55 protein-coding genes, 1 tRNA gene and 2 pseudogenes are annotated in these 57,300 nt (G+C 45.9%); 30 read left to right on the top strand and 28 right to left on the bottom strand.

Annotated features, from left to right (window positions below):
* The first annotated feature begins 498 nt into the window (after window positions 1-498).
* A complete protein-coding gene (locus QUB10_RS19855) occupies window positions 499-1,104 on the top strand; it encodes a transposase (protein WP_333204834.1) in 606 nt (201 codons plus the stop codon).
* 82 nt (window positions 1,105-1,186) lie between these two features.
* On the opposite strand, the pseudogene QUB10_RS19850 reads toward QUB10_RS19855, so the two are convergent.
* Both QUB10_RS19850 and QUB10_RS19845 read right to left on the bottom strand, forming a co-directional pair.
* Window positions 1,187-1,321: pseudogene (locus tag QUB10_RS19850) on the bottom strand (nucleotidyltransferase domain-containing protein); the annotation flags it as partial.
* A 54-nt stretch (window positions 1,322-1,375) separates the two neighbouring features.
* Entirely contained in the window at window positions 1,376-2,737 is a 1,362-nt protein-coding gene (locus QUB10_RS19845) for an aminotransferase class V-fold PLP-dependent enzyme (RefSeq protein ID WP_333204830.1), read from the bottom strand.
* 160 nt (window positions 2,738-2,897) lie between these two features.
* Here QUB10_RS19845 and QUB10_RS19840 point away from each other — a divergent pair, with 160 nt between their 5' ends.
* From QUB10_RS19840 to QUB10_RS19825, 4 genes are all read left to right on the top strand, one after another.
* Window positions 2,898-4,715 (top strand): TM0106 family RecB-like putative nuclease, encoded by a 1,818-nt coding sequence (locus QUB10_RS19840; protein ID WP_333204828.1) that lies wholly within the window; start codon window positions 2,898-2,900, stop codon window positions 4,713-4,715.
* A 133-nt stretch (window positions 4,716-4,848) separates the two neighbouring features.
* Complete coding sequence (locus QUB10_RS19835) at window positions 4,849-5,931, top strand: esterase-like activity of phytase family protein (protein WP_333204827.1); 1,083 nt, start codon at window positions 4,849-4,851, stop codon at window positions 5,929-5,931.
* A 56-nt stretch (window positions 5,932-5,987) separates the two neighbouring features.
* A tRNA-Asp gene (locus QUB10_RS19830) sits at window positions 5,988-6,061 on the top strand.
* A 78-nt stretch (window positions 6,062-6,139) separates the two neighbouring features.
* Window positions 6,140-6,802 carry a Uma2 family endonuclease gene (locus QUB10_RS19825; protein WP_333204825.1) on the top strand — a complete coding sequence of 221 codons (663 nt, stop codon included), beginning with the start codon at window positions 6,140-6,142 and terminating at the stop codon, window positions 6,800-6,802.
* A gap of 58 nt (window positions 6,803-6,860) precedes the next feature.
* Here QUB10_RS19825 and QUB10_RS19820 read toward each other — a convergent pair whose 3' ends face one another.
* The 3 genes from QUB10_RS19820 to QUB10_RS19810 form a co-directional block, all read right to left on the bottom strand.
* Complete coding sequence (locus tag QUB10_RS19820) at window positions 6,861-7,070, bottom strand: hypothetical protein (RefSeq protein WP_006632034.1); 210 nt, start codon at window positions 7,068-7,070, stop codon at window positions 6,861-6,863.
* A 99-nt stretch (window positions 7,071-7,169) separates the two neighbouring features.
* Window positions 7,170-7,667, bottom strand: a complete 498-nt coding sequence (locus QUB10_RS19815; RefSeq protein WP_333204823.1) for a DUF393 domain-containing protein — start codon at window positions 7,665-7,667, stop codon at window positions 7,170-7,172.
* A 13-nt stretch (window positions 7,668-7,680) separates the two neighbouring features.
* Window positions 7,681-7,923, bottom strand: coding sequence for a hypothetical protein (locus QUB10_RS19810; RefSeq protein ID WP_333204821.1), 243 nt, complete (start codon window positions 7,921-7,923; stop codon window positions 7,681-7,683).
* A gap of 611 nt (window positions 7,924-8,534) precedes the next feature.
* On the opposite strand from QUB10_RS19810, the pseudogene gltX reads away from it, so the two are divergent.
* Together gltX and QUB10_RS19800 are read left to right on the top strand one after the other, a co-directional pair.
* Window positions 8,535-9,977 (top strand): annotated as a pseudogene (gene gltX / locus QUB10_RS19805) (glutamate--tRNA ligase); the annotation flags it as partial.
* Window positions 9,978-10,364: 387 nt separating this feature from the next.
* On the top strand, window positions 10,365-10,799 hold the full coding sequence (locus QUB10_RS19800; protein ID WP_333204838.1) for a CAAD domain-containing protein: 435 nt from the start codon (window positions 10,365-10,367) through the stop codon (window positions 10,797-10,799).
* 230 nt (window positions 10,800-11,029) lie between these two features.
* On the opposite strand, the gene QUB10_RS19795 is transcribed toward QUB10_RS19800, so the two are convergent.
* The 3 genes from QUB10_RS19795 to QUB10_RS19785 form a co-directional block, all read right to left on the bottom strand.
* Window positions 11,030-14,710 (bottom strand): CHAT domain-containing tetratricopeptide repeat protein, encoded by a 3,681-nt coding sequence (locus tag QUB10_RS19795; protein ID WP_333204819.1) that lies wholly within the window; start codon window positions 14,708-14,710, stop codon window positions 11,030-11,032.
* A gap of 40 nt (window positions 14,711-14,750) precedes the next feature.
* A complete protein-coding gene (locus tag QUB10_RS19790) occupies window positions 14,751-15,959 on the bottom strand; it encodes an RNA-guided endonuclease TnpB family protein (RefSeq protein WP_333204817.1) in 1,209 nt (402 codons plus the stop codon).
* Window positions 15,960-16,660: 701 nt separating this feature from the next.
* A complete protein-coding gene (locus QUB10_RS19785) occupies window positions 16,661-17,932 on the bottom strand; it encodes an aspartate aminotransferase family protein (protein WP_333204815.1) in 1,272 nt (423 codons plus the stop codon).
* 128 nt (window positions 17,933-18,060) lie between these two features.
* Between QUB10_RS19785 and QUB10_RS19780 the strand changes: the two genes are divergently transcribed.
* Entirely contained in the window at window positions 18,061-19,335 is a 1,275-nt protein-coding gene (locus tag QUB10_RS19780) for a ribulose bisphosphate carboxylase small subunit (protein ID WP_333204813.1), read from the top strand.
* A gap of 198 nt (window positions 19,336-19,533) precedes the next feature.
* Here the strand turns inward: QUB10_RS19780 and rbsK are convergent, their stop codons facing one another.
* Window positions 19,534-20,448, bottom strand: a complete 915-nt coding sequence (rbsK, locus tag QUB10_RS19775; RefSeq protein WP_333204811.1) for a ribokinase — start codon at window positions 20,446-20,448, stop codon at window positions 19,534-19,536.
* A 258-nt stretch (window positions 20,449-20,706) separates the two neighbouring features.
* On the opposite strand from rbsK, the gene nblR reads away from it, so the two are divergent.
* From nblR to QUB10_RS19755, 4 genes are all read left to right on the top strand, one after another.
* Window positions 20,707-21,402 (top strand): response regulator transcription factor NblR, encoded by a 696-nt coding sequence (gene nblR, locus QUB10_RS19770; protein WP_333141600.1) that lies wholly within the window; start codon window positions 20,707-20,709, stop codon window positions 21,400-21,402.
* 131 nt (window positions 21,403-21,533) lie between these two features.
* Window positions 21,534-22,049 carry a DUF192 domain-containing protein gene (locus QUB10_RS19765; protein WP_333204809.1) on the top strand — a complete coding sequence of 172 codons (516 nt, stop codon included), beginning with the start codon at window positions 21,534-21,536 and terminating at the stop codon, window positions 22,047-22,049.
* Window positions 22,050-22,546: 497 nt separating this feature from the next.
* Window positions 22,547-22,762, top strand: a complete 216-nt coding sequence (locus QUB10_RS19760; protein WP_333204807.1) for a hypothetical protein — start codon at window positions 22,547-22,549, stop codon at window positions 22,760-22,762.
* A 112-nt stretch (window positions 22,763-22,874) separates the two neighbouring features.
* Window positions 22,875-23,090: a DUF2949 domain-containing protein gene (locus QUB10_RS19755; protein WP_333204805.1), complete on the top strand. Its 216-nt coding sequence runs from the start codon at window positions 22,875-22,877 to the stop codon at window positions 23,088-23,090.
* Window positions 23,091-23,149: 59 nt separating this feature from the next.
* On the opposite strand, the gene QUB10_RS19750 is transcribed toward QUB10_RS19755, so the two are convergent.
* The 3 genes from QUB10_RS19750 to trpC all read right to left on the bottom strand — a co-directional run bounded on the left by QUB10_RS19750 (window position 23,150) and on the right by trpC (window position 25,885).
* Window positions 23,150-24,307, bottom strand: a complete 1,158-nt coding sequence (locus tag QUB10_RS19750; RefSeq protein WP_333204803.1) for an alanine--glyoxylate aminotransferase family protein — start codon at window positions 24,305-24,307, stop codon at window positions 23,150-23,152.
* 83 nt (window positions 24,308-24,390) lie between these two features.
* The gene (locus tag QUB10_RS19745; protein WP_333055069.1) at window positions 24,391-24,636 is read right to left on the bottom strand and encodes a DUF5340 domain-containing protein; all 246 of its coding nucleotides are present in this window, start codon (window positions 24,634-24,636) and stop codon (window positions 24,391-24,393) included.
* A 349-nt stretch (window positions 24,637-24,985) separates the two neighbouring features.
* Window positions 24,986-25,885 (bottom strand): indole-3-glycerol phosphate synthase TrpC, encoded by a 900-nt coding sequence (gene trpC, locus QUB10_RS19740; RefSeq protein WP_333204801.1) that lies wholly within the window; start codon window positions 25,883-25,885, stop codon window positions 24,986-24,988.
* A gap of 106 nt (window positions 25,886-25,991) precedes the next feature.
* On the opposite strand from trpC, the gene QUB10_RS19735 reads away from it, so the two are divergent.
* Together QUB10_RS19735 and QUB10_RS19730 are read left to right on the top strand one after the other, a co-directional pair.
* Window positions 25,992-26,327, top strand: a complete 336-nt coding sequence (locus tag QUB10_RS19735) for a DUF433 domain-containing protein (RefSeq protein ID WP_333090952.1) — start codon at window positions 25,992-25,994, stop codon at window positions 26,325-26,327.
* Window positions 26,324-26,683 (top strand): DUF5615 family PIN-like protein, encoded by a 360-nt coding sequence (locus QUB10_RS19730; protein ID WP_333204798.1) that lies wholly within the window; start codon window positions 26,324-26,326, stop codon window positions 26,681-26,683. The genes QUB10_RS19735 and QUB10_RS19730 overlap by 4 nt, the downstream gene beginning before the upstream one ends.
* A 218-nt stretch (window positions 26,684-26,901) precedes the next feature.
* Here QUB10_RS19730 and QUB10_RS19725 read toward each other — a convergent pair whose 3' ends face one another.
* Both QUB10_RS19725 and QUB10_RS19720 read right to left on the bottom strand, forming a co-directional pair.
* The gene (locus tag QUB10_RS19725; protein ID WP_333204796.1) at window positions 26,902-27,171 is read right to left on the bottom strand and encodes a type II toxin-antitoxin system prevent-host-death family antitoxin; all 270 of its coding nucleotides are present in this window, start codon (window positions 27,169-27,171) and stop codon (window positions 26,902-26,904) included.
* 28 nt (window positions 27,172-27,199) lie between these two features.
* A complete protein-coding gene (locus QUB10_RS19720) occupies window positions 27,200-28,663 on the bottom strand; it encodes an NB-ARC domain-containing protein (protein ID WP_333204795.1) in 1,464 nt (487 codons plus the stop codon).
* Window positions 28,664-28,878: 215 nt separating this feature from the next.
* Between QUB10_RS19720 and QUB10_RS19715 the strand changes: the two genes are divergently transcribed.
* The 4 genes from QUB10_RS19715 (at window position 28,879) to QUB10_RS19700 (ending at window position 31,438) form a co-directional block, all read left to right on the top strand.
* On the top strand, window positions 28,879-29,106 hold the full coding sequence (locus QUB10_RS19715) for a hypothetical protein (protein WP_333204793.1): 228 nt from the start codon (window positions 28,879-28,881) through the stop codon (window positions 29,104-29,106).
* Between the two features lie 148 nt (window positions 29,107-29,254).
* Entirely contained in the window at window positions 29,255-29,653 is a 399-nt protein-coding gene (locus QUB10_RS19710) for a hypothetical protein (RefSeq protein WP_333204791.1), read from the top strand.
* A gap of 162 nt (window positions 29,654-29,815) precedes the next feature.
* Entirely contained in the window at window positions 29,816-30,913 is a 1,098-nt protein-coding gene (locus tag QUB10_RS19705; RefSeq protein ID WP_333204789.1) for a hypothetical protein, read from the top strand.
* A 123-nt stretch (window positions 30,914-31,036) separates the two neighbouring features.
* The gene (locus tag QUB10_RS19700) at window positions 31,037-31,438 is read left to right on the top strand and encodes a hypothetical protein (protein WP_333204787.1); all 402 of its coding nucleotides are present in this window, start codon (window positions 31,037-31,039) and stop codon (window positions 31,436-31,438) included.
* Between the two features lie 42 nt (window positions 31,439-31,480).
* On the opposite strand, the gene QUB10_RS19695 is transcribed toward QUB10_RS19700, so the two are convergent.
* Both QUB10_RS19695 and lpdA read right to left on the bottom strand, forming a co-directional pair.
* Entirely contained in the window at window positions 31,481-31,669 is a 189-nt protein-coding gene (locus QUB10_RS19695; protein WP_333204785.1) for a hypothetical protein, read from the bottom strand.
* Between the two features lie 149 nt (window positions 31,670-31,818).
* A complete protein-coding gene (gene lpdA, locus QUB10_RS19690) occupies window positions 31,819-33,255 on the bottom strand; it encodes a dihydrolipoyl dehydrogenase (protein WP_333204783.1) in 1,437 nt (478 codons plus the stop codon).
* A 445-nt stretch (window positions 33,256-33,700) separates the two neighbouring features.
* Here lpdA and QUB10_RS19685 point away from each other — a divergent pair, with 445 nt between their 5' ends.
* A complete protein-coding gene (locus tag QUB10_RS19685) occupies window positions 33,701-33,979 on the top strand; it encodes a hypothetical protein (RefSeq protein ID WP_333204781.1) in 279 nt (92 codons plus the stop codon).
* Between the two features lie 257 nt (window positions 33,980-34,236).
* On the opposite strand, the gene QUB10_RS19680 is transcribed toward QUB10_RS19685, so the two are convergent.
* The 5 genes from QUB10_RS19680 to QUB10_RS19660 all read right to left on the bottom strand — a co-directional run bounded on the left by QUB10_RS19680 (window position 34,237) and on the right by QUB10_RS19660 (window position 41,293).
* Window positions 34,237-36,522, bottom strand: coding sequence for a lipopolysaccharide biosynthesis (locus QUB10_RS19680; protein WP_333204779.1), 2,286 nt, complete (start codon window positions 36,520-36,522; stop codon window positions 34,237-34,239).
* Window positions 36,523-36,702: 180 nt separating this feature from the next.
* Window positions 36,703-38,280, bottom strand: coding sequence for a polysaccharide biosynthesis/export family protein (locus tag QUB10_RS19675; RefSeq protein ID WP_333204777.1), 1,578 nt, complete (start codon window positions 38,278-38,280; stop codon window positions 36,703-36,705).
* A 129-nt stretch (window positions 38,281-38,409) separates the two neighbouring features.
* A complete protein-coding gene (locus QUB10_RS19670; protein ID WP_333204775.1) occupies window positions 38,410-39,129 on the bottom strand; it encodes a cyanoexosortase B system-associated protein in 720 nt (239 codons plus the stop codon).
* The gene (crtB, locus tag QUB10_RS19665) at window positions 39,129-40,004 is read right to left on the bottom strand and encodes a cyanoexosortase B (RefSeq protein ID WP_333204773.1); all 876 of its coding nucleotides are present in this window, start codon (window positions 40,002-40,004) and stop codon (window positions 39,129-39,131) included. Before crtB ends, QUB10_RS19670 begins: the two co-directional genes overlap by 1 nt.
* Window positions 40,005-40,153: 149 nt before the next feature.
* The gene (locus tag QUB10_RS19660) at window positions 40,154-41,293 is read right to left on the bottom strand and encodes a DegT/DnrJ/EryC1/StrS family aminotransferase (RefSeq protein ID WP_333204771.1); all 1,140 of its coding nucleotides are present in this window, start codon (window positions 41,291-41,293) and stop codon (window positions 40,154-40,156) included.
* Between the two features lie 187 nt (window positions 41,294-41,480).
* Between QUB10_RS19660 and QUB10_RS19655 the strand changes: the two genes are divergently transcribed.
* Both QUB10_RS19655 and QUB10_RS19650 read left to right on the top strand, forming a co-directional pair.
* Window positions 41,481-42,518: an NADP(H)-dependent aldo-keto reductase gene (locus QUB10_RS19655; RefSeq protein WP_333204769.1), complete on the top strand. Its 1,038-nt coding sequence runs from the start codon at window positions 41,481-41,483 to the stop codon at window positions 42,516-42,518.
* A gap of 181 nt (window positions 42,519-42,699) precedes the next feature.
* Window positions 42,700-42,912 carry a hypothetical protein gene (locus QUB10_RS19650; RefSeq protein ID WP_333204767.1) on the top strand — a complete coding sequence of 71 codons (213 nt, stop codon included), beginning with the start codon at window positions 42,700-42,702 and terminating at the stop codon, window positions 42,910-42,912.
* Window positions 42,913-42,981: 69 nt separating this feature from the next.
* Here the strand turns inward: QUB10_RS19650 and QUB10_RS19645 are convergent, their stop codons facing one another.
* On the bottom strand, window positions 42,982-43,179 hold the full coding sequence (locus QUB10_RS19645; protein ID WP_333204765.1) for a hypothetical protein: 198 nt from the start codon (window positions 43,177-43,179) through the stop codon (window positions 42,982-42,984).
* Between the two features lie 709 nt (window positions 43,180-43,888).
* On the opposite strand from QUB10_RS19645, the gene QUB10_RS19640 reads away from it, so the two are divergent.
* The 3 genes from QUB10_RS19640 to QUB10_RS19630 all read left to right on the top strand — a co-directional run bounded on the left by QUB10_RS19640 (window position 43,889) and on the right by QUB10_RS19630 (window position 45,085).
* Window positions 43,889-44,203, top strand: coding sequence for a hypothetical protein (locus QUB10_RS19640; protein WP_333204763.1), 315 nt, complete (start codon window positions 43,889-43,891; stop codon window positions 44,201-44,203).
* Window positions 44,204-44,306: 103 nt separating this feature from the next.
* Entirely contained in the window at window positions 44,307-44,708 is a 402-nt protein-coding gene (locus tag QUB10_RS19635) for a hypothetical protein (RefSeq protein WP_333056515.1), read from the top strand.
* Window positions 44,709-44,716: 8 nt separating this feature from the next.
* On the top strand, window positions 44,717-45,085 hold the full coding sequence (locus QUB10_RS19630) for a type II toxin-antitoxin system PemK/MazF family toxin (RefSeq protein WP_333056516.1): 369 nt from the start codon (window positions 44,717-44,719) through the stop codon (window positions 45,083-45,085).
* A gap of 208 nt (window positions 45,086-45,293) precedes the next feature.
* On the opposite strand, the gene QUB10_RS19625 is transcribed toward QUB10_RS19630, so the two are convergent.
* From QUB10_RS19625 to uvrB, 4 genes are read right to left on the bottom strand one after another with little or no spacing between them, the layout of a single operon-like run.
* Window positions 45,294-45,554, bottom strand: a complete 261-nt coding sequence (locus tag QUB10_RS19625) for a DUF4926 domain-containing protein (RefSeq protein ID WP_333056517.1) — start codon at window positions 45,552-45,554, stop codon at window positions 45,294-45,296.
* A 56-nt stretch (window positions 45,555-45,610) separates the two neighbouring features.
* Window positions 45,611-45,973: a DUF5615 family PIN-like protein gene (locus QUB10_RS19620; protein WP_333141537.1), complete on the bottom strand. Its 363-nt coding sequence runs from the start codon at window positions 45,971-45,973 to the stop codon at window positions 45,611-45,613.
* A complete protein-coding gene (locus QUB10_RS19615; RefSeq protein WP_424405108.1) occupies window positions 45,970-46,203 on the bottom strand; it encodes a DUF433 domain-containing protein in 234 nt (77 codons plus the stop codon). The genes QUB10_RS19620 and QUB10_RS19615 overlap by 4 nt, the downstream gene beginning before the upstream one ends.
* A gap of 16 nt (window positions 46,204-46,219) precedes the next feature.
* The gene (gene uvrB, locus QUB10_RS19610) at window positions 46,220-48,232 is read right to left on the bottom strand and encodes an excinuclease ABC subunit UvrB (RefSeq protein WP_333204760.1); all 2,013 of its coding nucleotides are present in this window, start codon (window positions 48,230-48,232) and stop codon (window positions 46,220-46,222) included.
* A 180-nt stretch (window positions 48,233-48,412) separates the two neighbouring features.
* Here uvrB and QUB10_RS19605 point away from each other — a divergent pair, with 180 nt between their 5' ends.
* Window positions 48,413-48,889: a hypothetical protein gene (locus QUB10_RS19605; RefSeq protein ID WP_333204758.1), complete on the top strand. Its 477-nt coding sequence runs from the start codon at window positions 48,413-48,415 to the stop codon at window positions 48,887-48,889.
* Window positions 48,890-48,987: 98 nt separating this feature from the next.
* Here the strand turns inward: QUB10_RS19605 and urtA are convergent, their stop codons facing one another.
* Window positions 48,988-51,915, bottom strand: a complete 2,928-nt coding sequence (urtA, locus tag QUB10_RS19600; protein WP_333204756.1) for an urea ABC transporter substrate-binding protein — start codon at window positions 51,913-51,915, stop codon at window positions 48,988-48,990.
* Window positions 51,916-52,466: 551 nt separating this feature from the next.
* Here urtA and QUB10_RS19595 point away from each other — a divergent pair.
* The 5 genes from QUB10_RS19595 (at window position 52,467) to QUB10_RS19575 (ending at window position 55,602) form a co-directional block, all read left to right on the top strand.
* On the top strand, window positions 52,467-52,673 hold the full coding sequence (locus QUB10_RS19595; protein WP_333204753.1) for a hypothetical protein: 207 nt from the start codon (window positions 52,467-52,469) through the stop codon (window positions 52,671-52,673).
* 386 nt (window positions 52,674-53,059) lie between these two features.
* A complete protein-coding gene (locus tag QUB10_RS19590) occupies window positions 53,060-53,242 on the top strand; it encodes a CsbD family protein (RefSeq protein ID WP_333204751.1) in 183 nt (60 codons plus the stop codon).
* 77 nt (window positions 53,243-53,319) lie between these two features.
* A complete protein-coding gene (locus tag QUB10_RS19585; RefSeq protein WP_333204749.1) occupies window positions 53,320-53,763 on the top strand; it encodes a hypothetical protein in 444 nt (147 codons plus the stop codon).
* A 116-nt stretch (window positions 53,764-53,879) separates the two neighbouring features.
* Window positions 53,880-54,392 carry a hypothetical protein gene (locus QUB10_RS19580; RefSeq protein ID WP_333204747.1) on the top strand — a complete coding sequence of 171 codons (513 nt, stop codon included), beginning with the start codon at window positions 53,880-53,882 and terminating at the stop codon, window positions 54,390-54,392.
* Between the two features lie 427 nt (window positions 54,393-54,819).
* Entirely contained in the window at window positions 54,820-55,602 is a 783-nt protein-coding gene (locus QUB10_RS19575) for a DsbA family protein (protein ID WP_333204745.1), read from the top strand.
* An 11-nt stretch (window positions 55,603-55,613) separates the two neighbouring features.
* On the opposite strand, the gene QUB10_RS19570 is transcribed toward QUB10_RS19575, so the two are convergent.
* Window positions 55,614-56,825, bottom strand: coding sequence for a transposase (locus QUB10_RS19570; protein WP_333204743.1), 1,212 nt, complete (start codon window positions 56,823-56,825; stop codon window positions 55,614-55,616).
* Window positions 56,826-57,300 lie beyond the last annotated feature (475 nt).

The following is a 57,300-nucleotide window of genomic DNA, read 5'->3' as shown; positions in this document are numbered from 1 at the left end:
GGTTGAAGTAATGATCAGGTTTTATTGTTGACAATTACCCCAACTATAATATGTAATAATAATGGGTCTTCAGTACCTAGTATGCTAAATATATAGCGAAACAAGAAAACAAGAGATAAATTTAGTGTGTCTAATAGTGAGCAAATCCCCACGAGTATTGACACATGAGGCGCATTTATTATTGACTGTAGACAGAAGAAAAGAGCGGTTGAGATGCATTTACAGTCATGGTTAAGAAAAAGGGAATCAAACTTCTAACAGAGCTTCTGAATCTAGAGGATATCAACGTAATTTCGCAGCGTCAGCCTGAAGGGATTGGGATAATTTTACAGCTTGAGCCAATCGGAAAAGAAAGTATTTGTCCTCGTTGTCGAACAAAAAGTCATAAAGTCCATCAAAATCATCGATATATATAGCCTTTCGAGATCTCATATGAGGTACGACTGGCCTCCGTGGCCTCCGTGGCCTCCGTGGCCTCCGTGGGCATACCTCACTTTTTTGAGAACCGCTATAGTTAAAGATTTACCTTGGGGAGAAAAGCTAGTATTTTTAGAGATTAATAGACGGCAATTCAAAGGTGAAAAATGTCACAAGTTGTTTAGTGAAGACTTAGATTTTATCAGAAAAAGAAGGACTTACACAAAACGGCTAGCCAGCCAAATCCTACAGGAAGTTCTAGAGAACGATATCCACAGTGTCGCGAAAAAAAGAGTAGTGACAACAGAAGAGATAGAAAGGATTTTAAAAGATGCAGCCTCAGCAACGCCGGAATCAAAACCCAGCGAGTTGAAGAGACTAGGGATGGATGAAATAGCGATAATCAAAGGAAAAGGAAATTACTGTGCAGTATTGATAGACTTAGATAAGTCTAAATTAATCGGCATTTTAGCCGGAAGGACACAATCAGAAATTAGTCAAGTCATGAGAGGATGGGGTACAGAGGTCTTAGAGTCAATAGAAGAAGTAAGTATAGATTTGTGGAAAGGTTATAAAAATTTAGTAATAGAACTAATGCCGAATGCTCAAGTAGTTGCCGATAGATTTCAGGTAATGGCACAAATTAACAAGGAGTTAGATAGCCAAAGGAAGAGAGAGAAGATTTAATTAAGACAGCAACGACACCAAAAGAGAAAGCAAAACATGAGCAAGTAGTAGAGGGATTAAAGAAAAGTAAGTATGCCTATCCTAGAACATCTATGTCGCTGTCTGGGCGAAAATCATCTCGCAGCACCGAACCCAATAAGGCAAATTCAGTAGTTTTCCAGGGCTGGCAAAAGTCAACTATTTGAGTTTTCGGGATTTCGATATTCTTGACTAACATCTCAGTCGCCTCCGAAATCTAGTTTTAATTTTAGCAGAATCCTCAAGCTAGAGACTATACTAATTGAATGGCTATTTCTCCAACCAACTTATCAATCTCCGCCTCAGTTGTAAAATAGTGAACACAAGCCCGCACACAATCAGGATTAAGAATAGTCCGCACCATAATCCCCTGTTTCTCCAACAAATCTACCAGCTTTTTGTGCGGCATCCCATTAGTTAATAGAAACGAAACCAAACCAGCTTCCGGCGCAGATGTCCGCAAACATTCCACATCGGGAAGTTCCGACAAACGCTGCCAGAGATACTTACTGAAACGGCAGATTTCTGCATACCTTTCCTCGATCGTACCCCATTCATGTTGCAGGGCGATCGCACTCCGCAAACCCGCATACAAAGGATAAGCCGAAGTCGCAATTTCATAGCGCTGCGCTCCCGACTTCCACCCCATAACTTTAGCATTAGCATCCGTCACAATTCCCCGCCAACCGATAAACACCGGATGCAAATCTGCCAAAGCTTCAGCACTCACATAAAGCCCCCCCAAACCTTCCGGGCCGCACCACCATTTATGACCAGTAAAAGCATAAAAGTCAACCCCAGATTCAATCAAATTTAAAGGCAAAACCCCCACAGATTGAGCCGCATCAACTAACACTCTAACTTTGTGATTCTTTGCAGGCAATTCCTCTTGTCCTCCCCCTTGAATCAGGGACAAATCCTCTTGCCCATCCCCTTGAACCAGAGAAAACTCCTCTTGTCCCCCCCCTTGCCAAGGGGGGGTTAGGGGGGGTTTTATATCTGTTTGCCCCTCGGATTGAACCAGGGAAAACTTCTCTTGTCCCCCCCCTTGCCAAGGGGGGGTTAGGGGGGGTTCATGACACACTTTCACAATCTCAGCCAGAGGCAAAACTTGGCCAGTATTCCACAAAATGTGACTGATAACCAACAACCGAGTATTTGGCCGCAAACTATCAGCAATCACCGCCACCGGATCGCCTTCATTCAAAGTAGCCGCCAACGGACAAACCGAAACCTCAATGTTGAAACGGCGCTGAAGTTCCATTACACTAGCTACAATGCCGGGGTGTTCGCAGTCAGAAAGCAGCAAATGGTCGCCTGCTTTCCAGTCAATGCCCCACAGCGCAATATTGCAGCCGACGGTGACATCTTCAGTCAGGGCGATGGTTTCAGGAGGTACGGTCAACTCAGATGCGATCGCACGTCGCGTCAGCATCGCCTCCTGAACCACCCAAGCCCCCACCTCCCCCGAAAACGGCCCCCCAAGCTGCACCCGTTTGTAAGCCTCATAAATCGCCTCTAAAGCAGGCTCAGGCAGCGGCCCTTGTCCGCCGTAGTTAAAATAAGCTTTATTGGCCAAAGCTGGGAATTGTTGCCGGTGATTGTCCTTTGTCATTTTTTCTGGCGAATTATTGATAGCGTTAATATTGAATAACTGATGGTGTGAACTTTCTATCCTTTGACTTTGGCCTCAAGCTAAATAATCAATCCGTGTATCCCTGTCAAAATCCCTGTAGTGCTTTCCTTCTAATTATTCTATGCCTTGCGAATACTAAATGTTAATAACTGACAAACTGCTACTTTCCTATCAACGATGCAATCTCCGAGCATTTTTAGACACCTGCAGAGACTGGAAACAACTAGATCCCCCCAGCGACTTTTTGCTGAAACTGATGCGCGACAGCGCGGCATACCAGCAGCAAGCTTTGGAACACGAGACTTACCAACAACCATATTATCCTAGAGGGGATTGGGAAGCCGGCGCGGCCGCTACATTGAGTTTAATGCAGCAAGGGGTCGATCGCATTTACCGAGGAGTTCTGATCCAGGGCGAATTCGGCCAAACCAACGGCGCAACAACTTCTCTGGTAGGAATTGACAGTCAATATTTCCCAGAATTTGGCGAAATCCCCGAAACTCCCGTTCATCTTTCATCCTCCAATCTTCACTCTTCAAACATTACCCTGATCAGCCGCCCCCATTTATTAATCAAACAGCCGGGACAATCAAAATTTGGCAATTGGAGTTATATTACTGCGGATATTTGGCTTAGCAAGCGACCAAAACAAGAGTATCAAATTATCGCAGCTTTTCACGCCCAAGTTTTAGCTTCCGTACAGGAAACAATGCCAGAGACTGCGTGGCTGATGCTGCGAAAAAAAGGGCTATACTCCGTGAATCTCGACCAGCGAACTCCTCAGATGTTCGAGATTTTAGATGATTGCATTCGGATGATAGAAAATCGGGATAAACCAGAGGTGTTCATTTCCCGGCAAAAGTGCAATCTTTGCGGTTGGTATACTATCTGTCACGCCGAAGCAGAATCTATTAAACATCTTTCCTTATTGCCGGGAGTTACTGCCAGCCGCTATGCTAGACTAAAAACTCTCGGAATTACTGATGTAGAAGCTCTCGCTAATGCTAGTTCCGCACTGCTGGCTGAGTATCCAGAATTCCCTGACAGAGTTGCTTTTGATGTGGTGCAGCAAGCTCGATCTCACTTGCTAAATCAACCGCTGTTGCGGGAAGAAGGAAGTTTGGCAACGGATTTTGTAACGGATGTAACGGATAGAATTTCGGCAGCGAACACTGTACGGAATTTAACAAGTTTAACGGATGTAGGTGTGAGGAAAGAAGGAAGAAGGGAAGAGGCAGAAGTTAATCAATTTATCATGCCAGAAATGGCAGTAAAGAGTTTAGTAATAGGTAAAAGTGAGGTCGTCAAAACTACAGAAAATCAACCTGCGACATCTTCTATACCTGCGCCAATTCTCCGCAAGAAACCAATTCCCTATTCCCAATCTGTGTTTTTGCCGATCGCCCCAATCGAACTCTACTTTGATATTGAAGCCGAACCAGAGTTAAACTTGGATTACCTCCACGGAGTCTTAGTTGTTGACAGGTACAACAATACGGAAAAATTCCACGGTTTTTTAGCAGAATCAGCAGCAGAGGAAGGTGCAATCTGGGAGCAATTTTTAGAATTAATGTGGGCTTATCCTATTGCTCCGATTTTCCATTTTTGCGACTACGAAGTCAAGACTTTTAAGCGGCTGGCTAAACTTTACAATACTCCAGCTTATTTGTGGAAACCCGTGCTGAAACGGTTTGTAGATATTCACAAACAAGTGACGCAAAAAGCGATTATGCCGGTGGAAAGTTACGCACTCAAACCAATGGCCCGCTGGCTGGGTTTTGACTGGCGAGATGCTAAGGCTAATGGTGCTCAGTGCGTCTGCTGGTACGACGATTGGCTTAAAACTGGCGATCGATCGCTCCTAGAGGCGATCGTCCGGTACAATGAGGACGACTGTCGTGCTACATACATAGTTAAAGATTGGTTGACCAATTTTTTGCTGAATCATGAGCCGTGATTTTTAGATGTAATGAACCGCGAAGACGCCAAGCGTGCGAAGGAAGAAAGGGAAGAGGAAGATAGGTAATAATGTATTTATTGGTAAAATGCGAAAGCTAGGAAAAGCAACTATATTTATTGTCTGTTTTTTGATGGCAGCAAGTGTTGCTATTTGGGTAAACCAATCAGCTCAATCTTTCGCTGTTACGAAAATAGATTTTATCGGTAGAGCAATATTTCCGACAGGTTCTCCGTTTCAGGGGACGGAGATTGGCGGACTTTCGGGCATTACTTATGATGCCGAGAAACAAGTTTATTATGCCATTTCTGATGACCGCAGCAGCAAGGCTCCGGCGCGTTTCTATACTCTCAAAATCAACTTGCAATCTGGTAAACTGGAAAAAGAGCAAATTACTTTTACTGGTGTCACTACTTTATTAGATGAAAACGGCAAAGGTTTTCCTGAATTAAGTTTAGATCCCGAAGGGATAGCTTTTACTGGCAATAGCGTTTTTGTTTCTTCTGAGGGAGATGTCGATCGCCAAATAAATCCTTTTATCAAAGAGTTCTCCCTCGATGGTAAACTCCTGAAAACGCTGGCAATTCCTGAACTGTTTTTGCCGGATGACAAAGGCACTAAAGGAATCCGCAACAATCTCGCTTTTGAAAGTTTAACTTTAACGCCCGATCGCAAATATCTATTCACCGCTACCGAAAACGCTATAGTTCAAGATGGCGCCGTAGCTTCCCTGGAAACTGGGAGCCCGTGCCGGATTTTGCGCTACGATGCGGTGAGCGGCAATCCAGAAGCATCGTTTCTCTACATCACCGAACCGCTACCCGCTGGTGCGAATCCTGTGGGAAAATTAACTAGCAACGGTTTAGTGGATTTGTTGGCGATCCACGATAACCGCTTGCTGAGTTTAGAGCGTGCTTTCTCCCTGGAAACCGGCACAACTATCAGAATTTTTGAGATTTCTCTGGAAAAGGGCGATCGTATTGAAGCACTCGAAAGCCTCAAAAGCCGTCTGGGCGAGGTTTCTACCGCTCAAAAACGCCTGCTGCTGGATTTGGACACGCTGAAAATTCCCCTAGACAACATTGAGGGGTTGACATTTGGCCCCGTCCTGGCGGATGCTAGCAGAGGTCTGATTTTGGTGAGCGACAACAACTTCAGCCCGTTGCAAGAGACTCAAATTTTGGGCTTCCAAATAAAAGTTCAAAAAACCTCTTGACAAAAGGTGAAGTTATAGGCATAATAGAAATTGTGCCTGAAAAAACGGCAAAACGAGGGACAGTAGTTCAATTGGTTAGAGCACCGCCCTGTCACGGCGGAAGTTGCGGGTTCGAGCCCCGTCTGTCCCGTTCTCTCGTAAATAGAAAGTTTAAAATACAAAGTTTAAGCTTTTGGTATTTTATTAATTGAGTAAGGAGGAGCGAAATATGACCGTTACGCTCATTAACCTCTCACCGGAAAAAACTACACAACGGGTAGTATTATCTAATATCAGTTGGCAGACTTACGAAAGCTTATTAGCAGAAGCAGGAGACAAGAGAGCCTCGCGATTTTCATACTCTCAAGGAGTCTTAGAAATTCTCATGCCATCCGACTTGCATGAAACTATTAACTGTTTGCTTAAACGGATTGTTACAGCTTTGACTGAGGAGTTGGACTTGAAGATTAAGGGATTTGGTTCGACGACTCTCAACCGTGAAGATTTAGAACAAGGTGCAGAACCAGATTCCTGTTTTTATATCCAAAATGTTGATCGCATTCTAGGGAGAAGGCTTGACATCTCAACCGCTCCTCCCCCAGACTTGGTAATTGAAGTTGATATTACCAGTCCTTCTTCTAATCGATTTGTAGTTTACACACAGCTAGAAATCCCTGAAGTTTGGCGGTATCGGGGACAAAATGTACAAATTTATCAATTGCAAAATCGGGAATATATTACCTGCGATCGCAGTCCGACATTTCCCATCCTTTCTGTAGCAATGCTCAATCAATTCTTGCAGATGGCAGAAACTCAAGATGACAATGCCATAATTCGGTCTTTGCGTCAATGGGCGAACGAGCAGTTGCGATCGCCCGAAAATGAGCAATAATACTAAACTTAATAGAACTAATTCCTTTCTCCCACGGACGATCGACTCCCAGCAGCGCTCAAAGGTGCGAGGAAATAAAGGGTCGGGCTATCTGATATGTCAAAACCAGGACGATGGGCACGAGAATCGGAATAGCAACTAGCAGTCCCCATTTGCCAAACCTAAGTTTTTGACCGTCCGATTTGAACAGGAAAATCACAGCGGCAATTCCCATAAGTATCCAGAGACCACCGAAGCCCATGAAAACTGTATAACCTGCATCTTGCATTTTCTTTCCCGCTTTTAATAGTAGTCAATCTTTAATGTTAGGTGCAGTCTGTTTCTGCTGACATCTTCTGATAGACCGATCGCACTTACTAAATATGACTCATTTCGAGTTTGGCCGGCAGCGGCCCTGACTTTCGCACTTGATGCGCTGAGTTCGATCGCTCATAATTATTGCTAAATCCGGCCTTCCCGTCAACTTCAGTCGCCAGTGGGCCCAAATTCCGTACAGCCAATTGGCGATCGCCCCGATCACTGGTAACTTAGTAACTGCATAAATCCATCCCATCCCTAAAATCTCGTAGGTGCGGCGAAAAACCTCCACATTTTTAATTGCCGTACCGTCGGGTAATATCGCGTGAATCCGACCCATCGCCGTTTCGTAGTCGATTCCGCCGTGGGCCTTCGGGTTGTAGCCATCATCCGCGATATCCACAAACGACACTAAACCTCGTCCCGCATCGCGTTTTTTTAAGAAATTAACCTCCCGCACGCACAGAGGACATTCACCGTCGTACAGCAACTCAATCTGCCAAGCAGGCGCAACAGAGTTGGGTGAGGGCGCAACAGATTCGGAAAACTCGGTTTTAGCAGCAGACATAGGGAAATATATTTTAATTTCGTCGATCGCACACAAACATTTTACAAGCATCAATAGTTATCAGGTGCGCCTTGGGTACTCCTAAAGCAGTTATTTGTGCTGTGAAAAATAGTCCCAAAGGTGAATCCCGTCTTGGCCACCCGCAAGCTAATATCATCAAGATGCCCTCTCCTGCCTTGCCGGAGACTTTCGCCCGATCGCCCGCCCGCTTTCGCGATCCGAAGGAAAGCCCTCGAACAGGATCGCGTATTATCAAGCAATTAGAGGCAAAGCACCTGCCAAGCACAACTATTAAGTCGGCAACAAAAAAATATAATAAAATTTGAAGTCTTAACTCAATTGGCGTAAGTCCCACGCTGTAATTGTACTCAATTGGGCGTTGGGATATAAGCTTTCGCAAGGTCTATGAAAAAGAGCGACAATTTACTGTTTCTCTAGCAAAAAAACCTGTAAGATATAAGTGGTTGCGACCCACCCACTCGACTGCAAACAACAGGTCACAGTAGCAGTAGTATGCTTACCAAGGATAACTGCGAGAGAAAAGGGGAAAAAACAGACCGCTGGTTGGCAAGGTAACGCCCTACCGTAAAATATAAACCATGTTTGTTGTACGAAAACAGTTTTTGGTCTTGGGAAACAGGACTTCTGCGTGGGTTCCCTACGAAGGGATAAAGGCTGCAAAGCTAGAGATGCAGTGTCAGACTCGGATCGTCTTCAGTGACGAATCTCGGTAATGAGATACCCAACAGAGCAACGGCAGATGATACACGAAGCCTAAACGCTCACCGAAGGTCAGTGCTAGGTATTTCACACATCAGCTATTCGCCCAACCAGCAAATCGCCCCCAATCTAAAAGCAAAAATCTACATGAATGTCAGAGTCCGTCTAGCCCCCAGTCCCACCGGAAACCTACACATCGGTACCGCCAGAACCGCCGTATTCAACTGGCTGTTTGCCCGCAACCAAGGCGGCAAATTCATCCTGCGGGTAGAAGACACAGACGTAGAACGTTCTAAAAGCGAATACACCGATAACATCCTCGAAGGACTCACCTGGCTGGGTATGGAGTGGGACGAAGGCCCCAGTTTTCAGTCGCAGCGTCTGGAAATATACCGCCAAGCAGTCCAAACCCTTCTCGACAATGGACTCGCCTACCGCTGCTACACCACGTCGGAAGAACTCGACGAAATGCGGGAAGCACAAAAAGCCAACAAACAAGCCCCCCGCTACGACAACCGGCACCGCAACTTGACAAGCCAACAGCGCGCAGCTTTTGAAGGCGAAGGGCGACAAGCTGTGATTCGGTTTATCATCGACGACGATCGCACGATCGCTTGGAACGACATGGTGCGCGACACCGTAACCTGGAAAGGTAGCGACCTCGGCGGTGATATGGTAATTGCCCGTGCATCCAGCGGCGGCGTCATCGGCCAACCACTCTACAACCTCGCCGTAGTTGTCGATGACATCGACATGGGCATCACCCACGTCATCCGCGGCGAAGATCACATCGGCAATACTCCCAAACAAATATTGCTCTACGAAGCTTTGGGCGCGACAATCCCAGAATTTGCCCACACGCCGCTGATTTTAAACTCCCAAGGACAAAAGCTTTCTAAACGCGACGGCGTAACCTCGATTTCTGACTTCAAAGATATGGGCTACCTGCCCGAAGCTTTAGTTAATTACATGACTTTGCTCGGTTGGACTCCGCCGGATTCCACGCAGGAAATATTTACACTGTCGGAAGCAGCAGAATTATTTACATTCTATCGAGTCAACAAAGCTGGTGCAAAATTTGATTGGGATAAACTCAATTGGCTAAACAGTCAATACCTGCACAAAATGCCAGTGCCGCAATTGACAGATTTGCTGATACCTTATTGGTGGCAGAAAGGCGGTTATGAGTTTGACTTGGAGGCCGATCGCCCCTGGCTCGAACAAATAGCTGCTTTAATCGGCCCGAGTCTCGTTCGCTTAACCGATGCTGTGGATATGTGTAAGGTATTCTTCTCCACCACCGTGGAATACGAAGAAGAAGCACTCGCACAATTGCAGCAAACAGGGGCTGCACAGGCTTTACAAGCAGTTGTAGAAGCGATGGAAAGTCATTCCTCCCTGACATCAGCGGAAGCTCAGAAAATCACTAAAAAGCTCAGTAAAGAGAAAAATCTTAACAAAGGGCTAATTATGCGATCGCTCAGAGCCGCTCTGACAGGTGCAATGCACGGCCCCGACCTGATAGAATCTTGGGTAATCCTTCACCAGCGAGGAACGGCTAAAACCCGTTTGCTTGATGCCATTAGCAACTTGAATTTGCCTGGTGTTGGTGTGGCGGCCGAAACTCCAACCCCAGAACAACCAAACGCAGAAACAGTCGCCGAAACTCCTGCTACAGAACAGCCAGCAGTCGAAACACCGACTGTGGAAACAGCAGCGGCAGAGGTGACAGCAGTCGAAATATCGCCTGTGGAAACAGTCGAAATATCGGCTACCGAAACACCCGGAACCGAGGCTTCAGCAGTCGAAATATCGCCTGTGGAAACAGCCGGCACCGAGGCTTCAGCAGTCGAAATATCGCCTGTGGAAACAGCCGGCACCGAGGTTTCAGCAGTCGAAATATCGCCTGTGGAAACAGCCGCAGCAGCAGTTGAAATACCTGCAGCCAACCAGCAAAAAACTATTGCGAGTGGAGAAATGACTTCATCAAACGAACCAGAAACAACCGTTATCATCACCGAAATTCCTGCCGGAAATGAAGCAGACAGTTCCAGCGGTACAACAAAAGTCATAATTACCGAAGAACCGCCAAGTCAGACCCAGCAGATCAAAGAACAAATTATCGCAATTTTGTCCGAGTTTCCCGCTTACATCGGCAGCTTTTACGAACAGTACAAAAGTCCCCTGACTGTTGTCGGTGTAATTTTAGCCTCGATTGTCTCTTTGAAAGTGCTTTTGGGCGTAATAGACGAACTCAACGACATCCCCCTGCTAGCACCCACATTCGAGCTAATTGGTATCGGATACACCGTGTGGTTTGTCTACCGCTATTTGCTGCGATCGTCCAATCGGCAACAATTAGGTCAAGAAATTCAAGCATTGAAAGAACAAGTTTTCGGCAAAAAGTCCTAAACTTTTGCGGGTAGTTTGTTGAATTTGTGCCCGACATTGATAACTTTAAATAAGTTGTTAGTGTCGGGTTTTAAAATGACTAATCACTAATGATATCATGTCCGATGATCGATTGACCGCGATTAAAGGCCGGGGCGGGTTTACAGATTTTCCCGTTTCTATTCAATATCTTGGCTCACGGGCCCCTACAGGAATCATGGTTAATTGACCGGACATGATATGACTAATCACTAAACCCCAGCAGCCGTAAAAGCCGCCCAATAATAAGGATTAGCAAAAGGATAGGGTTTGCGGTTGCGAATTTGCTGCAAAGAAGCCTCCGCAATCAGGCGAGAACTTTGAGAAAGCCGATCGAACATTTGCGAAATTTGAGGTTGAAAATCCGCCAGCAACACCTCCAATTCCTCGCTAGTCAAATCCCGCAGCCACCTTTGAGCGTCCCCCAGCGCGATCGCCACATCTCCCACCTGCAACCGAGAAAACCGTCCCAGATTTTCATAAAACTTGCTCGTCAGCAGCAGCGTAGAAACATCGTTCACCTTCCAAAGACTGCTAACCACACTAGACGTGCCAGCATACAACAAACCCGCCGACAAACCCACAAAATCTCCTCCAGCACCGCTAACTCCGCCAGCGGCAATTTCGCAACCCGATAAAGTAACTAAAAAATATTGCCTAAAATCCAGATTAAAAATTTCCTCCAAACTCAGAGAATCATTCCTCAAAAACACGGCGGATTTCAGCGGCCAAGCCAAATTAAGCAAACTCAAACAAGCAAAGTGAGCGCATTTTTTATGCTGCAACTGCCCTATTTGTTGGGACAAATTCCCATTATTAGCAGACATTTCTGGGGAAAAAGCCTCTTTAATTGCCGGCTTATGGCGCACAACTTCTGTACTGGCAAAATACTGGGAAATAGTGCCGATTTCAATGTTGCTGTAGAACGCATCTCTGGTGAAAGTGGGAATTGCCAAAAGCTGCTGCAAACCGGGTTTGTACCGACCAATAGCCGCTCCGTGTGCACTTTGTCTCAACAGCAATAGCTGACAGCTAGGAGCATAGCGAATTCCTCCGGCAAATCGATCGATCAAATAAGCAGCAGGCGCTGCAACGTCGCCAAAAGACGAACTTTGAGAAAAATCCGAAAGGCTGTAGGTTTCCACATCAAAACCGCTGCGATCGCTCCACCCAGACCTAAAAATTCCCCCACCATCCTCAAACCCGTCTCTCCCCGCCAGAGGCAAAGCGTGGAGTGGCAAAGCGTGCAAAAATCGGTGCGGCACAAAAATCAGCCGATCGCAATTATCGGGAATCAGCGCCACCACTCGATCGATTTCCAGCATCGTAGCCAAGCGTTTGAGGCGAGTCTGGAGATGATTGATCCAGCGACCTTTTTGTTCAGAATAAGCGGTGAGGTACTCCTGGCCCCAACTTTCGGCAGCCAAAGCATTTTCCGGCGAACACAGGTGAACGGCGGGATATTGTTCACTCTTTACCACCACAAAAGCAACCAGCAACTCCCCCAAACTCGCCCACACCACAGCAGCGCAATTGGCATCAGGCAACAATTGGCGAATTTGCTCGAAAGCGATCGGTTCAACTTTGTGAGCTAGGCTGAAGAAAGGGTCATTTGCCTGCACCTCCCGCGCAATCAACCTATCAAACTGCTTCCACAATTGATTTAAGTGCATGAAGTCCGAGTTCGGCAGCAGAGAACCGCTGCTCAAACCTTGGCTATCGCCCTCAGAAATCAAGGTCGTGTTCGGCTCAGGTTCTCCCTGTTCTTGGTGCCGCTGTTCCCCCGCTATTTCCAGTTGCAGCGACTCCAACTCGCTTCGCACTGCTGCTGGAATTTCGGCTTTCGGAGTCAAGTGGCATTTAACCAGCAGTTCTACCAAATTCCGATTTTTGTGGCGTTCGGCGTATTCCAGAGCCTTAGCGTAATATTCAGGTTCGCTAGCGCCGAGTTCCAAGCAAACTTGCACCAGGCATTTATAGAGCCCAGCCCAAGTCCGGGTTAATTTGACTTTTGCGGTACTCGTCCGTGAAGCGTAGCTATCCCGTAGGGAATCGCCAAAATCAACTGTATCAACCCCAACTTCGCAACGCAAAAATTCCACAGTATCGACAGCAGCAGTAAAAACCCCGTAAGCGCGAAGCAAGTCGCCTCGAACTCGGTAAGCTTGACCCAAATAAAATAAAATTTCAGCCCAGCGGTGAGGATAGGTTTCGCGAGTGTAGACTTGACAGGCACTGTGATAGCAGCCGATCGCGCTTTCCATGTGCGACAAGTTTTCCGTCTCTGTCAGTTGCGAATAAGCCCTGCCGAGATAAATTTGCAGCATTGCCCAGCGGTTGGGATATGCCTGCCTGGTGTAGACTTCGCCCGCATTTTGATAGCAGGCGATCGCGCTTTTGAGATTGCGGTTTTTTTCCCCTTTCAGGTGTTCGCAGAAAGCGCGGCCGAGGTAGGCACACAGCATTGCCCAGCGTTCGGGAGTTTTTTGGCGGTTGCAAAATAGCAAAGCATTTTGATAGCAGGCGATCGCCATTTCCATATTTTCGGCTTTTTCCCCTTTCACCCGCCGACTGTATATCCTACCGAGGTAAGTTTGGATCGAAGCCCAGACTTCGGGAAATTTGATGCGGGTGTAGACTTGTAAAGCATTTTGATAGCAGGCGATCGCCATTTCCAAATTTTCCACCGGATCGCCTTTGATGCGATCGACAAACACCCGGCCCAAATTCCTTTGAGTCGTCGCCCACTGCTGCGGAAAAGCTTCCCGAGTCCGCACCTGCAAAGCTCTCTGATAGCACGTAACCGCGTATTCGAGATTTTCAGCGCGGTTGCCCCGCAGCAACTCGCAGTAAGCATTTGCCAAATTATTTTGAGTTGTAGCCCAACGCCGGGGAAACACCTTGCGGTTGTAGACTTGCAAAGCATTCTGGTAGCAAGCGACTGCCAGTTCCAGATTTTGGGCTCGGTTGCCCCGCAGTCGGCGGCTGTAAGCACGGCCGAGATTGTTTTGAGTGCTCGCCCACTCTTCCCCGAAAGCCTCGCGGCTGCGAACTTGCAGCGCGTTTTGATAGCAAGCGATCGCCTGTTCTAGATTGTCTGCAGGATCTCCCCTGAGACGCTCGCTGTAAGCGTTGCCCAGATTGTTTTGCAGCGTCGCCCACTGTTCCGGGTACTGTTCGGGAGTGCGTACTTGTAGGGCATTTTCAAAGCAAGCGATCGCCTGTTCGATATTTTGAGCCTTATCACCTTTGGGACGATCGCTATAAGCGTTGCCCAGATTGTTTTGCATCACCGCCCATTCTTGGGGAAAGTCTTTGCGGGTAAACACCTTGGCAACTGTTTCGTAACCGGCAATTTCGATTTCCAAGTTATGAGCCTTGCTGCCGAGGGGAAACCGCCCAATTTTGTTGCTCAGATTGCCGATTAACGCTGCAATGCGCCTAGTCTCCGATTCTGTGGCTGCAGAAAACACCAAATTTGCCCAGTGGCGCAGCAGTTGTGCGAAATTCTGGTCGAGTTTGTCTAAATTGTTTCTCAGCAGCGAGTACAGGTGCTGCGAATCAGCGCCGCGCGCCACTGCCTGCAATACTTCTGCTAAAAAAGCCAGATAGGCTGCCCCGGTTGCGGGCAATTTATAATTCCCTTTTGCAGATTCTAAGGGTGCGATCGCCCTTTGGAAAAATTTTGCAGCTTTCAGCAAGCTTTCTCGCGTCAGTGCCACTTCTTCCAAATAAAGCGTTTGCACGAACCCAAAGTCGATCGACTTTGGGTTCGTCCTCAAAATCAAATCTATTCCTGAGTCCCCAGGATTTTCCAGCAGCGCTTGGAGCATATTAACATCAGTTTTGCGACGCTGTTCGTCCATCGTGCATTCCGCCAAACTATTAACCATAGGAGCGCTGCTTCCCTGCAACCAAGTGAACTACCCACCCCTAAATCGTAGTACCGAATATAGTAGGGGCTTCTGTACTCATAGGCGAGTGCCTTAGCGGAGACTTTCGTCCCAGCTTTGGTCTTACCTCGCCTCCTAAAGCCGAAACGGCTGAACCTTCCGCCTTTAGTATTTTGATACCTTCTGCTTTCATCTTTATCGCTGCGTTCCCCTCCCGATCGCGATCGGTAGCACAGTGAGGACAAGTCCATTCCCTCATATCTAATGGCATCTCGGTCATTTGATCGAAACAATTAGAACAAAGTTTGGAACTGGAAACCCCTCTATCAATCTCGACTAAGTTTCCGCTTTTGCGTTCCCACTTGTAGGCTAAGAAGTTGGTAAAAGTTTCCCAAACCTCATCTGATATTGCTTTCGCCCAATTGGAATTGCGAATCATGTCCCAGAAATGAAATTTTTCTACTATGACCGCGAGGCGATCGCTGACCCACTTATAACTAAGTTTATGTAGAAAATCTTGCCACGAATTCCTCAACCGTTCGCATACCTTGGTCACAGCTTTTCTATATTTGTATTCAGAATTACTTCTTTTCTGCTGGCGCTTCAAGTTCTTCTCCTGCTTTGCCAAATGCTTAGCATTAAAGTCATATTTAGATTTTTTTTCATCATCGGGGACAATAGCAAAGTATTTCAATCCTAAATCAATGCCCGCAATCCTACCTTTTTTTGTTGTCTGGTTCTCAGCTTGAATTTCAGTCAGTATAGATGCCAGATATTTCCCTGAATATTTTTTACTAATAATTGAATTAGGAATTTTACCCTCACTTAATCTATATCTATTTATTTGGGGCTTAGTTATTTCGCTATACCGGAAAATTCTAGTATCCGCTACCAATGTGACGGTTTGAGGATACTGAAATGACTGTTTTTTCTCTTGAGATGGGAACTTATAAAAGCCAGCCAATCTATCAAAAAAAAATTTGTAGGCAGTGGTTAAATTGAGCGTAGTAAATTGCAAAAATTGGCTGTATAACTCACCTAACCCTCCACTTTCCTCGATTTTATTGAGAGTCAGTAAAAGTGTGTTGAACCCGGAGCAGCCACGTGCTTTACCAGTTTTTTTATAAACTTCAATTGATTTATTTAGAGCATAATTAGACCACCAACGCGCACCCCCAAAAGTTGAAGCTACTTGTATTTGTTTATTTTGGGTAGGATACAAACGAACTTGGATAGCCTTGTATAGCAATCAACATCACCTCCTTGGTTCTTCTATTCTCTCACAATATACAGTTGATTATCAAAGCATTACGAAAAAATTTTGTGACGAAGATTACATATTTTATCTCTAGAAAGCGATAAGCAAAATTACTTGAGGATGCAATCGCCCTCACCTGCCCTTCCCACTATAACGGTACTCGGTTTAGTGGGAAGGGGGCGAAATAGTTAAACCAGGATTCACCAGTCCCAACAGATACGCAGATAGCGAAACTAGCACCTACGATCGCTAATAGTATGATTTTGCGCGTGGCTCTTGAGTAAAATCGCGGTTAAAGGCGCTGTCACCCTGTGGGGGCGGGTTTCACAGGCCTTTCTAAAATTGACAAACCCGCCCCGACAGACTTGCAGCGGGACGGGTTTACTTTTACCCCGATCGGACTTAGGCTAAGAAACCCGGTTTCTGGGAAACTATGGGGTTTGGTAACGAGAAATCTCGAAAGAAACCCGGTTTCTGAGGAAGAGTGTGTCCGGGAGTAAAATCCTATCCGGTCGATTACCATTCATCAGGTAGGGGCGGGTTCACCAACAATATCTGCCAATAATTGACAATCTCAAAAACCCGCCCGGCCGGGATATTATGGTCAATCGATCGGACATGATATAAGTGAGTTATCTAGGATATTGCGCGAGCTTCAGCACTACAGCTAACAAAAATCAACTCCGTAGATTTTACTGTACCGCTTGAGAACGCAAGGCAGACTCCACTGCCAGCAGAGCTCGATCGACTTCAGCGGCAGTGACAATCAGTGGCGGGACAAATCTCAGCACTTTCGGCCCTGCAGGAACCAACAAAACTCCTGCAGCGATGGCAGATTTGACGATATCAGCGGATGTAAGTTCGATGTCAGCTTGCAATTCCATCCCGACAATCAAACCCCAGCCGCGCACCTCAGCAATTAAATGCGGATATGCGGCCGCCAACTTGTTGAGCCCTGCTTTCAACTGTTCCCCGCGCTGCTGCACGTTTTCCAGAAGGTTTTCCCGTTCTAAAGTTTGGCACACACACAAAGCAACAGCGCAAGCAAAAGGATTGCCGCCGAAAGTGCTGGCGTGGCTTCCCGGTTCAAATACATCGCAGGAAGATTTGCACAGCATAGCGCCGATCGGGATACCGCCACCTAACCCTTTGGCAGACGTAAAGATATCCGGTTCAATGCCGAGGTTTTCATAGCCCCAGTATTTGCCGCTGCGTCCCATCCCGACTTGCACTTCGTCGAGAATCAGCAAAATGCCTTTTTCGTCGCAAATTTCCCGAATGCGCTGGAAGTAGGCGATATCTCCGGGGCGAACTCCGCCTTCGCCTTGCAGCGCTTCCAGCATAATTGCAGCTACTTGGCGTTCGTCTTTGTCGAGTTGCTCGATCGCCGTTTCGATCGCACTAATATCGTTGTATGGCACATAGTGAAATCCCGGCACCAAAGGGCTAAAACCCTTCTGGTATTTAGGCTGTCCCGTGGCCGTAATTGTCGCCAAAGTCCGCCCGTGGAAACTCGCAACGGCGGTAATGATTGTCGGATTCGAGATATTTAACTTTTCGTGGGCGTACTTGCGAGCGAGTTTAATTGCCGCTTCATTAGCTTCCGCGCCGGAGTTGCAAAAGAAGGCTCTGTCAGCGCAAGAATGGTCTACAAGCCACTTCGCCAGCTCCCCCTGTACGGGGATGTAATAAAGGTTAGAAACGTGGTGCAGGGTCTGAATTTGCTTAGTTACCGCTGCAACCATTGCCGGGTGGGCGTGTCCCAGAGTGCAGGTAGCAATACCGGCCACAAAATCGAGATATTCGCGGCCCTCGGTATCCCAAACGCGGCAGCCGAGGCCCCGTTCTAGGGCGATCGCAAAACGCCCGTAAGTCGTCATTACATAGCTGTCGAAGCTCTCAGAACTGAAGAGACTGGCTTCGGCTTGCACGCTTGGTTCTTTTAATAAGGTTTCTGGACTCACGAATCGCTCCTTAACACATAATATGTAGACCTCGATTGTACGGTAAAAATCCAGGTTAGCGGTGCAGGCTGTTAGTTTTGTCATAAAATCATAACAGTAACAACAATTAATCCCTCACAAATCTACTGATGAGTTATTACATTTCTCCTAACTTTCTCGATAAAGTTGCGGTGCACGTCACTAAAAACTTTTTAAATTTGCCCGGAGTAAGAGTCCCCCTAATTTTAGGAATTCACGGCCGCAAAGGAGAAGGCAAAACTTTTCAAACCGAACTGGTTTTTCGGCGGATGGGCTTTGAACCGGTGATGATATCTGGTGGGGAATTAGAAAGCCCGGATGCGGGAGATCCGGCGCGTTTAATTCGCTTGCGCTACCGGGAAGCTGCGGAGCAAATTAGGGTGCGGGGCGAGATGTGCGCCATCTTTATTAACGATTTGGATGCCGGTGCTGGCAGGTTCGATACTACTACTCAATATACTGTCAATACTCAGATGGTCAATGCGACTCTGATGAATATTGCTGATAATCCAACTAATGTGCAGTTACCGGGAAGTTATGACAGTACGCCGCTGCACCGAGTGCCGATTATTGTCACCGGAAATGATTTTTCTACGCTGTACGCGCCGCTGATTCGCGACGGGCGGATGGAGAAGTTTTATTGGGAACCGAGCCGGGATGATAAAATTGGCATTGTTGGGGGAATTTTTGAGTCTGACAAATTGTCAAAAACCGATATTGTCGCGTTAGTGGATAATTTTGCCGATCAGGCGATCGACTTTTTTAGTGCTTTGCGATCGCGCATTTATGACGAACAAATCCGCGAATTCATTCACAAAGTAGGAATCGAGCGAGTTTCCAAGCGTTTGGTAAACACTTTGGAAGCAGCGCCAGATTTCCATAACCCCAATTTCAGTCTCGCTCATTTATTAGAAATGGGCAGTTTGATGGTGGGCCAACAAAAGCGGATTAAGGAAATGCGCTTAGTAGATGAATACAACCAATCGCGGCTGTTTCACGTTCAAGGAACCCCCAATGCCCCTGCTGCCGCGCCAACGCAAAGTGAATTAAACGACCCGTCATCTAAATATTATAAGGCTTACGTTGAGCCAAGTTCTGAAGCGGGTAACGGTCATGCGGCGCGGCTGAGTTCCGAGGTATTGGAACAAGTAAAGCAGTTATTAGCAAGAGGCTGCAAAATTGGCATGGAATATGCAGATAATCGCCGATTTAAAACTGGTTCTTGGCAAAGTTGCGCGACGATTCAAACTGCACAGGAAAAAGATGTGGTTGCATCTTTAGAAACTTGTTTGGCGGAACACGGCGGCGAATACGTGCGGCTGATTGGTATCGATCCAAAAGTCAAGCGGCGGGTAGTTGAAACAATTATTCAGCGGCCGAATTAGGGTAAGCTGTTACGCATTTAAATTCTTGCATATTGGGGGTGATGCTCAAAGCCCACCCCACATGATTTTGATTTTTTTTACATAAAATAGACCGATTATGGTCGTTCACTTTCATCTCTTGAAATTATCTGCGTTCATCTGTGTTTATCTGCTTGAAATCAGCGGTTAACCGGCTCTATCAAAGATTTATCCAATCACTCAATTATGCAAAAATTTATCAAAGGTTGCCCGATCGCACATAGCACCTTGAGCACCCACTTTAGTTGTGCACAGAGCGCCCGCTGCTGCGCCCCACCGCACCGCCTCTGACAAGGACAGACCGGCATCTAATGCAGAGGCTAACCCGCCGTTAAAAGCATCGCCAGCAGCCACAGTGTCGATCGCCTCCACAGCAAAAGCCGGTACAAAAAACGTTTCATCGGCAGTAACCGCAACAGCCCCGCGATCGCCCAATTTGACAATAACATTCTTGACGCCACGCTCCTGCAAGTGTTTGGCAGCTACAATCGCTGTTTCCGTGTCATTCACCCGAAAACCGACTAACTGGCTGGCTTCCACTTCATTCGGCGTGATAATATCAATTAGCGGATAAAGTTCCCGTGGCAAATCCGCCCTCGCCGGTGCTGGATCGAGAATAACTCGCACCCCCGCTTGACGAGCAGCTTTCGCAGCTTTTTGGACAACTTCCAGGGGAATTTCTAACTGTAACAGCAAAGATGTAGCTGCTGTTAAGAGTTTTTTGAGACGTTCTATATCTGCTTCACCGACATTATTGTTCGCGCCCGGAATCACAATAATATTATTTTGACCTGTCTCGTCTACCGCGATAATTGCCACTCCTGAATGAGTGTTTTGGTCTATTAATACATTGTCTGTACTTAAACCATAAGATTGTAAATTTGTCAATAATTCTTCAGCAAATTTATCGTTGCCGACGCGACCGATAATGTGGGTGGAAGTGCCGAGACGGGCGGCGGCGACGGCTTGATTTGCTCCTTTGCCGCCACCGGCCGTGAAAAAATTGCTACCGATGATAGTTTCCCCTGGCTGTGGCAACCGGGGAGTTTTTGCTGCTAGGTCGATGTTGATACTACCGAATACGATGATGGTCATAAATTATTCAATTTGGTAATTGGTAAGCTGTAGCGCATTTAATTTGTAAGCTACTTTTTACTTAAACTATTGTGGCGCGGGCAGGAGAACCCGGGGCGATCGAGCTTCAATTTAAATGCCAAATAGTTTAATTGGTAATTGGTAATTGGTAATTCTCCCACTCTCCCATTCTCCCCCTCTCCCCCTCTCCCTCTCTCCCACTCTCCCTCTCTTCCTGAAGACGTGCTAGAACAGTTATGATCTACATCGGTCAATTCAATGGCTGCAATTACTCTCGATCGCAATCCCTGTGTCCTGCTAGTTGAAACAGACGAAGTTCTCGCCGGACACTTGAGTCTCGACTTAAAATCCTCCGGCTACGAACCGGTAGTGGCTTCTAATACCGCCACAGGCCAACATTTAGCTCATGAATTGCAGCCAGCTTTGATTGTAATCGATCGCATACTTGGCGCTGAGTCGGGGCTGTCACTGTGTTCTCACCTCAGAAGTATTGGCAATCGGGTGCCGGTGCTGCTACTGGTCGGTCGTGATACAGTTGACGATCGCGTAGCTTGTCTGGAAGCTGGGGCGGATGATTATTTTCTCAAACCTTACCGCACTGAGGAGTTTTTGCAGTTGGTGCGCTTGTATTTGCAGCCGGATAACAGCAGCAACGAACAATTGAGGTTTGGCGATTTAGTTTTGGATTTGGCCTCTAGGCGGGCCCTACGCAATGGACGGGCGATCGACCTGACGATGAAAGAATATGAGCTGCTAAAGTATTTGATGGAGCATCCCCGCGAGGTTTTGACTCGGGAACAAATTCTGGAAAATGTTTGGGGTTACGACTTTTTGGGTGAGTCGAATGTGATTGAGGTTTACATCCGCTATCTGCGGCTCAAGATTGAAGATGAGGGTGAAAAGCGCTTGATTCAGACGGTGCGCGGTGTTGGCTATGTGATGCGGGAAGCTTGAAGCAGTCTGTTGACAGTTGTCAGTTGACAGTTGTCAGTTGTCAGTTGTCATCACTCAACGCAGTCAACAGTCAACAGTCAACAGTCAATAATTGCCAATTGCCAATCTAAAATCTAAAATCTAAAATCATTATGAGTTATTTAACTAATTTGCTCGGTATTGGAGTAACTATATTTTTGCTGGGATGTTCGCCGACTTTACCGATCGCGAATGCTGGTGCTACTGGTATTTTGGCGGCTGAGTCTCCTACGGCGACAACATCGGGTCAAGTGCTGCCTGTTTCTGCTAGAGCTCGGATAGGCGATCGCCCAATCGAACTCGAAGTGGCGAAAACACCGGAACAGCAGGCTATGGGTTTAATGTACAGAACTTCTTTGCCGGATGACAGAGGAATGCTGTTTGAGTTTAAACCGGCGCGGCGGGTCAATTTTTGGATGAAAAATTGCAAGATTTCTCTGGATATGATTTTTGTCCGGGATGGGGTGGTTGAGGCGATCGAAGTTTCTGCACCTCCTTGTACTGAAGATCCTTGTCCTACCTATGGGCCCGATACTGCTGTCGATCAAGTTATTGAACTCCGGGGCGGGCGGGCTGCTGAACTCGGTGTCAAAAAGGGCGATCGTATTGAAATCGAGTTTTTCCAGTAAAACTTCGGACTGTTTCAGTAAGTAAAACCTGGAGACAGACAAAATCCCCCGGTTTGCATCGCCCAGAGCTCCCCCTACCTGCGGAATACCGACGAAAATTTAGAAACTTTACAAAAATTGATTAAATTTGTTAAGATATTAATGTAAGATTCAGTACAAACACCCAAAGATTTGCTACGATGTCGATCTCAGTCAGTCAGGACTTGAGCTTGTTTCCGGAAGCTGGAGATTCTTGGTCGCAGGTATGAGACGAGTCAGCGACTCGTTACCAATCCTGAGAGACGATACTCAGCCTCAAGGTGTAGCAACACGAAAAGAAATTCTTTGGAAGTTCTGGCGATCGAGCTAAATCTACTAAACCTATCTAAAGTAATATGCTACAAGCCAAGTTAATTGGCGGTAATTGGCAAACTTAACTTCTGGTAGCAGTTTCGGGTTTGAGCGAAATATCTAACTAATTTTGCCGAAGTAGATTTGCGGATTCTGCATTTCGGCAGATGAAGTTAAACTCTGAACCTGGTTTAGTAGTTTTAGGTAGCAGAATTTATTCTGATTCGCGCTGCAAAGATGCCGAGGTATTCAGCTTAGGTTCGATCGCGATCGCAACTCGATCGGGCCGACATCAGCAAAATTGCAAAACCTTTCACTTTTTGGGAAAGGTTAGCTTGTGCGCTCGCACTCAGCATTACGTTTGGCAGTTCAACCGCAAATAGCGTTTTAAAAGCTATCGACGGTAACAAGACAAATTTAAAACTGGCTTATTACTCATCAAAAACATCAGGTTCACATCAGAAAATGGTGTCCTATACTTAGAGGTGAAATCACATGGCACCCGCTACATACACTAGATTAATTCGATTTTTACAAGAAGATTTGGCAATTTCGCCCGCGTCAATTGCTGTCGCCGAACGTGTCGGCGATAACAAACAGCGGCAGCGTGATAAAGACCCGAATTCCTTGCCGATGGTTCTGTGGCAATACGGTTTAGTCACTCTCGAACAGTTGGATAAAATCTTTGATTGGTTATCCGAAGCATATTAAAAGGATTTTAGATTTTAGATATAAATAATCCAAAATCCAAAATCCTTTAACAACTAAGATTAGGATTCAGCCAAGAATTTGGCAGCAGCGGCAACGCCGGCACCAGGAGTGTAGCCTTCATGACCCAATTCTCGCAACACGACTTCTAAAGAGGAAATTGCTGCTAGAATATCGCGATCGCACACAAAGCCCAAATGACCGATTCGGAAGATTTTACCTTTCAAATGGTCTTGTCCGTCGGCGAGAGCAATGTCAAATCTCTTTCTCATCAAAGTCCGCACTTTTTGAGCATCTACGGATGCTGGCGGCATAACCGAAGTAATCGCAGGGCTGGCGGCATCGTCAGCAGCAAACAACGGCAAACCTAAAGCTTTTACAGCAGCGCGAGTAGTTGTCATCAACCGTTTGTGCCGCGCGAAAACATTTTCCAACCCTTCTGTTTTCATCATCTGCAGCGATGCTTGCAGGGCAAAAAACATATTGACAGGGGGAGTAAAAGGAGTGGTATTTTTGGCAGCGTCTTTGCTATATTTGCCCAAATCCAAATAATAGCGGGGCAGTTTCGCAGTTTTGTAAGCTTCCCAAGCTTTGGGACTGACTGCCACAAAACCCAAACCTGGAGGAATCATGTAAGCTTTCTGAGAACCCGAAGCAATGACATCGATTCCCCAAGCGTCCATCGGAATATTGACTGCGCCTAAGCTAGTAACAGCATCGACCATAATTAAAGCTTCACCGTGGGCTTTAACGTGGCGGTTGATGGTTTCGAGGTCGTTGAGGACGCCGGTGGAGGTTTCCGAGTGGGTGATGATGACAGCTTTGATTTGCTTCTCTGTATCTGCTTCGAGTTTTTCGCGGAAGTTTTCGGGGTCTAAAGGTTGGCCCCACTCGGCTTTAATAATTTCGGCGTTTAAACCGTAAGCTTCGGCGACTTCAGCCCAGCGTTCACCAAATTTGCCGTTGGTGCCGACTAAAACTCGATCGCCCGCACTCAAGAAATTAATTATCCCAGCTTCCATCGCGCCGGTACCAGAAACCGTTAAACTCAGCACGTCACTTTTAGTTTGGTGCAGCCATTTGAGGTTTTCGGTACATTCTGCAAAAATCCCGTCAAATTCCTTGCTGCGGTGGCCCATCGGGTGTTTTGCCATCGCTAACAAGGCCGCTTCAGGCACCGGCGTCGGGCCGGGAATCATCAGCATTAATTTGTTGTCCATGATATTGTCCTAAGTTTTCCTGTGGGAGTTATATAGAATAAATCAAATACGATACGATACGTCGCGTCGATACTCTAAGTTTTTTAACTTTTAACTCCCTTGTGGTTAATTTCATTTAGAGCCCAGCGATGTTCTACCGCTAAGTTCGATCGCTCGCAGCTTTGTTCTAATTGCTTTTGAATGGCAAGGGCTTTACGCAGTGTAATAATAAGTTGGTGAACTTGTTGCTGCTGCGGCGATTGTGGACTGACAGCAAACATCGTTTTGCGCTCTAACAATTGGAGTAGCAATTCATAATGAATGTACGAAGGAAGGGGGATTGGCTCCATGAAAGCTAACATACCTCAGCGAACCGATACCCCATTGCCATTGCATGAGGCATCACGGTGAACATTAGATGCCCGATTTTTTATTTGTTTTCTAACCGTCCAATAACCCCTGCTTTGCCGATCGAATATTCGGGGCTGGGGGCGTTGGACACGCTAAATCTTGCGATCGACAGGCTTACAGAATAGATTTAATTGCTTTCTGGCAAAATATTTCTATGCAATATAGCTTTCAGTGCTATTTCTTTTTTACAGTAGCGCTTGAGTCGATGCAGGCTAGAAATTCTCATTATTTACCTACTTAATCATTTTTTATCAGAATTAAGGGTGCTTTGTCAAGCGGTCTCGCCTTTCAGAGGCTGGGAGGGCGATCGGCAAGGGAGGCTAAAGCTGCGCCTGGATCGGGCTGCTTGACCAGAGATTCGCCGATGAGGACGGCTTCGGCTCCGGCGCTGGCAACTTGAGTTAGGTCGTCGGGAGTGTGGATTCCTGACTCGCTGACGATGAGGATGCCTTTTGCTTGGATTTCGGTTTGGCGGGAGGCTAATAGTTGACCCGTAGTTTCTAGGCTGACGGAAAAGTCTGCTAGGTTGCGGTTGTTGATACCGATCAGGGTAACGCCTTCTAGGGTTAATACTCGATCGAGTTCTTCGAGAGTGTGAACTTCTATTAAAGCTGTCATGCCCAAAGTCTTGACAATTTTCACGAAATATTGTAAGTCTTTGTCAGACAGAATGGCTGCGATTAACAATACAGCATCCGCGCCGTGAATCCGGGCGAGATAGATTTGGTAGGGATAGATAATAAACTCTTTGCAAAGTAAGGGTAAATCGACGGCGGCACGGATTTTAGCGAGGTTGTCGAAGCTGCCTTGAAAGAACTTTTCATCGGTGAGTACGGAGATGCAACTAGCGCCGTTTTGTTGGTAAGCTAGGGCGATCGCCACCGGGTCGAAATCTTCGCGAATTACGCCTTTGCTGGGAGAAGCTTTTTTAACTTCGGCAATGATAGCGGGTGTGGTTTTGCCGTTTTTAAGGGCGGCAAGAAAGTCGCGGATGGGCGGTGCAAACGGGAGTTTTTTGTGAAGATCGGCTAATGGGGTGCGATCGCGTTTTTGGGCGACTTCAGCTTCTTTTTCCCAGACGATTTCTTCGAGGATGTGCTGGGGTTCGGCGTCGGGTACGGCGATTTGGTAGCTGAGGTAGAGTACGGAGACGGATGTGCTGGGGGGACGACGGCGGATTTGAAGCATGATAGGGGGATAAAGGGCGATCGTAACAAGTTTCTATTATATAAGGTCGATCGCCCTTTTCAATTTATGATAAAATGCGATTAACTAAGTATTCGGAGATAAACCGATGCAATTAGAAGACTATTTTGAATTTCTCGACCCCGATGACATCCGCATCAAAGGACATCGGATCGGCATTGACGATGTAATTAAATATTACTTGGATGGATATTCGCCCGACCAAATTCTGGAAGAATTACCAAGTTTGAATTTAGAGAAAATTTACGCGACGCTAACTTATTATCTGCAAAATCGGAGGCAGATGGATGCTTATATGTTGCGGCTGGCGAAGTGGCGGGAAGAACGCTATCAGGAATGGTTGGCTAAGGAACCTTCTGATGTAGTAAAGCGTGTAAGAGCAATCAAAGCACAGCGAGAACAGGAGTTACTTCTACTCAAGTGAAAATTCGTTTTTTACTCGATGAAAATTTGCCGCCTAAGCTTAAAAGTGCTGTTTTAAAACTCCAGCCGGAGATAGATATTTTGCGAGTGGGCGACGCCAATGCACCGCCATTAGGAACCCTCGATCCAGAAATCATCAGCTATTTGGAATCATCGCAAAGGTTATTGGTAACGGATAACCGCAAAAGTATTCCCGGACATTTGGAGGAATATTGGGCGACGGGAGGACAAATTTGGGGACTGTTTTGGGTGCGTCCAAGTGCAAGTTTAGGCAGATGGGCAGAAGAAATTGTGATAGTTTGGGAGACTTCGGAAGCTGAAGAATGGATTGATAAATTGGATTGGATTCCATTATAAAAAATTGTTGATAAAGTGCGTGAAGCGTAGCTATCCTGTAGGGAATCGCACATTTTGCGGCTAAAATCCCTTCGCTAACCCGCAAGTCCGCCGGGGGTTGAAAACCCCCGTCTCATAGCTAAAGTCCTCTAAAAGAGGACTGAAAAGCCAATTCAATAAACAAAGGTCGATCGCGCATTCCCAAATTTTACCAAAAGGTCGATCGCACATTTCTAAGTTCAAAATAATTCGCTGACAGTCTGAGGTTTGACTGTTCTATCTTTTGCGTGTTTCAGGGCACTTAACAAGCGATCGGCGTTTTTGGGCGAGCGCAGTAGGTATACTGTCTCCAATAAGCTTGCCAACTCGTCAGCGGCAATTAAGGCTACGTTTTCGCCGTCAGAGCGGGTGATGATGATGGCATCGCGATCGCTGATGACTTGTTCGCACAGTTCAGCTAGATTGGCTTGAGCTTCAGTATAGGTTACTTGGGTTTGTGTGAGTGACATGGTTTTTGGCTTCCCAATACTAAGGATATTATAAGGGCGATCGGGCCTCTTTTTCTATGTTGGGGCGGGAATAGTTAGTTTTGACATACTCTTTTAGTATCGGGCAAAGGGTGAAAAATGTGCGATCGCCCTCCGGGATTTTTTCAATTAATGAACGCCGTCCCAAGGATTGCATCACTTTCAAAAATTGCGATCGAGATAATTGCAGATTCTCTGGCACTTTTGCGATTGAAACTGGCGCGGTTTCACTCGCTAGCCATGACATTACCTGTTTCTCCGACTCGGATAAGCGATTAAATGGCTGATGCAGTAAAGATTCTAAATCACCTAAAAATAGTGTATCATCCGACAAAAATTCCGATAGGCTGCCGTTAAACAAATCTTGAATCATTGTAGCAACTATTTTTAACCACAAGGGATTGCCTCTGTATTGTTCAATTAGTTCAGACAATTTGGCATCTTCAGTTAAACCTTTTTCTCTAATAATTTCCCCCGCTGCTGCACCTAAACCATTCAGTTGTAATGAGCGAATCGGCTGGTTTTTGCCTTCTAATGCGGCGATTTCTCTGGGTTTTTCGGAACCTATCAGGATTAAACAACTATTGTGAGATAATTCTCCTACCTGTCTGAAGAGTGTGCCGTAATCTTCATATCCAGGTTTATAATTGCCAGCGAGTTGTCCGCTGCTATTTACCATTTGTACGTCATCGAGTATCAGCAGACAGCGGTATTTTTGCAAGTAGTCCAGTAGGGGCAAACCCCCCGTGGTTGCCCCATTCTCTGGGACAACCACGCCGTCGGCATTTGGGGCGGGCACGGGGGCACCGCCCCTACTAAAGAATTGAATTATATTTGTTTGAAGTATTGACAGGGGTGGAGATGTGGCGAGACTTCGCCAGATGATGAAATCAAATTCATGTTTGATTTGTTGGACAAGTTGGGCGGCGATCGCGGTTTTGCCAATGCCGACTATGCCGTGTATGGCGAGTAGGCGACAGTTTTCGTGTAAAATCCACTGTTTGAGGGTGGTGAGTTCGGATGTGCGATCGTAGAAAATGCCAGACTTAGGCATTTCAGCTAAGAATTGACGCAAGTTTGGTTCAGTGTTGCCTTTGTTTAGAGGTTCTTCATCAATTGGTGAGTTGGGTAATTTTGGGGAATGTGAATTATTTTCACAGAAGTTGACGTTACCAATGTGTACAAAATCTTTTTTATTGAAGTTCCACACATTTGAGAATTTTACTTGCTCCAATCTGACTCTAAAATTGGATTTATTGACTTCTTCGCCTAATACTTCTGATAGTAGCTTCCATAATTCAGAGGCAATATCTTTAATGTGACCTTCACTACAGTGAAATTGATCTGCTATTTTTGAGTATTTCTGACCTTGTAAAGTTCCCCGCAGTATCACCTCTTGCAGATTGTCTAAGTGTTTTCCCGTATTGACAAAAACTAGGTCGTCTGCAATTTTTAATATTTCTTGAACGTCCATAGGTCGGTGGTGTAGGAGTTTTACCTATTATGTCCTACTTTATCCGACTTTTTCTAGCCTGACCTACTTTATCCGGCTTTATCCGACTTAATAAGCTAAAAGAAAATTAAAATTCCCTACTTGTTCCGACTTTTCCCGACTGTACAAAACGGAAAAGTTACGTTTAAATAATATTTAAATTAGGCATTCATTAAGTTTATTTCAACATAAATAACATGAAAGTAAGGCTATTAATTTTGGGGCTTTGCCTACCAGTAACGATTGGTATGGTGTTGTTGTGTAACGTCAAGCCATCGAAAGCTGGCTGGAATCGAATTGGTGGCAAGGGTGCGGGTCAATATATAACAGCTAATAATAATCAAGAACGTCAAAATAGCGGGTTATTCTTGATGGGAATAGGAATAGTAGGAGGTATTATAAGCGCTGCTCTTAAAAAACCATAAGCAACACCTATAGGGTTGTCAATAGGTAGTAATAGCTAAGGCGGTAAATCCTGTCTACTTAAACCTTCGCTATTAGTTCTAATTATTTTTCATTTACAGTCAAGGTTTGGAGAAGTTTCTCCTTAGAAAATAGAAGTAAAAAGCTAACATGGTAAAAAAAACAACCACCCCTAAAATCAAAGTAATTTCGGGAGTAATTACTATTGTTTTTCTCGTTATTAACATCAGAGGATATGTTAGGGCGCAGCTAAACCTTCCTCCTATAAACTTCAATTCTCAGGAGCAGTTGCGTCCCCCATCAGGGTACAACCCGTTCGATCATTCTTTGGAAAAAGATATGATTTACCAGCGACAGCTTGAGTCAAATCGGCAGCAATGGGCAAACAATATAAATGCTCAAATGTATGCTTACGAGCAAAACGACAATTTAATAGAAAAGTTAGATGTGCTATTTATGTTTCTAGCTATCGCTAGTAGTGGTGGCTGGATCTTCTATTGTTCTAAAGTTAAAGGTAAAAACCCTACAAATGATAGCAATCAAGAATAACCATCACTTTTAATACTTAATTGAACGTTTATATGTCCTTAAAAGCTGGCTTATTCTCGATATTAGCCTACCTTATTCGACTGGGATACAGATTATTTCAACAAAAATAATCTTTATACAGATGATTGCTATCGCTCTAATTTAGTTAAATTTCTAACATTTATGAATACTTACCCAGTGATTTTGTATCCACTTTCTATTGAGAAAGCTTTGGCAAGCTTACCTCCAGTACCAGAACCACCTAAAGTTTTTCCTCCGCCAATACTTCAACTACTACCTAAGCCAGAAGAACCAGAAGTTTTTATTGAATCACCTCCTGTCAGGATAAAATTAATTCCATTATTTCTTTCTGAACTAGGAGTATCTATAATCAGTGCCTTAGTTGGTAGTGCTAGTAATAGCATGGGAGCCGGATGGACTTTTTTTATAATGTTAACATTAGGAGTGTTTGGGTTTGGTTATACCCAGGTTGAAAGCTATCCTATCAGACTTAGCCAATATCGGGAAGAACTAGCAGCTTACCAGGAAAAACGAAAGAGTTATCCTAAAATTATTAAAGACTGGGAACAATCCATACATCAAGAAAAAATTAAACATAAGAAGTTGCTTGCTGAAGGGGAACGTCAAAAGCAAGACTTAGAAAGAATCTACCAACAGGAAGTTGAAAACTTACGAAATCCCCAAAAAGTCAGTGATTGGAGGATGGAATCTTGCAAAAAAGAATTTTCATCACTTAAACCCCAAAAGTTTGACATAGAACCAGCAGAAGACAGAAGAGGATTCACAGAATTCCCTGATAATTGTCGATTTCCTAACCTGCTCAGAAACTATTTTGGTGATGATAAAATATTCATCTTAAAAATGGTAGTGTCTTACACACCAGATTTTGCCTATGTTGATCCTGAAAACAACTGGTTTTCAATAGATATTGAAATAGATGAACCATACACCCCACGCCAATATCCTAGGAATTATCCGTTGATACCAACTCATTGTATAGGTCAAGACGATAACCGTAACTACTTTTTTCAAAAGCGTGACTGGTATGTAATTCGTTTTAGCGAAAGACAGGTATTTCTTTATCCTGAAAGTTGCTGCAAAGTGATAGCTAAAATAATTTATGAAATTACAGGTGACGAATCAGTTTTTAGGCGGTTTGATAAGATTCCCGACTTACAGCCAGAACCATTGTGGACAGAAAATGATTCCATAAATAAAGCCGAAAGGCAAGAGAGATTAAATTATAGGCAAGTCATGTAACCTGGTCGTCCCAGCCTCACAATCAGAGAATTTATGGAAAACGAAATGCTGAAAAGAGCTAAAAGGGATTGAAGTGCGATTGCTCTTTGGTATAATCAAAGAATCCCGATCGCACACAACCCAATGGAATCTCTACCCAATAATTGGGATGAACTTGCTAAAATCTTAGAACCTATTCATATAAGTCTCCTCGCAACCCAACATTTAGAATCCTGTAATTACAAAATACGCGGTTATTGGGATAGTAATAAGTTTTATGAAGAGATAGCTTTCATTCATCCAATCTGTGCTGAGTTGATCGGGCGATCGATCGGCACAAATATCATCAACAACCATCCCACTTCTCACTGGATTAAGCTTAAATTTTTACTCAAAGCCGATTTATCTGATAGCGAAAATAACTTGGTTAGCGATGGCGATGATGAAATTGGCGAAGTGACTCTGATTTTAGATGCCAACTTCAAAGTGATTGATGAAAACTGGCTGATTGATATCGAATCTCCTTTTGTTGTTGCTAAGATTTAGCCATATTTTGAGCATTCTGCCTAAAGTGCGATCGCCCTCCCATCATTTATAACAAATATGAGCATTAACGATAAACTTAAAAACATACTGATGCAACTTCGATCGCACTTCGAGTAACTCTACGGCGATCGCCTCACCCAAATGGTACTCTACGGTTCCCATCTCCATAAGCCTTTGACGGGCGCGCCGGATGCCCACCCACAAAAAACTTACTCTTTGTGGAACAGGCATCTTGCCTGTTCTGGAGAATGCTAAAAGATGCAATTGCGAGCACTTTTATCTCCTTTAACTTGCTCTACCACCGCCCTAAAACAGAATACCGAAATCCCCGACTTATTCAACAAGTCGGGGAGATAAAACAAGAAAACAGCCCCTACAAATTAATGACTACCCGCTCCAGCCGCCCGTTTAAACGCCTCATCCAACACTTCCGAAAGCGTCGGGTGAGTGTGAACTCGGAATGCTAAAGTGTTCACAGAATCGCGCTGGGCGATCGCATTTGCCGCTTCCTGAATCAAATCCGAAGCGTGCAAACCGAAAATGTGAACTCCCAACAACTCCCCAGTATCTTTCCGGTAAATCACCTTAGCCATACCGTCGGTTTCACCCTCCGCAATAGCCTTAGAATTTCCCTTAAAATAACTCTTGACAGAACCGACCTCAAACCCTTCAGTTTTTCCTAACTCCTTCGCCGCAGGTTCAGTCATCCCCACATAGCTAATTTCCGGGTGAGTAAACGCCGCCGCCGGGATACTCAAATAGTCAACTTCGCGAGCTCGCCCGCAAATATTTTCCACCGCAGCAATTCCCTGAGCAGACGCAGAATGCGCTAACATCATCTTGCCATTAACATCGCCGATCGCCCACAAATTTTGCACCGGTTCTCCCCCCGCCAAAACCTGCATCTTATCGTTAACTGGGATATAACCGCGCATCGTTTCCACGCCAACAGTTTCTAACCCCAAATTCTTGCTCACCGGAACCCGACCAGTTGCTACCAAACAAGCATCAACTTCCAAAACTTCCACAACTTCCTTAGTTTTGAAATCAGCTAATTCAATAATGACCGGCGAACCAGGAATAATCTTCTTAGCCAACAACCCAACTTTTGTTTCAATATCGCGGGGTGCAATTAACACTCGTTCTGCCAACTTAGCAATATCCGGGTCAAAAGTCGGCATCAACTGATCTAGAGCTTCAATCATCGTAATTTCGCAGCCCAGGGCTGTGTAAATATCCGAAAACTCCAAACCGATATAACCGCTGCCAATAATTGCAATCCACTTCGGGAGGGATTCCAACCTGACAGCATCATCGCTGGTAAATACAGTTTTGCCATCAATTTCTATCCCAGGGGGGACGAAGGGAACCGAACCGGGAGCGAGAATAATATCCTTGGCGGTAATAGTTTTCTCGCCTTTATCGGTTTCGACGGTAATTTTTTGAGCACTGGCAATTTTGCCCCAACCTTGGATGACATCGACGTTCAAACGTTTGAGGCTGTTGGTCAAGTCGCCACGAAGTTTGCTAACAATAGTATTAGCGTGATTGGCGATCGCCCCGCGATCGAAATCCACACTCCCCAACTGAATGCCCAAAGTCTTCAGGTGGTGGGCATTCCGCAAATCTCGCACTCGCCCGGAAGCTGCCAACAGCGCCTTAGAGGGAATGCAGCCGCGGTTGACGCAAGTCCCCCCCATATCGCCCGCTTCGATAATTGCCACTTTCAGCCCGCAGCTAACCGCGTGTATGGCCGCGCCGTGTCCGCCCACGCCAGCGCCGATAATTGCTAAATCGTAATCAAATCCCTGAGTCACCTTAAAATCTCCTAATGCCTTTGAAATCTTAGGACTCAAGCAAAAAACACCGTCTCTGGGTCCTTTCGGGGTGGCGCGTTGCCATCGCAACCCTTGAACAGCGGTAATAGTTGCATAAGTCCTGTCTCCTTATTCTCGACTAGACTAGGGTTAATTAGACAACGAAAGAGCCGTAACTGAGATTTTTTCAGGGTCGATGATTTTGAGCTGGGTCTGCACCAAGTCTCAAATCACTCAGTAGGCGGGTGTAGAGTTAAATATAGTTTGAAGGCTGACAATGCCCGCAGCAGGTTTTATATGGGGCAGCAAGTTCAGCCACAGGCATTCCCATCGCCCGGTTAAATTCTGTCCTCCTGCTTGTTTTAGTCGGTTTTCATGTCTAATATCTGCACGCGCCGGGGCGGACAGAGTTTGTTGGCAAATTTTAGACCCTATGGAGTGGCTTATGACGGATGACGATGACCAGAAAGATTTACGCCGGGCCTCGGCTCAATCATTTTTTGAGTCCCTGGATGAATTGTTCGATTCTATAGAATCGAACAGCACTCAAGTTGCACAACCTAAATCTCCACCGCCTCCGGCGAAGTCTTCGAGTCAGTCTTCGAGTTTGCCGAAGAAGACTAGACCTGCGAAAATTAATTTGTCGGATTTTGAAGATGCGATCGCCGATTTGGAACAGTTTATCCAGAAAAAACACTCCAAACGCCCGGAATCCAATCAATAGTGCGATGACACATTTTCAAGTAATGACTGTGGACTGTTGACTGTTGACTGTTGACTGTTGACAAGCGAAAAATTTTAGACCGAAGTTCCAGCTCCCAGATTCATCTGTGGAGTCAATTTTTAAATCTAAAATCTACAATCTACAATCTAGAATCGACTGGCTATTAACGGTGCTTTAAGCTTAAGCTGCTTATGTCGCCGCCTACAATATATTCATATTTCGTTGAGGATTGAGTTACAAGAATCAAGCCAAATAAATTATCTCAATTTACTATTAATAGCCTTGTTTTTAGGCTTTGAGTGCTGCGGTAATTGCCTCGATCGCACTTCGATCGCCCGATCGCCGATCGCACTCAAAGGCAACTCCAATTCATCAATATCAATATCATTGCGGAACTTCACCGGAATATCAGCACCGTTAATAATCGCTCCCAACAGCCGCAGCCCAGATTTATGCGACTCGTCCTCCTCAGATTCCTGCAACTGATCGGCAGCCTCAGACAACATACTAGACAAAGTGTAACCAGGCCGCGCCACCAAAATCATACCATCCGTGTACGGTTCCAGCGTCAGCGCGTCGTTGCACTCGCTCAAAGCCGGAGAATCCACAACCACAAAATCAAAGCGGTTGCGAACATCCTCAAACAATCTCCGCATTTCGCTGGATTCTAGTACGGCGGAGGCTTGCCGCAAAAAGCCGGGACTCGGCACAACGTATAGGTTCTCTACCTCTGGAACCAAAAGAACGCACTCGCTAATATTGCCGTAATAGTGCAAAGGTTCCACAGTCGCCAAAGGATCAGCAGCAATTTTCAAAGATTCAACGTTAGAAGGCGATCGCAAATCTGCTTCAATTAGCAAAGTCCGTTTACCCGATCGAGCCGATACAATTGCCAAATTGTAAGCACTAAAACTTTTCCCCTCCAAAGGCGCCGCCGAAGTCAGCAACACCACCTTCACCGGTTTGTTCCCGATCCGGCGCAAATTAGTACGCAACCGCTCGTAAAATTCCAAATAGGGAGAATTTGCCTCCAAGGCGAGTGGCATTATTTCATCGCCGTAAGAATCAAACACCGTCACTTCAGGCAAAACTCCCAGTATCGGCACTTCTTTTTCCACCAATGCCGCCCGCACTTCTTCCCAACTATAAAACTTGCCGTTGAGCATCCCCAACAAAAATATCAATCCGCCGCCCAGCAGCAATCCCACAAATCCGCCCACCGCCAGCATCACGGGCAAACCTCTCTTGTTTGACTCAACGTCATCAGTTTGGGGCAATTGGGCTATTCTCAAACTCCCCGTTGTCTCAACTACCGCCGCCTCAGCATCTACCAAAGCCGACTGCATCTTGTCGTAGAGAGCTTTTTTGAACCCCACTTGCTGGGCTAACCGCGCTTGTTCTAACTGCTTGTTGGGGATTGTCGCGTGTTCCCGACGCAATAGCTGTTCAGTTTTCTCGATTCCTTGGAGTTGCTGTTGCACCGTATCCCGCTGCGTTTGCAAAGCAATCAAAGTTTGAGCTAACTGCTGTCTGGCCGGATCTAAAGAAGAGTCTACCCGAATTCGATCGGCACTTCTGAGCGGGGCCGCCACCCCGTTACCGCCGAGTACCTCAGATTGCCTCTGCTGCAACTGCTGCTCAAAAGCTTGTTTTTGTTTGAGCAATTCTACAATTTTCGGGTGTTCCTCCTGCAAGTCGCTGCGGAGAATTTTGAGCTGAGATTCGATCGAAAACAATTGCACTCGCAGTTGGGCAATAATTGGATCGGCAGAGAGTGCTTGAGCGACGTAAGCTTGCTCCACATTCAATCCCAAGCGATCCTGCAAACTATTAATTTGAGCTTCAATTCCTCCCAACTGCACGCGGAGTTGCCGCTGCTGCTGTTGGCTGCTGGTAATCGCTAGCGGCAAAGCACCGCTCTGAGCTGCTAAAATTGAAGTTCCTTCTCGTTTTTCGTAGGCTTCAAGTTTTGCTTCCGTGTCTCTGAGTTCCTGCGTTACTTTCGGCAAACGCTTGTTAATTTGGGCGATCGTGTCACGCAGTCTAGAAGTATTAATACTTTTGCTGTGTTCCACCATTTCGTACATCAGCGTCTTTACTACCGCTTCTGCTTTTTGGCGATCGCCATTTTTGTACAATACTTGAATCAAAGCGCTGGGGTCATTATTCTTACTGGGCATCTTGATCTGCACGTCTTTTACCAGCTTGTCCGTCAAAACTTCTATTTCTGTTCCCTCTTCTTTTTGGCTGATTTTTTTTTCTGCTTTTATGAGTTTTTTTGCTGCTGGTTCAACCACCATTTTATTCAGCAGCATATCTTTAGTTATTTCTTGTCCTTCCTGTTGAATTTTAGTAGTAGTAGATGAAAAAATCACGCTCGGTCTGTCGTAGGCCAGCGTACCTATTGCAACGTAAACTGGCGCAGGCTTTGGCTGCAGGGCTACTACTCCCGACACGCCCACAGTCACCGCGAGAGTAGCCAGTCCCACCCACTTGTATTGGTCGAAAGCAATTAAATAACGTTTAACAACGGATAAAGTCATGACGATTTTAGATTTTAGATTTTAGATTTTAGATTGTTAACGATAACTAATGATTGCGGACTAATTCTACAAATCCCCCAAAAACCTTAGAACTTTCGGTCTGTGATTAAAACCCATATCGCATAAGTCATTCCCCATCTCAAATCGAAAATCGAAAATCAAAAATCGAAAATAGTATGACTACCTATCATTACGTGACGGGCCGAACAAATCTGTTACCCCATTTCTCAACTGCTCAAAGAACAGAATAAATCCCAAAGTATCGCGAAATGGTCGAGTAAAAGTGTTGAGTACATAACCAATGCGCTCTACCAAATTCCTACCAATCACAATCACATCATTATCTTCGAGCATCGGGTTCTGAGAAACATTGCCCTCCAAAGCAGCTTTAGCATCTATCGAACGGTTGATTGTTCTACCTTGCTTTTCGTCGAACCGAATCAGGGCTATTTTCCGCAAGTCAGCAAGATTAACAGGCAAGTTGTTGAGAGCATCCAAAAACCTGCTGCCATTTTCAACGTAGAACGAGGTCAAACCACCACTAGCGTAACTCAAAACTCGAACGTAGATCCTGGGCTTAATCAGAGTAGACCGCGAAACCAGAGCTTTATCGTAGTCTAGGTTTTTCGTACTAGCGTCCAATTCCGGGATGACAATCACATCTCCCGATGCCAAAGGAAAATCGAACAAATCTTTACCGTTTGCTAGGGGAGTGTAGAGGTCGATTGGTTCCTCCACAGACGAGCCGTCCATTAGCGTCCGCCGCACTCGCACCTCCCGCAAATCGGCTTTTCCCGTGACTCCCCCCGCAGTCACCAAAGCAGCCGAAATTCGACCAGAACCCGCCGGAAGCGTGTAAAAACCAGGTTTGCTGACTTCTCCGGTGACAGTGACTTGGACGGGGACAGCAGCCGCAGCGAGGCTGTACCTCGATGCTAAATCTTGATCGGATTTGCGATCGGGCGTAACCTGTTTATACGGTACGACGATCGCATCTCCATCTTCCAAACGCAAATCCGGTGGAGCAATACCAGTTTGCAACGGTGTCAAAATATCAACAACTTGCTCCGCGACAGCACCGGAAGGCAGAGTCCGCCGCACCCGCACCCCCCGCAGTTGGGCCGTAGGAGTAGTCCCAGCAGCCGCCGCCAGAGCTGCAGGAAGCTGGGGGGTTTGCAGCGGATAAAAACCCGGTCTGGCCACCTCCCCCGTCACCGTCACCACTACGGGGCGCTGAACCAGCAAAGCAGCCGAGACTTGAGGATTTTTGATAAATTGGCCAAAGCGCTCCCGGAGGCGCTGCTGTGATTCTTCGACGGTAAGACCGCGCACATTTACTGTTCCGATTAGTGGCAGTACAATTACCCCTTCAGGGCTGATTGCACCTGTAAAACCTAGCTCAGGGAAGCGCTGAACTTGAACAGAAATCTGGTCTCCCGGGCCCAGGCGGTAGGGCCGATTCCGAAAAGCTGGGTTAATATCCCGGTTGAAATTAGCAGGCGGCGGTGGCGGTACAGGCAATGGCGGTGGCGCCACAAGTCGCTCGGAACCAGGAACAACAGATTGAGCTAAAGCCGTTTCCGAAAAATTTTTGCTATTAAAACCCCAGAATACAGCAGCAAAAGATAGAGTCCAAGCCGTTGAATGCAGGCCTGCCAAGGAAAGAGCGAGGCGATTTTTAATAGTGGATTTTCCCCGCATTTTCAGAGGATTTAAAAAAGTATTATTTTGAATAATGACCTGATTTGTAAGTTTCATTTAAATAGAGCGACGATAAAAAACAATAAGATATTTTAGGGGCGAGTTGAATCCGGATATTTACTAGGAAGCAGTTGATTTTGGCAAAAGCCGCCCACCCCCTAGGCCGATTTATTTGCACCTACCTGCTTACTGAAAGCGAAAAGTTTCTGTAATTAATTTAGCCTGGACACTTTCGGCAAGAGATTCGAGCAATGGTTGAGCTATCTTAATGTCGCCCTGCGGTTGAATGGGAAGGATGATACTGACAGCAACCCAAGAGGCGCGGCGGTTCGACAGTCTAGCAATGCTGTCTTCCCAAAACCAGCGACTGGTTGCTGGAGAACCCCCGTTAGGCCAAGCGTACCACTGCACGACAGCAAAAGTTTGTTGGCGAGTCCAACTTCGGAAAAACCTCGCCTCGACAGTAGGCGGTGGCTGGTCGGGTATTGGTGCTAATTTAACTGTAAACCTCAAAGTGCGATGAGAATCGGTTTGCCACCGGTGAAATCCATCGATATCTAGCCATTCCACTTGGGGCTGGTTTTTGGGGTAATTTTGAGGCAACAGCAATAAAATGGCAATTGTTTGATCCTTTTTAATTTCTTGAACTAACCATCGGTGAGCGCCAATTTGGACGTTATTCTGAACGCCTATAACCTGCCACCCAGGAATTTTTATCCCGTTTTGGCGCAAACTTCTTAATTGCTTAAGGTTGGCCAGGGTTGGCGGGTTTGTCCAAGGCCATCTTCCGGTCGCGTAGCCGGGAATTGCTACAGCCCCAACCAATACCAGCAAAAACACCAGTACCATAATTTTAGATAATTGATACCGCCGCAGTAGTTTCTGTGCTGAAATCATCTGTTTCATTAATTGCCAGACTGATTTGGGAAATACTTTTCCATCCCGTTGAGGAGAAGTACCAATAACCCTAGTATACAAGCAGAATACAAATCTCCGCCCCATCCGGCGTGTAGCCAAGTAAAAAGCGCCTCTCTGTCGGTTCCGTGAAAGTAAGTTAGCAAAGTATTGCGAAAAATGTTGGAACTGATGCTAATAATGGATGTAATCACTAAAAACAAAAGGCTTTTTTTGCGAGAGTTCCAAACTCCCGTCCAATCCAGCAGAATTAAGCTGACGTAAAGACTGGTAAACAGCATTTTTAAGCCTGCACAGTGCGGAGCAACTTCTACAATGCGCTCGTTCACGTACAGATAAATTTCTTCCACTCTGACGTTGATACCAACCTTAATTAATATCCAGCCTGATGCTTCAGCAATGAATTGCTGCAACGGCAAGGCGTAGGGTTCTATGAGGTAAGGAATGTGGTTGGGCGAGGCCAGAAATACGAATAAAAGCGGCATCGCCTGCAATTGCAAGCCGGGAATTCCTTTTAAAGATAAGCAAATGCTGGCCAGCATTACGGGCAGGGATAAATTTACTAAATCGCTCAAGCGACTCAGATAAAAAAGCGTGGCTAGTACCAGCAAAAAGCCTCCCAAAGGATGCGGTGAGTTGGGTAAGCTGCGCCAGCACTTTCGGTTCGTCCAAGCAATATAAGCTGCGTAGGGCAAACCAATTAGTCCGTGGCTGAAATATTCGTGTTCGAGGCTGATGCTTTTGTTCAACCAGCCGTCGTACCAATGTACTAGCAGGGGGGCGTACAGCAGCACTAGGAGCACCGTGATACTTTCCCCCAGGAGGTATCGCTTGAAAACAATGCGAATTTTGCGCTGGATGTGCATGGTTTGAGAAGTTTTAAGATTGCCGCGCTGGATTCGCAACGCTTTGGGGTTTTGAACTGTCAGTTAAAGATTTGTTAATTCGCCACAAAAACGCTTTGAGAACCGCACCCTACTGCTTGAAGCACCTGCAGCATTAGTTTGATGAACAATTAGCAATTCAATGATAGTACGATCGCCCGAACAACTTGCTCGATCTGAGTATTGCTCAATCCGGGATACATTGGCAATGATAAAATTTGTTGGCACAGGGTTTCTGCATGGGGGAAGTCGCCCGGATTGCCTAAGTTTTGGTAGGCGGGTTGCAGGTGACAAGGTATGGGATAGTGTATACCTGTTTGAATGCCGTGTTGAGCGAGTTTGTCCTGAAGGGTGTTGCGGTCGATCGAGCTTTTCTCAGTAATTTGGATAACATAGAGGTGATAAATGTGACCGCTGCTGCTGTGGTTGGCGATCGGTACAATGCCTTTGTGTTTCAATGGTGCTAATAGAGTATTGTAGTGTTGAGCAGCGTCGGTGCGATCGCGATTCCATTTTTCTAAGTAAGGTAATTTAATATTGAGCACGGCGGCTTGCAAATTGTCAAGGCGGCTGTTGCTACCAATTTCTGTGTGCAAATATTTGCTGGGTGCTCCGTAATTGCGGAGAGTTCGCATTTTGTCTGCGAGCTCTGCATCGTTAGTAATTAACATCCCGCCGTCGCCAAAAGAACCGAGGTTTTTGCTGGGATAAAAGCTGAATGCTGCTGCTTTACCAATGGAGCCCGCGCGGTATCCTTCTCTCTCGGCTAAGTGCGCTTGGGCGGCATCTTCAAATATGATTAAATCGTGGCGCTTTGCAAAATCTAAAAGCTGGCGGGGCGATACCATTTGACCGTAGAGGTGTACGGGGATAATTGCTTTAGTTTTCGAGGTAACTGCTGTTTCGGCTGCTGTGAGGTCAATCAGGGCGGTTTCCGGGTCACAATCTACAAGAATAGGTATAGCTTTGGCTTCGAGGACGGCGATCGCGGTGGCGATAAAAGTGTTAGCGGGTATGATAATTTCGTCGCCCGGATTAATGCCGCAAGCTTGGAGTCCCAGAGCGATCGCATCTGTTCCGCAAGCCACTCCTACGCCGTATTTTACTCCAGAAGCTGCAGCAAATGCTGTTTCAAATTCGGCGAGGGCTTGGCCTAAAATAAAATCTCCTTGCTCGATAATTTTTCCAATTGTTTCTGTTATTTGAGATTGGATTGGTTGGTGTTGCAGGGAGAGGTTGACAAATGGAACTTTTGGCGGGCGACTACTCATACATCAGAGGAATACGAATTATTTATATTAACATTTAAGTTCGGATATCTTTGATTTTTTTAACCGCAGAGGGCGCAGAGAGCGCAGAGGAAGAGAGGAGAAAGCCTCGCGCACTTTTCTGGAGCTTTCAATTAAATCAAGGTTTTTCTGTAATATAGAATCAGATATTTTTCCCGCAATCAAACTCATGGAATACAAAAAACTAGGCGACAGCGATTTATCAGTATCTGAAATCTGTTTGGGTACGATGACTTATGGCCAGCAGAATACCGTTGAGGAAGCGGCCCAACAGCTCGATTTTGCGATCGATAGAGGAATCAACTTTATCGATACGGCGGAAATGTATCCTGTCCCTGGAAAGGCGGAAACTCAGGGAAAAACAGAGGAATATATCGGCGAGTGGTTGGCGAAGCAGCAGCGGGATAAAGTCATTATAGCGACTAAAGTGGCGGGCAGAAGCACTCGCTTAAAGTGGATTCGGGAAGGGAAAAATCAGATCGATCGCCCAAATGTCGAAAAAGCCCTGAATGACAGCCTGAAGCGCTTGCAAACTGACTACATCGACCTCTATCAGATCCACTGGCCAGACCGCTACGTGCCCTTATTTGGTGCGCCGGATTACGACATCGCCCAAGAACACGAAACTGTACCGATTTTGGAACAGTTAGAGGTATTTGCTGACTTGATTAAAGCTGGCAAAATCCGCTATTTAGGTTTGAGTAACGAGACGCCTTGGGGAGTTTGCGAGTTTTGCACGTTGGCTGAAAAACACGGTTTGCCGAAGGTTGTTTCGATTCAGAATGCTTTCAGTTTGAGCAATCGGACATTTCACCTAAATTTAGCAGAAACTTGCCGTTTTAAGAATGTGGGATTGATGGCTTACAGTCCTTTGGGGTTTGGGCTGTTAACGGGTAAATACTTGAATGGAATTCCCGAAAATTCCAGGTTGGCTTTATTTGCGGGATTTGGTCAGCGTTACGATAAAACTAATCTGAATGATGCGGTGAAAGCGTATGTTGAGATTGCGGGGAAACATGGGATAAGTCCGGCGCAGATGGCTTTGGCGTATGTGCGATCGCGCTGGTTTGTAACTAGCACAATTATCGGTGCAACCAGCCTCGAACAGTTGGAGGAAAATATCGGTAGTTTGGAGGTGAATTTGGATAAGGATATCATAGCGGAAATCAATGCGGTGCACGCTAAGTATCCGAATCCGACACCGTAAGTTTATTAGTAGGTTGGGTTGAGCTAACGAACCCTACGTTTCACTTCGCCCAACTTACTACTTTAATATGCGAAAATTACATAAACAGAACTTACGCACTCCGCCAAAGAAACCGGGTTTTTTACTGCATCTGCGGGCTCTAACGAAGTTTTCTCGCAAAAAACCCGGTTTCTGAGTTCTCATGCGTAACTCCTATTTGAGGAAGTTTGAAACTTCTGGTTGGGAAAAGGTTTTTGAATGCGATCGCACTCAAGTATTAGATGTGCTGAGAGGTTTTCTTGAGGAAGTGATGCAGCTAGCTGTAGATAAAGGTTACATCACGCTGGAAGAGAAGGAGGAATTTATTCGTCCGGCTTTTGCTAGCAGTACGGATGCTGTGGTATTGAGTAAGTAGTTGGTTTTGGTGGTGTTTTGGGCGATCGACCTTTTTGTGGTTAATGAATATTTTAACCTTGTTTAAAATCTAATCCCAGCGCTGGGATTGGCGATCGCACTTTTTGTTGTCAATGAATATTTCAACCGCAGATGATGTACGGGCGAGACGCCCGTACCACAAATCATGTACGGGCGTCTCGCCCGTACCACAATGAAAGAGGATGTTTTGGGCGATCGTTCTTGACGCAGAGGAAATGGGAGAGAGGGGCGATCGAGGCCATAGCATCCCAAACTCAACAATTTTTCAAGTCAAAAATCCCATTGCTGGGAATTTTCCCGATTGGATCGCCTTCGCCCCAAGCCCCAGCCAATTGCTGCTATCCCTGGGAATGTTTGGTCAGTTATGACAAAGATCGAGGACAGTGGTTAAAAGATCGGGATTAGTTAAATGCTAAGCCATTAATACCTAAGTATCCGGGTAAGTACATTAATTATAATATTGGATATTTCAAATATCGCTCTGAGCCTTTTTCACAATAGTCAGCTAGGCTGAATTATTTAATTATCAAGCTTTTGATAGTCACATATACACATTCTAATCTCTCATATTATCTTGGCCAACCGGGATATATTGAGAGATTATAACCTTTAAATATTATCCTAAATTTTCCTATTTTGGGGTTGCCAATGTAAGTTTATTAGTGTAGAGTGGGAGAGTGCAAGACAGAAGAAATAGTCCTCACCCCAAGTGTAAGAACGATAACCCTTTAATGTCTTGTATTTGTCGTAATACTGAATCCTTGACTCCTGAACTTTGAAATTTGAAAATCTTTGCTCTAAAGTCTTGGATTTTTGGCAATACCGAATCCTGTGTGATACGGAAAAGCCCCGCCTGAAGTAACGATTCAGACAGAGGCCTTGCTTTAGCTAGACAACTCCCGGTGGTTGACATCTCAACTTCAGACCACCACAAGTTCACCTAACTATGGAAATATATGTCCCACAATTATACTTCACAATGCGAGTCGTTGTACACCAACCTTCGGCGGACTCAGAAAACCCTCTCTGTTTTGGCGGAATCGAACCGCGCTTTGGCGAAGTTGTACTGCGCTTTGGCGGAGTCGCACCGCGCTTTGGCGGAGTCGCACCGCAGTGTGCTTGAGGAAAAGGAAGCACAGGATGAAACTATTAAAGACCAGCAACAGGTAATAGATGACTTGAATCGCAAACTTGATTGTCAGCCAAATTACTGCGAAAACGATGGTTCATCAAACTGCGCAATGTCACGATCGCGAATATGTTACGGATAGACTAGGAATCTCATAGAAACCTCGATCGCCCTTCCCATTCATAAAATAGGATAATGGAAAAAGGCGATCGCACTTCACCCTAGAATCTTTCTCAACTAAACCCATGAGTACAATTCGCTTACAACTAGCCGAATACTTGAAATGTCGAGGTTTCACCCCCGAAAACTTAGTCGAAGCTGTGGGCGAAACACTCAATCCTGAAACCGTATACCAACTGATCGAAAAAGCAGAAAAGCTCAACCATTTAGACTTATCCGTCCTCGCCGCCATTATAGATGGCTTGAGCAAACTCAATGGTTTTCCAGTTAGCATCGCAGAAGTGCTAATATTTTTTCCTGACATTTCCGAGGAAGCATTGGCAAAATCGTCTTGGCGTCAACTTTACCTCGTCGATAATGAAATTCCTCCCTATGATTGGGGAGATGTAGACCCGATGAAACTTGGTCAACCCGTGCGCTATATACCGGGAGTAGGTGCTGTTATTCTTGAAGACGAAAGGGTATAGCAATAAGCGTGGCTAATAGATTCACCATCCGCGATATTTTACTGGTTGATTTCCCTCCTCAAACGCCTGCACTGCACGAACAGCAAGGAATACGCCCTGCTGTAGTAGTGGGGAGGTCAAGCAACACAGGTACGATCCGTTTTGAGCTTGTGATTGTTGTGCCGATTACCAGACAATCAGGAGATTGGACTACACAAAATCCAATTTTATACCCAAGTCTTCAGGCAGGAATGGGAAATCTAACGGCCGACTCGATAGTATTGCTGGATCAAGTACGCGCTGTAGATATCCGGCGAGTATTGCGCTATCTTGGCAGTTTAACCGCAGAAGAGTATCAGCCGATCGCAAATGGACTAAAAGCGATGTTTGGCTTTTGAATTATCCCTTCATTACCTAAACGTTTATCGCGCAGATGCTTAATACGATTCCCTACGGGATAGCTTCGCTTCACGCACTTTTTGCTGTTTTTCCTGCAAAAATTCGGCAAACTTGCTGGGCCCAAAGAAACCGGGTTTTTAGCGAATCTGTGGGCTACAGCGAAGTATTTTCGTAAAAAACCCGGTTTCTGAACCTCATGCGTAAGTCTTATAATTGCAACTGATGCGGATAAACTGTTTCAACACCAATCGTTTCTATAAATGCGCCCGGTTCATCCTGAGTTTCAGGAACAAAATCCCCGCCAACTTCCGCTTTCACCCATCCGCCAAACAATTCTACTAAATAAGCTTCACCATTCTTGAAAACCTCAACAATTGCTCCGGCTGTTTCTCGCGGTGCAATCTCGCCATCAGCGAGGGCGACTGCTTCGGTTAAATTAACTGCATCGAATAATTTAAACTTGCTCATTGCTGTCTCCCAACCGTTTATTGCACAAATGCTGAATACGATCGCACTTTCCTACTCTAAATAGGAAGTCGCCGTACTCGATAACGATTATCTTCCACTGTCACAATCGCACCTGTTTCCAAATCTTCACCGCACTCTGACAAAACAGCCAGCAATCTAGCACTAACAAACACTGGAATAGTGGTTTGCAGTCTAAAAATAATTACACTTGGAAGAGATTGAGAACTGATAGCCAAAAGCTCGCCAAAATCCAGGTCAAAAGTTAAAACAATTCGTTGCTCTTGGCGTGCTTTTTCCAGGATCTCAGAATCGGGCAAACGCTCCAATCCTTGCTCATTTAAGTGTACAGCATTATATCCCTGCTGGCGCAGTGCAAGCACCGTTACAGGAGACACACCCATGTCTGCCAAGAATTTCATGCTGGAGTCCCGCTAAATGGACGAATTTGCTCGTTCGTCAAAAATGCCGCATACTGGAGACTAGCTTTAATATCCTCAGCTTCCAAATAAGGATAAGCTGCCAAAATTTCCTCTACACTCATCCCATTTGCTACTAAACTCACTACCAAAGAAACAGTAATTCGCATTCCTCGAATGCAAGCTCTTCCTCCCATAATTTTTGGATCGAAGGTAATGCGATCGAACATCATATCCTCCCACTCTTCCTTAATGTCCCAATAGCTTATCCCGCAAATGCTTAATCCGATCGCGCAATTTACCCGCCTCCTCAAACTCCAACTTCTTAGCCGCCGCCTTCATCTGCGCTTCCAACCGCCCGATTAACTGAGGAATCTCATCCAAAGATAACTCGTTTACCTGTTCGTAAACCTCCTCCAACTGCTGAGAATTCAGCTTGCGCGACACATCCAAAAATGCCAAAATCGCATTACTCGATCGCTTTTTCGCGATCGGCTGCGGCGTAATCCCGTGCATCTTATTGTACGCTAGCTGAATCCCCCGGCGTCGATCCGTTTCATCGATCGCCTTAACCATACTATCCGTCAAATTATCCGCGTACAGAATAGCCTGTCCCTGAACGTGCCGCGCCGCCCTTCCAATCGTTTGAATCAACGAACGTCCCGATCGCAAAAACCCCTCTTTATCCGCATCCAAAATTACCACCAGCGAAACTTCCGGCAAATCCAAACCTTCCCGCAGCAAGTTAACACCAATCAATACATCAAACTTACCATCCTGCAAATCTTGGATAATTTCGATGCGTTGAATCGACTGAATTTCCGAGTGCAAATACCGCACTCTAATTCCCCTTTCCTGCAAATATTCGGTTAAATCTTCCGCCATCCGCTTCGTTAAAGTCGTCACCAAAACTCGCTCGTCCCGACTTACTCTCTCCTTAATTTCCCCCAACAAATCATCAATTTGTCCTTCCGTCGGGCGCACGAAAATAGTCGGATCTATTACTCCGGTAGGGCGAATTACTTGCTCTGCTACTCTGCCTTCCGATATCTCCATTTCCCAATCCCCAGGCGTAGCAGAAACAAAGATGCACTGATTCTCTTTTGCCCAGAATTCCTCTGCTTTTAAAGGGCGGTTATCGGCAGCGCTGGGCAAGCGAAAACCGTGTTCTATCAATACTTTTTTCCGTGCTTGGTCGCCGTTGTACATCCCCCGAATTTGCGGCACTGTGACGTGAGATTCATCTATCACCAACATCCAATCTTTCGGGAAATAATCAATCAAACATTCCGGCGGTTCCCCGGCATTTCTCCCTGCTAAATGCCTCGAATAATTCTCGACTCCGTTGCAGTAACCTACCTCGCGCAGCATTTCCAAATCGTAGCGAGTGCGCTGTTCCAACCGCTGAGCTTCTAATAGTTTACCCTCTTTTTCAAATTCTGCCAGTCGGTCTTCTAATTCGAGTTCTATTCCTTGGCAAGCTGCCTCTAATTTATCTTCCGCCGTGACAAAGTGGCGCGCTGGATAGATATTTAAAGCCGTTGAACTTTGCAGGATTTTACCTGTTACGGGGTCAACGTAGCGAATGGCATCGATTTCGTCGCCGAAGAATTCAACGCGAATAATTCTATCTTCGTAAGCAGGGCCGATTTCCAAAACATCGCCTTTAACGCGAAATTTGCCTCTGCCTAAATCTATATCGTTGCGGCTGTATTGAACGTTGACTAAATCGCGCAAAACTTGCCGCTGGTTGACTTCCATTCCTACTCGCAAAGGAATAGCCGCTTTCAGGTATTCTGCGGGCATTCCTAAACCGTAGATGCAGCTAATTGAAGCAACTACAATTACGTCACGACGTTCAAAGAGCGATCGCGTGGCTGAGTGTCGCAACATATCGATCTCGTCGTTAATTGCTGCCGTCTTCTCAATAAAAGTATCGGTGACTGCGATGTATGCTTCAGGTTGGTAGTAGTCGTAATAACTGACAAAGTATTCGACTGCATTGTTCGGGAAAAAATTTCGCAGTTCGTTGCACAGTTGAGCTGCTAGGGTTTTGTTGTGTGCTAGGACTAAGGTGGGTCTGCCGACTTTTTCAATCACCGAGGCAATGGAGAAGGTTTTACCCGTACCTGTGGCACCGAGTAAGGTTTGAAATCGATCGCCCGCTTCGATGCCTTTGACAAGTTGCTTGATCGCTAGCGGTTGGTCGCCTGTGGGCTGGAAGGGCGCTTGCAATTGAAAAGATGCTGCCGCAGTTACCATAGGAAAATGTAGCTATTACCCATAAATCTTAACAAAAATGCAGAGATTCTGCAATTTCGTTCAGAAAATAGTTAAACTTTGTAATATTATTTTAATCATCGGCCGAAATAGAAAGCAGAAAGCCCACCAAAGCAGTTGTCCGAACCCAGCAGTCAACAGCAATAAGCGAGGAAAATAATTATGAGTCTCACCCCCAAAAATAAAGGCAATGCGATCGCCCGTCGCGGTAAAGGCAGTTCCAAAAGCCAACCGACAGAACCCACGGATGCCAAAGCAACAGGAATTCAACTTTATCGGCCGCAACTCATGCATGACAACCGCCCTGTCGGCCCAGACGATTTTACCATCAGCGAGACCGTCTCGATGTCGGGGAATCGCCCGATCGGCATTAGCACCCTGCACCTCAGCGAAACCTACGGCATTGTAGGCAATCGCCCAGTCGAATCCAGCGACTTTGAAGTGGTTGCTACCATCGGCAATCGCCCGATCGGTTCCAGCGCCATGCAAGTCAGTGAAATGTTCAGTATGTCCGGTGCCCGCCCTATTGGCATCAGCACTCTTCACATTGATGAAGTTTACTCCACAATGGGAGGAAATCGACCAATTGCCTCAAACGAAATTGACGATAGCTCGGCATTAATGGGCTTCTTAGATTAATTAGTCAGTTGTTAGTTGTTAGTTGTTAGTTGTCATCTGCTACCAATAACTAATAACTAATAACTAATAACTAATAACCACTGCTAACAGTCAACTAACTACTTCTCGATACCCTGATATTTGCTCAATAAAGCAGCAAAGCGCTTGTAATCCACAGGCTTCCTCACATACTCCGCCGCTCCCAATTCCAAACCCTGATTTTGGTCGTCCAAAAAAGTTATCATAATCACTGGAATATCAACCAAATCTCGATCGGCTTTCAATGCCGACAGCACCGCCCAGCCGTCCATACTTGGCATCATCACGTCCAGAATAATCGCGTCGGGCAGCAACTCCTTAGCCAACAAAAGCCCCCCTTGACCGCTAGCCGACGATCGCACCCGAAATCCCTGTTTCGACAAGCAGCGAGTCATCAAATCCCGCGCGTCTGGATCGTCGTCAATCACCAGCACAGTAGCAGCATCGGGCAAATCCAGCGGTTGCGATCGCACTGCTTTTTGCTTCTCTTCAGTCGCCGCTACACTCGTTTCTAACTCCTCGCCATACTTCGGCTGCATTTCTGCGATTTCTCGATCTTCCTGCGCTTCTTTCGGGCTTTTAACCGCAATCGGCAACCGGATCGTAAAACTAGAACCGCAATCAAACTCGCTCTCAACCGTAATGTCTCCGCCCATCATCTGGCAAAATTTCCGGCTAATTGTCAGCCCCAAACCGGTGCCGCCGTATTTGCGGGTAGTAGAATCGTCCGCTTGAGCGAAAGCTCCGAATAGCCTCGACACCTGATCCTCCGTCATGCCGATGCCGGTATCGGTGACTTGAAACACGATCGAAGGCTGTTGACACCGAGAAGGATCTGTCGAGAGTTCTTCGGAATTGCCACGCGGCAAAACCTTCCCTTCTTCTTTCCAAACATTAATCCTAATTTTGCCTTGATCCGTAAACTTAGCAGCATTACTCACCAAATTCAACAGCGCTTGCCGCAGCTTCGACGAATCGGAGTAGATCGTGCCAATATTGCGATCGCAATTGACGATCAAAGTATTGCCATTTTTCCCTAGCGTCGGTTGGACAGTAGTGACAACCTGCTCGATCAAATCCAACACCTCAAAAGTCTCCAAGAAAAGAGTCATCTTTCCTGCTTCAATTTTAGAAATATCCAAGATGTCACTAATAATGTTGAGCAACTGCTTGCCTGCCATATTAATGCTTGCCAAATCCATCACAAACTCTTCTTCGCCGAGTTCCTGAGCTTCTTCTTGCAGCAGCTCGCTGTAGCCGATAATCGCATTCAAAGGCGTCCGCAACTCGTGAGTCATATTTGCTAAAAAAGTGCTTTTCGCCCGGTTGGCAGCTTCCGCAGCATTCTTAGCGACTTCCAATTCCTCCGATCGTTCCTCTAGCTGCCGCTGCCGCACCTCCAAACCGTTGAGCAAACTGCTAATTTGCTGAGCCATTGTATTGAGAGTAGAAGATAGCACCCCGATCGCGTCATTAGAAACAACAGGCGATCGAGCCGTCAAATCACCGCTGGCCATCTGTTCGGCAGTTTCCCGCAGCAAGCCCAGATTCCGAATAATTGCCGACACCGACACAAAAGCCACTATCCCCCCGATCAAACTCAAAACCAAAGCCCCCATCAGCCAGTGCTGAGTGCGGCTCGCCACCAAGAGAGTTTGCTGCACCAGCACCGCCATTGCTGCCTCAGAAACCGCCGCTGCCGGATGTGAGGCAGCCTCTATTGTCAGCAAATAGTTCTTCATCTCCACAGAACCCATCCACCCGACTCCCACCGCCATCCAAGTTATCAGTACCAAGATGACAAACAGCCCGCTCAAAGAAGCCCGAGTTCCCAAAGAAATCTGCCTCGGAGCAAATGCCGCCGCCCAAGGATAGGCTTTGAGAAAAGGATCTGGCGCAACCGGTGCGCCGGAATTCCAAATCTCCTCAATTTGACCGTCCACCCTCACCTGGCCAATCCGCACAGTTTTCCAGGTATGCTGCGTTTGGGCATCTATTTTTACCTTGCCCGAAGGCGCTGCCAACTCAATATTTTTAGCAGCCGCCCTGACTTTAACCACATCTGTCGAACCAGCTTTTTCTACTGCTTGCTTCCAGAGGTAAACACCCAAATAAGCCGCTTCGATCGGGTCATCGGTGACTCGATTTTCCCCGTATCGGGCTTTATAAGCCTTGACAAATTTCCGATTTTCCGGTGTATCCACCGTTTGAAAATAGTTCCAAACCACCAAATGTCCAGCAATATTGGACGGCCCGATCGCCCGCACTTCCTCTTCTGCTACGCTAACCGACATCACCGGCAAATCCTCGGGTTTCACGCCAGCTTCCCGCAACTTTTGGAAAAAAGCCACATTGGTGTCGCCGTTGAGAGTGTTGAGAATCGCATCTGGTTTCACTGCTAAGATATGTGCGATCGCCTCGCCCACTTCCCTCGAACCCAGCGGCAGATAAACTTCCCCCGCCAACTCTCCCCCCAGTGCCGCCAGTTGAGCTTTCACAATCCGATTTGCCGTGCGGGGAAAGATATAATCCGAACCTAACAGGAAAATTTTCCGCTTCCCCTGTGCGAGCAAGTAATTCACCCCAGGCACAATCTGTTGGTTGGGGGCAGCACCAGTGTAGAAAATATTCCGACACTGTTCTAGCCCTTCATACTGCACCGGATAGAACAGCAACCCGCTGCCGTGCTCGAAAGCCGGCTGTACAGCCTTGCGGCTCGCCGAAGTCCAACAGCCAAATACCACCGCCACCTGCGCTTCTAGGAGCAATTGCTTAGCTTTTTGAGCAAAAATTTGCAAATCGCTGGCTCCATCTTCTATAACCGCTTCCAAGGGGCGTCCAAGCACCCCTCCCGCCGCATTAATTTCCTCAACAGCCAACAGCGTCGCATCTTTAACAGAAATTTCGCTGATGGACATCGTGCCCGTCAGCGAATGCAACACGCCTATTTTGATCGGCTCACGAGTCGGGCCGGCTGCTTCGAGGGGGTTACTGCTCCTTGCTCCCATAGGGTTTTAGATAATTTTTACTAATAACAGAAATTTTAGTTCGATCCTGCTGGAAGTTAGCCTTGAGGCTAACTCTTGTTTAGCAGATTATTTAACCCGATCGCCACCAAACGGGGGAATCGGTACACCCTGTTGATTTTAACGGTCAAACTCTCAGCATAGACTTAAGTCTGCACAAAACTGCCTCCCATTTCTCTCTTCATCTTTTACCGATGTCCAAAGAGCCTCATACAACAACATTCGACACTTAACGCCATCCCGCGCGCCGCAGAAAAATTCTCCCCCCTCCTCCCCTTTCCCCAACTCATTCACTGCCCCGCGCCTTGCGACTCACCAAGCAATCTCACGCACTATTCCCCTTCCCCTATCTCCTTTCTGGCAGAGGGAAGTCTCCGTGATTTATCTTAACTATAAAACTCAAAACTCTTCACCCGTCCCTATCTCCCTTCAGGCAGAGGGAAGTCTTCGTGATTACCCTTAAGATAGATATAAGGTTAACTTCTAAGTACCCTTGTTAAAAATAATTTTTGCAAACAATAGGGGAAAAACTAATGAATATTGAAGAAAATGCGACCCATACTGGCAGCGAAAATCAAGTAACGCTACCAAAATCAAAGGAAACATTGCTCGGCGAGGAAACAGAAAAAGCCCTCGGTCAGCAAAAACAAGAAAATGCTCAAACTATGCGCGCTGTGGAACAGTTGAAAGAAGAACTTCAGCAGAAAATAGATGAAGAATGTCATCACAAGGTAGATTAAAACTAATACGGAATTTGTTCGGGTGTGGGTAAGATGCGGTCTTGCCCACACCCGCCTTTTTAAGGCCGAATTAAATATAATTTTTAAATTATAAATTATTTGGGTTTGAAAAAATAGTCTTGGACGCACGGGCGACCCTCCAGCAGTTTTTTACAAAAATACTTGATTGCAGCCAGCAGAAACGGTAAAAAAACAATAATTAAGTATGAAAGTCGCAGTTAGTTCAAGACTGCAAATAACTGTTCCCTATGCCATATTCCATATTCCCTATTCCATTTGTTATTTATTCTTTCTTCCTAGAGGTAGAGTGCAACGCAGCTCCTAGTTACCTATGATGAGTTCATTAAGTAAAAAACGTCAAATTAGATACAGATAGGGAGAAACCAATGAGCACTAAAGATAGAGCAAATGCAACTGGCGACAACATCGCAGGCAAAGCTCAAGAAGCCCTAGGCAATGTTACTGGCGATCCGAAGGATAAAGCAGAAGGCAAAGCCAAGCAGGCAAAAGCTGAAGCTGGTCACGCGATCGAAGATGTAAAAGATGAGCTCAAAAAGAAACTAGACTAAGCCTAATACTAATTGAGAGGGTCGAGCAACCTGACTCTTTCAATTATCCCAAATGTTTTCTGAACGGAGGAAAAAAGGTGAGTTTATTGCAGCAGAGTCGCAAAATAATTGCGGGCGTACTTTTGGTATTAATGCTGGCAGTTACTACTGCCTGCTCGCCCAGCGTTTCAGCCCAAAAACCGACTGATGTACCTGTAGCAATTGGTGGCAGTCAGGGTTATTACGCGCAGCTAGAACGTGGCAATACCGCCGCAGGTCAAGATTTTGGTCAATGGGTAACAAAAACGGCTAAGGGCTTGGTTCAGGATGCTTACGTCCGCGACAATAACAAATTGGGAGTTGTAATTACCCCGCAAGTCCGCCCGACTGAAGTGAAAGATTTGGCGAAATCTCTAGCACAAGGTTTTCACCGCAATTTCCCCAATCAGGATGTAAGTGTTTTGGTTTATGCTCCTGACAAAAAACTGATTTTGACTGCTAAGTACGACCAGCAATCAAATCAAATTGAATACAAGTCTTGACCTGGTTAGAAAGCTTAAATTATAGCCGCGCGACGGTTTAATATTCCGCAGTTTTTTGAAGCCGAAACAATCTCAAGTAGAGACGGAAATGTTTTGTAGATTGGAAGGGATTTACCATGAGTAGCAGCGATAATTACAAGAGTCAAATCATGAAGGATTTGGCCCAGGGAAATCGAGAAATGATGCCGGAGACAACGGGTGAAGATTACGAAAATTTTGACGATTTTGCTCAGAGAACTTCGCCGGCTCAGCGCAAACAATTATTCGGGCGTTCCCTGAATCACGACTCTCTCCCGCCGGCTCAGTTGGAACCGGAATTGCAAAAGGCGATCGCCCAAATTAAGCCCAATGAACGCGACGACGTGGCCCGCGAATTCTTCAAGCATTTGGGCAAGAGAGGATTGGACGATCGCCAATTGGAAAAGCAGCTAGGACTTTCTACCCACCACGCCAGCCGCATGAATGCTGACGATGTTACCAAGCTGGCCTCGTTCACCTATCACAATCACCCGGATATCTTCCGAGAAGTGCTGGCCGAACAGCCGAGTTTGATGAAGTTTTTGGGCAATCCAGTTGTTGCGGGTATTTTGGGAATAGTTGCGGCTAAATGGCTCAACAACCGCAAATAATCTTGGATTCAGACAAGCCTAAAAACTGATAATACGTGCAGCAAATAAAAGGACGATCGCCGGGGCGATCGTCCTTTTATATTTTATATCTAGTCCTGTAAAATAACCATGAGCGCGTTTGTAGTTAAGACTTGAGTCCTCAGAATCTGATCGCGACTCAAGTCCTCACTACAAACCTTTTTTATTGGGGTCGTTGGAGACGAAATTATATTATAATAAATCCCAATGATTTAAATTTTAATTACTAGGTTAGTCGGTGTTCAGGTGATTAACACCCCTTGCCAATTACCGACTACGAATTACCGATTGCCACCGAATAAATATTGGTCAGGGATAAAAATAACAGCACAACAGTAAACTGCCGTATACCTGACACTCCGCAAAATTAAATGTAGGATTAAGTGTTGTCGTGAATCAGAAAAAAAAGATGAACTTATCCACTATTTGGCGAAAAATCCGCAGCCAGCAAGCCTTCTGCTTGGCTGTACTCCTGGCAGGTTGCCTGGTATTTATCGGTTGTTCCCCCGCGCAGTCAGCGGCTGGCAATTCAGTCGATCCCAAGTTGAAAGAGCAAGTCTTGCAGGTTATCCGCGAAAACCCGCAAGCAATTTTAGAGTCGGTACAAGCGTACCAGCAACAGCAGCAGCAGTCTCTCAAAGCAGCGCAGGAATCATTTTTGCAGGAGATGAAAACTAATCCCAAATCGGCGATCGGGGATTCTCCCAGCACGGGTTCAGCTTCGCAGCAGATTGTACTTTTAGAATTCTCTGACTTTCAATGTCCGTTTTGCGCGCGCGCTCACGATACTGTCAAGCAGTTTATGGCAAAACACCAGGACAAAGTTACTTTAGCTTACAAGCATTTACCCTTGACTTCAATTCACCCTCAAGCGCTGCCAGCAGCTAAAGCAGCTTGGGCGGCGGGCCAGCAGGGCAAATTCTGGGAATATTACAGCGCTTTGTTTGAAGGGCAGAAAGATTTAGGCGAGCCATTGTACGGATCGATCGCCCAAAAGCTCAATCTAAAATTAGATAAATTCAACACCGATCGCAACAGCCCCGCTGCCGAAGCCGCCATTGAGAAAGACGTGCAACTCGCTCAACAACTGGGCATTCAAGGCACTCCGTTTTTTATTATGAACGGCAAAACTTTCTCCGGGGCGATCGAGCTTTCTGAGATGGAAAGCATTCTCGCATCTGTCTCGAAATGACACTCCCCTGGCTAAAGCCGAGGGGATTCTTGATTCGCAGAATCAACTTGCCGATGCAGAATTACTTCAACATCGGTAGCGGTCAATTCTCCACAAGCGTTCGGATCTAAGATCCAAGTTCCGACGTGCCCCGCCGTACTCAATCCCCGACTTAGGATGTTTTTAGCTGCGTTGTAGTCACGATCTAACACGCACCCGCACCGACAAGCGTGGGTTCGTGTTGATAGACTTTTCTTAACAACCGTCCCGCAGCTAGAGCATTCTTGACTTGTTCCATTTGCTGGCACAGCAACTGTAATTCTTCCGAATACTTTGCCGAAATATTCCAGCCAGACTCGAAACATATACCAAGATGCGTCGTTAATCGATTTAGCTAAGCAGTGATTCTTCACCATGTTTTTAATCCTCAAATCTTCATAGACTACACAGTCGTTGGACTGGATAACGCATCTTGCCAACTTCACGGCAAAATCTTTACGCTGTCTACTTATTTTGAGGTAACGTTTTCCTAGAATCACTCTAGCTTTTTTTCTATTTTCTGAACCTTTGACTCGCTTTGAGAGCCGTCTTTGGGCTTTCTTTAATCGGCGCTCTCCTTTGCCCAGAAAACGCGGATTTTCGACTGTAACACCATTGGAGTCTGTGTAGAACTCTTTGAGTCCCACATCTAATCCAATAGCATTGCCTGTAACTTCAACCTTCTCGGAACGGTCAACTTGAACGCAAAACTGGATGTAGTATCCATCGGCTCGTTTGACTAAGCGCACTCGCTTAATTTGGCTAAGCTGATAGAAATGTAAGTCTCGCGTTCCTTTCAGCTTGAGTTTTCCGATGCCTTTTTTATCGGTAAAAGTGATAGATTTTCGGTCAGTTGCCATCCGCCACCCGGTCGTTTTATATTCGACCGACCGATTGTCTTTCTGAAACTGCGGAAAACCCTTTTTTCCGGGAATTTTCTTTTTACAGTTGTCGTAGAATCTGGCGATTGCCGACCACGCTCTTTCTGCGCTTGATTGTCGAGCCATGCTGTTGAGTTCATCGCAAAACGTCCATTCTTTAGCTAAAACAGCACTGTACTTATTCAAGTCATACTTGTTGACTTTTTCGTTTTCCATCCAAAAGCGCAATGCTTTGTTACGGATGAACTGCACTGTTCTAATTGCTTCATCTACAGCATCGAATTGCTGCTTTTTACCGTATGCTTTGAATTCAAAAACTAGCATGACTTCGACCTCATCACGATATTCTTACGCTAACAGCACTAGCTTAATATCATCAAAGTGTTTACAAGACTTTACAGAGTTGTATCCTAAGTTGCAATCCTAATATCTAATGAAAGATACTGGGAGGCTAAAGCCTCCTTCTCCCTTTCATCCCCGGACTAAAGTCACGGGGTTTTCATGTTGGATTTCTTTGACACTCCCCAGCTATCAGGCGTGGGGATTCTTAATTCAGCGACTGACCTTAAAATTGACTATCCTTACGGCATTACTTAAACCAAATACCCGTTCAATTGAACCAAGTATCGAGCCTAACTTAGACAATCCCAGTGGGTCTATCTCCAAAAGCGTACTAGAATATTTATCTAGAGTTTGGGTATGCCCTACCCTACTTAACAATCCAGGGTAAGCTCATCTAATTTGGTATAAATTGTACTTGACAAAACAAACAAAATACACAGGTAGCCCGCTCGTCATT

Origin of the sequence: Microcoleus sp. B5-D4 (assembly GCF_036705145.1) — a bacterium.
Classification (GTDB): Bacteria; Cyanobacteriota; Cyanobacteriia; order Cyanobacteriales; family Microcoleaceae; genus Microcoleus.
Note: the sequence above shows the minus strand (reverse complement) of the source record. Positions and strands in the feature narration are given on the sequence as shown.

Bases quoted from the DNA above. Each gene is read 5' to 3' on its own strand.
- QUB10_RS19845 (WP_333204830.1), bottom strand. From the start codon at position 2,737: ATGACAAAGGACAATCACCGGCAACAATTCCCAGCTTTGGCCAATAAA.
- QUB10_RS19840 (WP_333204828.1), top strand. From the start codon at position 2,898: ATGTTAATAACTGACAAACTGCTACTTTCCTATCAACGATGCAATCTC.
- QUB10_RS19835 (WP_333204827.1), top strand. From the start codon at position 4,849: ATGGCAGCAAGTGTTGCTATTTGGGTAAACCAATCAGCTCAATCTTTC.
- QUB10_RS19825 (WP_333204825.1), top strand. From the start codon at position 6,140: ATGACCGTTACGCTCATTAACCTCTCACCGGAAAAAACTACACAACGG.
- QUB10_RS19820 (WP_006632034.1), bottom strand. From the start codon at position 7,070: ATGCAAGATGCAGGTTATACAGTTTTCATGGGCTTCGGTGGTCTCTGG.
- QUB10_RS19815 (WP_333204823.1), bottom strand. From the start codon at position 7,667: ATGTCTGCTGCTAAAACCGAGTTTTCCGAATCTGTTGCGCCCTCACCC.
- QUB10_RS19800 (WP_333204838.1), top strand. From the start codon at position 10,365: ATGACTTCATCAAACGAACCAGAAACAACCGTTATCATCACCGAAATT.
- QUB10_RS19795 (WP_333204819.1), bottom strand. From the start codon at position 14,710: ATGGTTAATAGTTTGGCGGAATGCACGATGGACGAACAGCGTCGCAAA.
- QUB10_RS19780 (WP_333204813.1), top strand. From the start codon at position 18,061: ATGAGTTATTACATTTCTCCTAACTTTCTCGATAAAGTTGCGGTGCAC.
- rbsK (WP_333204811.1), bottom strand. From the start codon at position 20,448: ATGACCATCATCGTATTCGGTAGTATCAACATCGACCTAGCAGCAAAA.
- nblR (WP_333141600.1), top strand. From the start codon at position 20,707: ATGGCTGCAATTACTCTCGATCGCAATCCCTGTGTCCTGCTAGTTGAA.
- QUB10_RS19765 (WP_333204809.1), top strand. From the start codon at position 21,534: ATGAGTTATTTAACTAATTTGCTCGGTATTGGAGTAACTATATTTTTG.
- QUB10_RS19760 (WP_333204807.1), top strand. From the start codon at position 22,547: ATGAAGTTAAACTCTGAACCTGGTTTAGTAGTTTTAGGTAGCAGAATT.
- QUB10_RS19755 (WP_333204805.1), top strand. From the start codon at position 22,875: ATGGCACCCGCTACATACACTAGATTAATTCGATTTTTACAAGAAGAT.
- QUB10_RS19750 (WP_333204803.1), bottom strand. From the start codon at position 24,307: ATGGACAACAAATTAATGCTGATGATTCCCGGCCCGACGCCGGTGCCT.
- QUB10_RS19745 (WP_333055069.1), bottom strand. From the start codon at position 24,636: ATGGAGCCAATCCCCCTTCCTTCGTACATTCATTATGAATTGCTACTC.
- trpC (WP_333204801.1), bottom strand. From the start codon at position 25,885: ATGCTTCAAATCCGCCGTCGTCCCCCCAGCACATCCGTCTCCGTACTC.
- QUB10_RS19735 (WP_333090952.1), top strand. From the start codon at position 25,992: ATGCAATTAGAAGACTATTTTGAATTTCTCGACCCCGATGACATCCGC.
- QUB10_RS19725 (WP_333204796.1), bottom strand. From the start codon at position 27,171: ATGTCACTCACACAAACCCAAGTAACCTATACTGAAGCTCAAGCCAAT.
- QUB10_RS19720 (WP_333204795.1), bottom strand. From the start codon at position 28,663: ATGGACGTTCAAGAAATATTAAAAATTGCAGACGACCTAGTTTTTGTC.
- QUB10_RS19715 (WP_333204793.1), top strand. From the start codon at position 28,879: ATGAAAGTAAGGCTATTAATTTTGGGGCTTTGCCTACCAGTAACGATT.
- QUB10_RS19710 (WP_333204791.1), top strand. From the start codon at position 29,255: ATGGTAAAAAAAACAACCACCCCTAAAATCAAAGTAATTTCGGGAGTA.
- QUB10_RS19705 (WP_333204789.1), top strand. From the start codon at position 29,816: ATGAATACTTACCCAGTGATTTTGTATCCACTTTCTATTGAGAAAGCT.
- QUB10_RS19700 (WP_333204787.1), top strand. From the start codon at position 31,037: ATGGAATCTCTACCCAATAATTGGGATGAACTTGCTAAAATCTTAGAA.
- QUB10_RS19695 (WP_333204785.1), bottom strand. From the start codon at position 31,669: ATGCCTGTTCCACAAAGAGTAAGTTTTTTGTGGGTGGGCATCCGGCGC.
- QUB10_RS19685 (WP_333204781.1), top strand. From the start codon at position 33,701: ATGACGGATGACGATGACCAGAAAGATTTACGCCGGGCCTCGGCTCAA.
- QUB10_RS19680 (WP_333204779.1), bottom strand. From the start codon at position 36,522: ATGACTTTATCCGTTGTTAAACGTTATTTAATTGCTTTCGACCAATAC.
- QUB10_RS19675 (WP_333204777.1), bottom strand. From the start codon at position 38,280: ATGAAACTTACAAATCAGGTCATTATTCAAAATAATACTTTTTTAAAT.
- QUB10_RS19670 (WP_333204775.1), bottom strand. From the start codon at position 39,129: ATGAAACAGATGATTTCAGCACAGAAACTACTGCGGCGGTATCAATTA.
- crtB (WP_333204773.1), bottom strand. From the start codon at position 40,004: ATGCACATCCAGCGCAAAATTCGCATTGTTTTCAAGCGATACCTCCTG.
- QUB10_RS19660 (WP_333204771.1), bottom strand. From the start codon at position 41,293: ATGAGTAGTCGCCCGCCAAAAGTTCCATTTGTCAACCTCTCCCTGCAA.
- QUB10_RS19655 (WP_333204769.1), top strand. From the start codon at position 41,481: ATGGAATACAAAAAACTAGGCGACAGCGATTTATCAGTATCTGAAATC.
- QUB10_RS19650 (WP_333204767.1), top strand. From the start codon at position 42,700: ATGCGTAACTCCTATTTGAGGAAGTTTGAAACTTCTGGTTGGGAAAAG.
- QUB10_RS19645 (WP_333204765.1), bottom strand. From the start codon at position 43,179: ATGCTATGGCCTCGATCGCCCCTCTCTCCCATTTCCTCTGCGTCAAGA.
- QUB10_RS19640 (WP_333204763.1), top strand. From the start codon at position 43,889: ATGTCCCACAATTATACTTCACAATGCGAGTCGTTGTACACCAACCTT.
- QUB10_RS19635 (WP_333056515.1), top strand. From the start codon at position 44,307: ATGAGTACAATTCGCTTACAACTAGCCGAATACTTGAAATGTCGAGGT.
- QUB10_RS19625 (WP_333056517.1), bottom strand. From the start codon at position 45,554: ATGAGCAAGTTTAAATTATTCGATGCAGTTAATTTAACCGAAGCAGTC.
- QUB10_RS19620 (WP_333141537.1), bottom strand. From the start codon at position 45,973: ATGAAATTCTTGGCAGACATGGGTGTGTCTCCTGTAACGGTGCTTGCA.
- QUB10_RS19615 (WP_424405108.1), bottom strand. From the start codon at position 46,203: ATGATGTTCGATCGCATTACCTTCGATCCAAAAATTATGGGAGGAAGA.
- uvrB (WP_333204760.1), bottom strand. From the start codon at position 48,232: ATGGTAACTGCGGCAGCATCTTTTCAATTGCAAGCGCCCTTCCAGCCC.
- QUB10_RS19605 (WP_333204758.1), top strand. From the start codon at position 48,413: ATGAGTCTCACCCCCAAAAATAAAGGCAATGCGATCGCCCGTCGCGGT.
- urtA (WP_333204756.1), bottom strand. From the start codon at position 51,915: ATGGGAGCAAGGAGCAGTAACCCCCTCGAAGCAGCCGGCCCGACTCGT.
- QUB10_RS19595 (WP_333204753.1), top strand. From the start codon at position 52,467: ATGAATATTGAAGAAAATGCGACCCATACTGGCAGCGAAAATCAAGTA.
- QUB10_RS19590 (WP_333204751.1), top strand. From the start codon at position 53,060: ATGAGCACTAAAGATAGAGCAAATGCAACTGGCGACAACATCGCAGGC.
- QUB10_RS19580 (WP_333204747.1), top strand. From the start codon at position 53,880: ATGAGTAGCAGCGATAATTACAAGAGTCAAATCATGAAGGATTTGGCC.
- QUB10_RS19575 (WP_333204745.1), top strand. From the start codon at position 54,820: ATGAACTTATCCACTATTTGGCGAAAAATCCGCAGCCAGCAAGCCTTC.
- QUB10_RS19570 (WP_333204743.1), bottom strand. From the start codon at position 56,825: ATGCTAGTTTTTGAATTCAAAGCATACGGTAAAAAGCAGCAATTCGAT.